The sequence below is a fragment of the Acinetobacter bohemicus ANC 3994 genome (assembly GCF_000367925.1).
Taxonomy (GTDB): Bacteria; Pseudomonadota; Gammaproteobacteria; order Pseudomonadales; family Moraxellaceae; genus Acinetobacter; species Acinetobacter bohemicus.
Genome location: NZ_KB849166.1, coordinates 115343 through 168321, shown reverse-complemented (window position 1 = coordinate 168321; position 52979 = coordinate 115343). Strand labels below are relative to the sequence as shown.

The 52979-nt window shown below is 40.3% G+C and carries 40 protein-coding genes, 6 tRNA genes, 3 rRNA genes, 1 pseudogene and 1 riboswitch (1 of these 51 cut by a window edge); of the genes and pseudogenes, 29 read left to right on the top strand and 21 right to left on the bottom strand.

The features are described 5' to 3' along the window. The 5 genes from F994_RS06970 to F994_RS17840 form a co-directional block, all read left to right on the top strand. A partial coding sequence (locus tag F994_RS06970) for an ATP-binding protein (protein WP_004649527.1) occupies positions 1 to 771 on the top strand: 771 nt, incomplete at its 5' end. Between the two features lie 12 nt (positions 772 to 783). Continuing rightward, positions 784 to 1470 carry a response regulator gene (locus F994_RS06965; protein WP_004649526.1) on the top strand — a complete coding sequence of 229 codons (687 nt, stop codon included), beginning with the start codon at positions 784 to 786 and terminating at the stop codon, positions 1468 to 1470. Positions 1471 to 1719: 249 nt separating this feature from the next. Then, positions 1720 to 3066, top strand: coding sequence for an amino acid permease (locus F994_RS06960; protein WP_004649525.1), 1347 nt, complete (start codon positions 1720 to 1722; stop codon positions 3064 to 3066). Between the two features lie 538 nt (positions 3067 to 3604). Next, positions 3605 to 4999 carry a hypothetical protein gene (locus tag F994_RS06955; protein ID WP_004649524.1) on the top strand — a complete coding sequence of 465 codons (1395 nt, stop codon included), beginning with the start codon at positions 3605 to 3607 and terminating at the stop codon, positions 4997 to 4999. Positions 5000 to 5053: 54 nt separating this feature from the next. Continuing rightward, positions 5054 to 6130, top strand: a complete 1077-nt coding sequence (locus tag F994_RS17840) for a porin family protein (RefSeq protein ID WP_004649522.1) — start codon at positions 5054 to 5056, stop codon at positions 6128 to 6130. A 54-nt stretch (positions 6131 to 6184) separates the two neighbouring features. On the opposite strand, the gene F994_RS06945 is transcribed toward F994_RS17840, so the two are convergent. The 6 genes and pseudogenes from F994_RS06945 to F994_RS06920 form a co-directional block, all read right to left on the bottom strand. Then, on the bottom strand, positions 6185 to 7627 hold the full coding sequence (locus tag F994_RS06945; RefSeq protein WP_004649521.1) for a protein adenylyltransferase SelO: 1443 nt from the start codon (positions 7625 to 7627) through the stop codon (positions 6185 to 6187). A 64-nt stretch (positions 7628 to 7691) separates the two neighbouring features. Then, positions 7692 to 8031 (bottom strand): annotated as a pseudogene (locus F994_RS17715) (DHCW motif cupin fold protein). Positions 8032 to 8311: 280 nt separating this feature from the next. Further along, entirely contained in the window at positions 8312 to 9478 is a 1167-nt protein-coding gene (locus F994_RS06935; RefSeq protein WP_004649519.1) for an acyl-CoA desaturase, read from the bottom strand. A gap of 388 nt (positions 9479 to 9866) precedes the next feature. Continuing rightward, positions 9867 to 10583: a glycerophosphodiester phosphodiesterase gene (locus F994_RS06930; protein WP_004649518.1), complete on the bottom strand. Its 717-nt coding sequence runs from the start codon at positions 10581 to 10583 to the stop codon at positions 9867 to 9869. Positions 10584 to 10857: 274 nt separating this feature from the next. Beyond that, entirely contained in the window at positions 10858 to 11436 is a 579-nt protein-coding gene (locus F994_RS06925; protein WP_004649517.1) for a cob(I)yrinic acid a,c-diamide adenosyltransferase, read from the bottom strand. Positions 11437 to 11540: 104 nt separating this feature from the next. After that, positions 11541 to 13400, bottom strand: coding sequence for a TonB-dependent receptor plug domain-containing protein (locus tag F994_RS06920; RefSeq protein ID WP_004649516.1), 1860 nt, complete (start codon positions 13398 to 13400; stop codon positions 11541 to 11543). Positions 13401 to 13438: 38 nt separating this feature from the next. Then, positions 13439 to 13652: riboswitch (cobalamin riboswitch) on the bottom strand. Positions 13653 to 13808: 156 nt separating this feature from the next. Between F994_RS06920 and F994_RS06915 the strand changes: the two genes are divergently transcribed. The 4 genes from F994_RS06915 to F994_RS06900 all read left to right on the top strand — a co-directional run bounded on the left by F994_RS06915 (position 13809) and on the right by F994_RS06900 (position 17886). Continuing rightward, positions 13809 to 14453, top strand: coding sequence for a phosphoribosylanthranilate isomerase (locus F994_RS06915; RefSeq protein ID WP_004649515.1), 645 nt, complete (start codon positions 13809 to 13811; stop codon positions 14451 to 14453). Further along, positions 14434 to 15678 carry a tryptophan synthase subunit beta gene (trpB, locus tag F994_RS06910; protein ID WP_004649514.1) on the top strand — a complete coding sequence of 415 codons (1245 nt, stop codon included), beginning with the start codon at positions 14434 to 14436 and terminating at the stop codon, positions 15676 to 15678. Before F994_RS06915 ends, trpB begins: the two co-directional genes overlap by 20 nt. Before the next feature lie 523 nt (positions 15679 to 16201). Beyond that, on the top strand, positions 16202 to 16717 hold the full coding sequence (locus F994_RS06905) for a DUF1543 domain-containing protein (protein WP_004649513.1): 516 nt from the start codon (positions 16202 to 16204) through the stop codon (positions 16715 to 16717). A 176-nt stretch (positions 16718 to 16893) separates the two neighbouring features. Continuing rightward, positions 16894 to 17886, top strand: a complete 993-nt coding sequence (locus F994_RS06900; protein WP_004649512.1) for a DUF2804 domain-containing protein — start codon at positions 16894 to 16896, stop codon at positions 17884 to 17886. Between the two features lie 73 nt (positions 17887 to 17959). Here the strand turns inward: F994_RS06900 and F994_RS06895 are convergent, their stop codons facing one another. Further along, positions 17960 to 18838 carry a metal-dependent hydrolase gene (locus tag F994_RS06895; protein WP_004649510.1) on the bottom strand — a complete coding sequence of 293 codons (879 nt, stop codon included), beginning with the start codon at positions 18836 to 18838 and terminating at the stop codon, positions 17960 to 17962. A 145-nt stretch (positions 18839 to 18983) separates the two neighbouring features. Between F994_RS06895 and F994_RS06890 the strand changes: the two genes are divergently transcribed. Next, entirely contained in the window at positions 18984 to 20012 is a 1029-nt protein-coding gene (locus F994_RS06890; protein WP_004649509.1) for an AraC family transcriptional regulator, read from the top strand. A 234-nt stretch (positions 20013 to 20246) separates the two neighbouring features. On the opposite strand, the gene F994_RS06885 is transcribed toward F994_RS06890, so the two are convergent. Then, complete coding sequence (locus F994_RS06885; protein WP_034696828.1) at positions 20247 to 21578, bottom strand: Na+/H+ antiporter NhaC family protein; 1332 nt, start codon at positions 21576 to 21578, stop codon at positions 20247 to 20249. A 364-nt stretch (positions 21579 to 21942) separates the two neighbouring features. Here F994_RS06885 and trpA point away from each other — a divergent pair, with 364 nt between their 5' ends. The 4 genes from trpA to F994_RS06865 are packed head-to-tail and all read left to right on the top strand — an operon-like array spanning position 21943 to position 25926. Then, entirely contained in the window at positions 21943 to 22746 is an 804-nt protein-coding gene (gene trpA / locus F994_RS06880) for a tryptophan synthase subunit alpha (RefSeq protein WP_004649507.1), read from the top strand. Next, a complete protein-coding gene (accD, locus tag F994_RS06875) occupies positions 22743 to 23639 on the top strand; it encodes an acetyl-CoA carboxylase, carboxyltransferase subunit beta (RefSeq protein ID WP_004649506.1) in 897 nt (298 codons plus the stop codon). The genes trpA and accD overlap by 4 nt, the downstream gene beginning before the upstream one ends. Further along, a complete protein-coding gene (gene folC, locus F994_RS06870; protein ID WP_004649505.1) occupies positions 23636 to 24919 on the top strand; it encodes a bifunctional tetrahydrofolate synthase/dihydrofolate synthase in 1284 nt (427 codons plus the stop codon). The genes accD and folC overlap by 4 nt, the downstream gene beginning before the upstream one ends. Next, positions 24910 to 25926, top strand: coding sequence for an SPOR domain-containing protein (locus F994_RS06865; protein ID WP_171065325.1), 1017 nt, complete (start codon positions 24910 to 24912; stop codon positions 25924 to 25926). The genes folC and F994_RS06865 overlap by 10 nt, the downstream gene beginning before the upstream one ends. A gap of 19 nt (positions 25927 to 25945) precedes the next feature. On the opposite strand, the gene F994_RS06860 is transcribed toward F994_RS06865, so the two are convergent. The 3 genes from F994_RS06860 to F994_RS06850 form a co-directional block, all read right to left on the bottom strand. Further along, complete coding sequence (locus tag F994_RS06860; protein WP_004649503.1) at positions 25946 to 26527, bottom strand: dual specificity protein phosphatase family protein; 582 nt, start codon at positions 26525 to 26527, stop codon at positions 25946 to 25948. Then, complete coding sequence (locus F994_RS06855; protein WP_034696855.1) at positions 26524 to 27339, bottom strand: MBL fold metallo-hydrolase; 816 nt, start codon at positions 27337 to 27339, stop codon at positions 26524 to 26526. The genes F994_RS06860 and F994_RS06855 overlap by 4 nt, the downstream gene beginning before the upstream one ends. Positions 27340 to 28023: 684 nt before the next feature. Continuing rightward, positions 28024 to 28659 (bottom strand): peroxiredoxin, encoded by a 636-nt coding sequence (locus tag F994_RS06850; protein WP_004649501.1) that lies wholly within the window; start codon positions 28657 to 28659, stop codon positions 28024 to 28026. A gap of 339 nt (positions 28660 to 28998) precedes the next feature. Here F994_RS06850 and secA point away from each other — a divergent pair, with 339 nt between their 5' ends. The 8 genes from secA (at position 28999) to F994_RS06810 (ending at position 35720) form a co-directional block, all read left to right on the top strand. After that, positions 28999 to 31725 (top strand): preprotein translocase subunit SecA, encoded by a 2727-nt coding sequence (gene secA, locus F994_RS06845; protein ID WP_004649500.1) that lies wholly within the window; start codon positions 28999 to 29001, stop codon positions 31723 to 31725. 181 nt (positions 31726 to 31906) lie between these two features. Beyond that, positions 31907 to 32263, top strand: coding sequence for a hypothetical protein (locus tag F994_RS06840; protein ID WP_004649498.1), 357 nt, complete (start codon positions 31907 to 31909; stop codon positions 32261 to 32263). A gap of 473 nt (positions 32264 to 32736) precedes the next feature. Further along, complete coding sequence (gene argJ / locus F994_RS06835; RefSeq protein WP_004649497.1) at positions 32737 to 33957, top strand: bifunctional glutamate N-acetyltransferase/amino-acid acetyltransferase ArgJ; 1221 nt, start codon at positions 32737 to 32739, stop codon at positions 33955 to 33957. Positions 33958 to 34107: 150 nt separating this feature from the next. After that, positions 34108 to 35175: a quinolinate synthase NadA gene (gene nadA, locus F994_RS06830; RefSeq protein ID WP_004649496.1), complete on the top strand. Its 1068-nt coding sequence runs from the start codon at positions 34108 to 34110 to the stop codon at positions 35173 to 35175. 150 nt (positions 35176 to 35325) lie between these two features. Next, positions 35326 to 35402 (top strand) — tRNA-Pro (locus F994_RS06825). Positions 35403 to 35447: 45 nt separating this feature from the next. Further along, positions 35448 to 35524: transfer RNA gene (locus tag F994_RS06820), tRNA-Arg, on the top strand. A 40-nt stretch (positions 35525 to 35564) separates the two neighbouring features. After that, positions 35565 to 35640, top strand: a tRNA-His gene (locus F994_RS06815). 3 nt (positions 35641 to 35643) lie between these two features. Beyond that, positions 35644 to 35720 (top strand) — tRNA-Pro (locus F994_RS06810). A 123-nt stretch (positions 35721 to 35843) separates the two neighbouring features. Here the strand turns inward: F994_RS06810 and F994_RS06805 are convergent. The 3 genes from F994_RS06805 to F994_RS06795 are packed head-to-tail and all read right to left on the bottom strand — an operon-like array spanning position 35844 to position 38063. Continuing rightward, complete coding sequence (locus F994_RS06805) at positions 35844 to 36323, bottom strand: outer membrane lipoprotein YfiB (RefSeq protein WP_004649495.1); 480 nt, start codon at positions 36321 to 36323, stop codon at positions 35844 to 35846. 10 nt (positions 36324 to 36333) lie between these two features. Further along, a complete protein-coding gene (locus F994_RS06800) occupies positions 36334 to 37557 on the bottom strand; it encodes a diguanylate cyclase DgcN/YfiN (protein WP_004649494.1) in 1224 nt (407 codons plus the stop codon). Continuing rightward, on the bottom strand, positions 37557 to 38063 hold the full coding sequence (locus tag F994_RS06795; protein ID WP_004649493.1) for a regulatory sequestration protein YfiR: 507 nt from the start codon (positions 38061 to 38063) through the stop codon (positions 37557 to 37559). Before F994_RS06795 ends, F994_RS06800 begins: the two co-directional genes overlap by 1 nt. A 544-nt stretch (positions 38064 to 38607) precedes the next feature. On the opposite strand from F994_RS06795, the gene F994_RS06790 reads away from it, so the two are divergent. The 5 genes from F994_RS06790 to rrf all read left to right on the top strand — a co-directional run bounded on the left by F994_RS06790 (position 38608) and on the right by rrf (position 43984). Further along, positions 38608 to 40145, top strand: a 16S ribosomal RNA gene (locus F994_RS06790). A gap of 61 nt (positions 40146 to 40206) precedes the next feature. Then, positions 40207 to 40283: transfer RNA gene (locus F994_RS06785), tRNA-Ile, on the top strand. Between the two features lie 71 nt (positions 40284 to 40354). Beyond that, a tRNA-Ala gene (locus tag F994_RS06780) sits at positions 40355 to 40430 on the top strand. 361 nt (positions 40431 to 40791) lie between these two features. Beyond that, positions 40792 to 43689 (top strand): 23S ribosomal RNA (locus F994_RS06775). 180 nt (positions 43690 to 43869) lie between these two features. Further along, positions 43870 to 43984, top strand: a 5S ribosomal RNA gene (rrf, locus tag F994_RS06770). The 16S, 23S and 5S rRNA genes sit together here with 2 tRNA genes alongside, the layout of an rRNA operon. Before the next feature lie 544 nt (positions 43985 to 44528). Here rrf and F994_RS06765 read toward each other — a convergent pair. The 7 genes from F994_RS06765 to F994_RS06735 form a co-directional block, all read right to left on the bottom strand. Continuing rightward, positions 44529 to 45032 (bottom strand): lytic transglycosylase domain-containing protein, encoded by a 504-nt coding sequence (locus F994_RS06765; RefSeq protein ID WP_051061099.1) that lies wholly within the window; start codon positions 45030 to 45032, stop codon positions 44529 to 44531. A gap of 270 nt (positions 45033 to 45302) precedes the next feature. Beyond that, on the bottom strand, positions 45303 to 45845 hold the full coding sequence (locus F994_RS06760; protein ID WP_004649491.1) for a type 1 glutamine amidotransferase domain-containing protein: 543 nt from the start codon (positions 45843 to 45845) through the stop codon (positions 45303 to 45305). A gap of 384 nt (positions 45846 to 46229) precedes the next feature. Then, positions 46230 to 46715, bottom strand: a complete 486-nt coding sequence (locus F994_RS06755) for a GNAT family N-acetyltransferase (RefSeq protein WP_004649490.1) — start codon at positions 46713 to 46715, stop codon at positions 46230 to 46232. Positions 46716 to 46807: 92 nt separating this feature from the next. After that, a complete protein-coding gene (locus F994_RS06750) occupies positions 46808 to 48007 on the bottom strand; it encodes an acyl-CoA dehydrogenase family protein (RefSeq protein ID WP_004649489.1) in 1200 nt (399 codons plus the stop codon). 25 nt (positions 48008 to 48032) lie between these two features. Next, positions 48033 to 49319 carry an acyl-CoA dehydrogenase family protein gene (locus F994_RS06745; RefSeq protein WP_171065326.1) on the bottom strand — a complete coding sequence of 429 codons (1287 nt, stop codon included), beginning with the start codon at positions 49317 to 49319 and terminating at the stop codon, positions 48033 to 48035. 235 nt (positions 49320 to 49554) lie between these two features. Further along, positions 49555 to 50928, bottom strand: coding sequence for an ABC1 kinase family protein (locus F994_RS06740; RefSeq protein WP_004649486.1), 1374 nt, complete (start codon positions 50926 to 50928; stop codon positions 49555 to 49557). 253 nt (positions 50929 to 51181) lie between these two features. Continuing rightward, positions 51182 to 51487 (bottom strand): hypothetical protein, encoded by a 306-nt coding sequence (locus F994_RS06735; RefSeq protein WP_004649485.1) that lies wholly within the window; start codon positions 51485 to 51487, stop codon positions 51182 to 51184. Positions 51488 to 51685: 198 nt separating this feature from the next. Between F994_RS06735 and F994_RS06730 the strand changes: the two genes are divergently transcribed. Together F994_RS06730 and prmB are read left to right on the top strand one after the other, a co-directional pair. After that, complete coding sequence (locus tag F994_RS06730) at positions 51686 to 52066, top strand: lysozyme inhibitor LprI family protein (RefSeq protein ID WP_004649484.1); 381 nt, start codon at positions 51686 to 51688, stop codon at positions 52064 to 52066. A gap of 90 nt (positions 52067 to 52156) precedes the next feature. Next, positions 52157 to 52979: the 5' portion of a 50S ribosomal protein L3 N(5)-glutamine methyltransferase gene (prmB, locus tag F994_RS06725; RefSeq protein WP_004649483.1), read on the top strand. 188 nt of this gene lie beyond the right edge of the window; the window shows 823 of its 1011 coding nt (coding positions 1–823); the start codon lies at positions 52157 to 52159; its stop codon lies beyond the right edge, outside the window.

Below are 52979 nucleotides of genomic sequence, written 5' to 3'. Positions count from 1 at the left end.
CATTATCAGCATCAGGTAAAAATTAATCGTAATGATGAATTGGGTGATTTATCCACTGAAATTAACCAATTGGCGGTCATTTTAGATCAGCATGAACGCTCACGTCGTCAGTGGGTGGCCGATACTTCACATGAGTTAAAAACACCATTGGCAGTATTGCAAGCTCAAATTGAAGCGATGCAGGATGGTATTCGTAAACCCACTCCGGAACATTTTGAAGCGATGTTACGTCAAGTCACCAGTTTGAAAAAACTGACGCAAGATTTGGCTGACTTAGCTCAAGCCGAAGCTCAGCAATTGACCTGTTATTTGGCGGAAGTGAATCCTTGGAATGTGGTGCGACAAGAAGTTGAAAACTTTAAGCCTAAATTTGCTCAAGCCAATTTATCGATTTCGGTGCAAGGCGAAGGTGCAAATTTACAATTGGATATAGATCGTTTTAAACAAATTATGGTCAACTTACTCGGCAACAGTATTCGTTATACCGAAGCAGGCGGCGAGGTTCGTGTGCATACTGAGCAGTCGGCAACGCATTGGAGCGTGATTGTCGATGATAGTCCATTTGGCTTAACGGATGAACAATTGGCGCGTTTAGGTGAACGTTTCTATCGAGTCGATGATTCACGTACCCGCAGTACAGGTGGTACAGGTTTAGGGTTGGCATTATCTGGTAAAATTGCGCAGGCATTGGGTGGGAAATTGAGTTTTGAACATTCTCCATTAGGTGGTTTGCGTTGCAAACTGACTTTTCCAAAACAGTTAAACTCATAAGGAATAAGATTCATGAAACATGTCATGCTGGTTGAAGATGAAGTTGAACTTGCACAATTGGTGCGAGACTATTTAGAAGCAGCAGGCTTTGAAGTCAGTATGTTTCATGATGGTCAGGAAGCCTACGATAGCTTTACGCAGCGTAAACCCAGCTTAATGATTTTGGACTTAATGGTGCCACGTATGGATGGTTTAACCATTTGCCGTAAGGTGCGTGAACAGTCAGATTTACCGATTATTATGGTTACTGCCCGCACTGAAGAAATTGACCGTGTATTGGGGCTTAATATGGGCGCAGATGATTACATTTGTAAACCATTTAGCCCGAAAGAACTGGTGGCTCGTGTACAAGCCGTGTTGCGTCGCTTAGACCGTCAAGCTGAACCTGAGCAAAATAGCTTATTCCGTATGGATAAAGCGCAACAACGTATTTGGTATCAACAAAGAACCTTGAATTTAACCCCGACTGAATTTCGTTTGCTGGAGTTGTTCTTAGAGCATGTCGGGCAAGTCTATTCACGTGCACAATTATTAGATCATATTAACCCTGACAGTTTTGATGTGGCGGATCGGGTGATTGATAGTCATATTAAAAACCTACGCCGTAAAATTTCGGATGCGGCTGAAACAGGCAACCGTCATGAATGGATTCAGGCCGTGTATGGTGTGGGTTATCGTTTTGAATATCCTGAAGATTAACTTGGTTTTAGTTTTCTGATTTTAAAAAAGCGGATGAGCAAAAGTTTATCTGCTTTTTTTATGAGTTTATTTTGTGGAGAAAATATATATTTTTTCAGTCTAGCTCAAATATAAGCCGCAAGGTTAAACATTCAACCAGTGAAATGCGGCTGAGCAATCGGCGATTTTAAAGCACAAGACTGGTTGATCACCTGTGCAAGCGGTACAATTCATTTTTTTATCAGATGAGTATGGGTTTTGAGCAGCGAGATGCCTAAACTTCAGCGCCGTTTAAAGAACCGCCACATCCAATTGATCGCCATGGGCGGTGCAATTGGTACAGGGTTGTTCTTAGGTTCAGCACATATTATTGAGTCTGCTGGCCCATCTATTATTTTGGGTTATATGATAGGTGGTTTGATTGCATTTTTAATTATGCGTCAGCTCGGTGAAATGATTGTGCATGAGCCAGTGACAGGTTCATTCAGCTACTTTGCCTTCAAATATTGGGGGCGGTTTTCAGGCTTTTTAACGGGCTGGAACTACTGGGTATTGTACATCTTGGTGGTGATGACTGAGCTGACCGCGATTGGTAAATATGTCAATTACTGGTGGCCGCATATTCCTGCGTGGGTCTCGGTGCTGGTATTTTTTGTGGTGATCACACTGGCTAATCTCGCTAATGTCAAACTGTATGCAGAGTCTGAGTTTTGGCTGTCGATGATTAAAGTTGTGGCGATTATCGCGATGATCATCTTCGGCATTTATTTGCTGTTGACGGCTGATGTAGGTTCAACCGCATCCATCACGAACTTATGGGCACACGGCGGGTTTTTCCCACATGGCTTTGAAGGCTTATTTTATATGCTGGCCTTTATGATGTTTGCTTTTGGTGGTATTGAGCTGATCAGTATGGCGGCTGCGGAAACAGAAGATCCAGAAAAGAATATTCCGAAAGCCGTCAATCAAACCGTGATTCGGGTTTTCCTGTTCTATATTTGCTCGTTGGCGATTCTTTTATCTTTGGTGCCTTGGAATCAATTGGATTTGGGTGGGCTAGATAAAAGTCCATTTGTGCTTATTTTTAAGCAAATGGGCATTGATTGGGCTGCACATCTACTGAATTTTATTATTCTGACTGCCTCGGTTTCTGTTTGTAATAGTGGGATGTATGCCAATAGCCGCATGTTGTTAGGTTTGGCAGAACAGGGCAATGCACCACAAGTCTTTCAGCAAGTGAACCAGCACGGTACGCCAATAGCTGCTGTTTTATTTTCAGCATTGCTTATTTTTGGCTGCGTGTTGTTAAATTATTTCTTGCCTGAAAAAGCACTCAGTTATCTGATTTATATTGTGGTCAGTGCTGCGGTGTTGAATTGGATGTTGATCAGTTTGATCCATCTTAAATTTAGACAGAGTATGAAAAAGCAGGGCATTCAAACCAAGTTTCCAGCGTTATTTGCACCATTTAGCAATTATTTTGTTTTAGCCTTTATGCTGATGATTTTGTATATCATGTGGAATCAGGGCTTTATGCTTTCAGTCTTGATGCTACCTGTGTGGATTGTGGTGTTGTTTGGTGTATTTAAGATGTTACAAGCGAAAAAGACTGAATGATTTGCTGAATATATGGAAAGGGGTTCAAGTTAGCCTTATCTGTGAGAATGGCAAAAGCTGGAGTGGTGAATTGATTTTTGGTCATTCACCATGTTCCATGATGGCTAGAAGCGTATGAAAGTTTTACCCAATGCAAAGAATAGTAATCGGTGCAAAGAATATGTAATCGGTAGCCATAAACTTGTGTCTTAAAATTTTGGATGCGGCTGAAACAGGCAACCGTCATGCATGGATTTAGGCAGTGTATGGCATGGGTTATCGTTTTGAATATCCTGAAGAGTAAGAGCATTATTAAAAGTTAGAATAAAGACCTTGATGTGGATAAATTTAAATTTATCCATACAGAATATGAGGGAACTGCTTGCTGAAATGTACGCAAATAAGTGAAATAACATATTTGAATAATTATAATACTAAAGCATAATTTTTCTTAAAAAATAATAAATTACAGATTAATAAGTTGAATTTTTATTCAAAAAACGATATTTTTGTCGACTTAATTCATTCTAAATATAAAATTTAATTCGAGGGATTTATAATGTTGCAAAAAACATTAATTGCGATGATGTGTAGTTTGTCTTTAGTCGCTTGTGGCGGCGGTGGAGGTGGGTCATCTGGTAGTGCAGATGGTGGACAGGTAACGACACCGGCTTCAGATTTAGATAAAGCAAAACAACTTGTCAAAACAACCAATGCTATTGTTTCTTATTATGATGGTTTTCAAAATATTGCTGATCAATATAAAGTTCCTACACAAGTCATAAATGACACATCTCCAGATTTGAGCCGTGCAACAAATTTATTATTAGTGATTGTAGAGGTTGTTACTCAGGATGCACAGGGTCAGACCAAGACTTATACGGCGCAACAAATACAGGATTTAATTAATCAGGATTATGCACATAATTTTAAATTTAAGAGCAATAATTTAACGGTTCAAGTTACGGGTACTTCTATTACCATTTCAGGTAATGCTAGTGTCCAGTATTGGCAAGCGTTTAATTGGGATAAAGTTGCAGCAGACAACGCTTGGAATAATGTAAATCATTGGTATAGCGATCCTGCATACTCAATTTATGGTGATGATACTGAAGTTACGGTATCGAATTTGGTCTTAGAAGCACCGTTTATTGATACAGCCCGTACAGCTTATAATTATAAGATTCAGAATAATGGAAAAATTTCGACCAAGAATCTTAAAAATCAAACTGCTAGTTTTAGTTTCACCGCCGATAGTACTGCATCGATGGTTTATGCCACGGCAGAGACAATGGAAAACCGTGAAGGTATTCCAGATCAAGCGACTTTGAAATTACAAGGTTTAGTCTTTGAAAGTGCGGATGTGAAAGTTACCTTAAGCGAATTATCTTTCTCAGCAAAAAAAGTTCAATTTAATAATGGTGTTGATCCCCTTGAACAATTGATTCCATCCGAGTTGGTACTGAAAGGTCTTGTCGGTTATCAGCAGGAATCGTTGAATTTAGAAGCCAAATTCAATTTGAATAATGATTTATCTAAAGTCATTGATGTGAGTGCGGGACAGGAAACATCGACTAATTTCATCAATGCGAATTTAAATGTCAAATTAAGTGGCAATTTAAAAGGTGCCAATGCAGCACCTACACCATTTAGCATTGATATTGCTGCAAAACGTGCTGAATTTACCAAAGGTACAGCGACTGTTGCCGTAGTTGTTGATAAAAATGCATTGGATATTGATTTAACTGCAAAAGACTTAGATCAAGACCATCAAATTATTGCGGGTGTGATTAAGCATAAAAATGGAGCATCAATCAGTATTGCAGATGTAGATAACTTTACTTCAGCGAATATTATGGTTTCAGGAAAAAGTTACGGCACACTCACTAAAAATTCATCTGGGCAATATGTCGTGAAATTTACTGATGACACAATAACTTATATTGCTCCTTAATCTAAAACTTAACTTTGAGAAGAAGGCAGCATTTGCTGTCTTCTTTTATATCTAATGAAAAAAAATTTATTCATATTGGCCCTAAGTTTGCCATGCTCTGCTTATGCGGAAAAAACGATTCAATACAGTGTAAATGCAGATATTTATAGTGAACCTGTTGGCGTACATGCCTTTTTAAATGGTTGGGAAACACCCAATTTAAAAAAAGGGAATAATGCCTTTGCACATGGGAAAATGAAATTAGAAACCAAACAGGATAATTGGACTGTTGGTTGGATTTGGACTTATGACTATCAGATTCATTTTAGTGATGATATGGCAAAGCTCTATTATCAAATTGAAAATGATCAGTTAATTGATGCAAACAAATACAATCAATTAGAATTAGAAGCTCAACATGTCGACACAGTGGGAACTCGTTTTGCCTATGATTGGAAGGTTCATCCTGATTGGACCATTGTGACAGGGGCAACCGCGCTTATCGGACGTCATTATGTGGATGGTAAATTCCAAGCCACAGGTCAAACAACCAATATGACTGAATTGATGGATCGGGTTGCTTGGTTAAATGGTTCATTGGATTATAGTTATGACCGTCCTGCATTAAAAGAAGATGAATTAGGGTGGGATGGAAGAACGAGTCAAGGTTATGGCTATGCCCTAGATTTTGGGTTACATGGACAAATCAAAAAAGATTGGAAAATTAATCTTCAGGTCGATGATTTATTCAGTTATTTATATTGGGATAACGCTCCCTTTACGCGCTACAACCTTCATTATGATCAAAATCAACGTCCTCGAATGGATTTAAGTGGGCAATTAAGTAAGAGCAAACAGTATCGTCAAAAACTGCCTTTCAAATTAAGTTCGGAAATTAGTTACGATGCTCAAACTAAGCCTTGGAGTACGAGCATCAGTAGTTTTTCAAATGAATATATAACATTAGCTCAACTGAATGCTTTTTGGAAAACGGAACAATTAAAATACGGTCTGCATATAGAGCCGCAGACACATGCTTTAGGATTGTCAGTACAGCATAAAAATTTTGGGGCTAAATATATGACCGATGATTTAGACAGCAATCAGGCACATCGTTTTAGTGCTTCTTTATATGCTCAATATCACTGGTAAAACCTTTCAAAATTAAAAGTCATAATAAAACGGAGCATATCGCTCCGTTTTTTGTTATGAAGAACAACTCACCATCACTTCAGGGGCATCACTTGGTAGTGGTGCTAAATCTGAAGCTTGTTCTAAATTTTCTTGTTTGGTGTATGGTGTATTGAATAACTTAAATAAGCGATCGACTTCAGAGAAATCGTTGCGTTCCGCCAGCTCAATGGCTTTTTGTAGCATGTGATTGCGTAAAGTATATTGTGGATTCACTTTAAACATTTCCACATCTAGCTCATCGGTTGCTTGGTCTGCTCGAATGCTTTGATATTGGTTCAGAAAAGTATCGAACTGACGGGTATCTAAGCAATCATCACGTAGGGCCGTGTAGCTCTTGTTTTGTAGACGAATAAAACTGTCTGTATAGTCGAGTTGTTCTGCTTGAAGAATACGAAGAAAAGCCATGCTGCAATCAAAACTGTCTTTATGGAAGCTGGGTAGCCCCATTTTCTGGCATAACCCAAGTGTGTAATGTTCTAAAAATGTAGCTTCAAAATGCTCTAAACATTGAGTCAAATCTTCTTTAAATTGTTGTTTATTTTCCACAGGGGCAAGCGGAATCAGATTATTGAGCCATGTCCATAAATTCCAGTGCCCGATACTGGGTTGTTGCTGGTAGGTATAACGTGCATTGTAGTCTGAATGGTTGTTAATCCAGTTGGGGCGGAAGCGTTCCATAAAACCATACGGACCGAAGTCGAGTGTAGAACCGGTGATATTGAGATTATCGGTATTCATCACGCCATGAGCGAAACCGACCAATTGCCATTTTGCAATCATTACTGCGGTACGCTGAATGACTTTGGTGGCAAAGGCTAAAATGGGCTGTTCAGCATCAAGGCATTCAGGATAATGCCATTCAATACATTTCTGCACAAAGTCTGCTAATAGCTCAGGTTGATATTGATTAATCCATTCAAAATGACCCAGACGAATATGGCAGTCTGAAGTACGTAGCATCATCGCGCCAAGTTCTAATTTTTCGCGTTGTACACCTTGCGCCGACGAGGTAAAGCCCACGGCATTACTTGAAGCTACGCCTAAGCTATTCAGTGCATGACCCGCTAAATACTCACGGATGACGGAACGTAAGACTGCACGACCATCGCCCATACGTGAGTAAGGGGTCGAGCCTGCACCCTTTAAATGTAGGTCAATGGTTTGATTGTTTTTGTCTAAAATTTGAGCAATCAGTAAGCCGCGTCCATCACCCAATTGTCCTGCCCATTGTCCAAACTGATGTCCTGCATAGACCATTGCAAGGGGTTTAAATTCAGCAAAGGTTTTCTGCCCACTACAGATTTCAACCCAAGACTGTTTGTCTGCCTCAGACCATTGCAATTGCTCTGCCAAAGCAGCATTGAAATGACCTGCTTTTGCTCCTTTTAGCGGAACTGGCATTTGCTGATGAAAAAGTTTGGGATTGAGCAAAGGATAGCGGGGATTGAATTGCATAGCGGAAAATACTGAATGGGGTTGGATTCACTATACTTGATATAGATGCACGATTAAAACAGGATTAATCCACAATAAAGCGTTTTGTACCTGTAGCTGTGGAGGAGCGGTGAGCTTCGGCATGATTGGTAACTTGATAACTCATGCCAGAGGTTAATGTAAAGCTACGACCATCCTCAAGTTCAGTATGTAATTCACCTTTAAGACAGAATAGGATGTGCCCTTTTAAGCACCATGAACAAAAATAAAGCGCTGCTTTATTTGCAGTGCAAGGCTAAATAACCTGCTGAATATTCCACAATCCGCACCCGAATATTGTCAAATTGTTGTGTACGCCATAGGGCATGACCATGTTCACCTGCATGTTGTTCAGTTTTAATTTCCTTAACTTTTTGGTTATTCATGACGGAGTCTTACCATTTTGGATCAGATATTTGGAGCTCGTTCGTTCTTTTGTTACGCCAAAAGAACCAAAAACATTTGTCATCCGCAAAACTCGCCAACTACCGAGGATTAACAAAAAAATTGCAAAAACAATATATTGCCAATGTAGTCCTGCCTCAGACAGTTGCGGATGACGTTTCTGTGTATCCAATAAAATCTAGGATTTACAAAAGAAAATGCCAGTCATTTTCTTAACTGACTGGCATTACCAAAAATGGGGGGCTTTATCGGAACAGTATCTTAGTCAGAAATAGGATTCTTTTTAACACTGCGCATGAGAATTTTTAACGTATTGCGGTGGTGTGCAAGACGCTGTTCAACCAATTGGAAATCCACTTTAAGTTTATGATCCATTTGTTGGATTTTTTCAGCGACAGAGGCTTTCTTGGCTTGAATTTCTTGTTCTTTCAGCTTTGCCCAGTCATTTAATGTTTGGGTAAATGCTTCATATTCCTGTGCAATACGGAGTTTGGCAGTGGCCATATCTTCATTGACATTGTGTCCATAAACAGCCAAATCTTGTTCAGCATATTTAAAGCGCATTGCCAATTCTGCTTTTTTAATATTAAAGCTTGGAATACGGCGTAAGTTTTTTGCTAAACCTAATTTTGAACATGACCAAATCAACCATTTCGTTGGGTCGTACTGCCACCATTTCACACCATTACGGTAGTCATATTGGAAAATGTGGTGGTAGTTATGATAACCCTCACCCCAAGTTGCAATGGCTAACCAGAAGTTGTCACGTGCAGTATTTTCGTCAGTATAAGGACGTTTGCCCCACATGTGACAAAGTGAATTAATGAAGAAAGTCACGTGATGGCTTAAGATCAGGCGAAGTAAACCACCCAATAATAATACGCCCCACATATCACCAACTGCCCAACCGACCGTGGTAAGAATTACGGCATGTACGGCAACAACAAGCGGAATGTAATATTTGTCTTGGAACATCACCACTTTGTCATTTAACAAATCTGGTGCATTTTTATAATTTGATTCTGCTGCTGGATAGTTACGAAGCATCCATCCAATGTGCGCATACCAAAATCCATTATTAATAGAATATGGATCTTGTTCGATATCATCAACATGACGGTGATGCGTACGATGACCTGAAGCCCAGAACAAAATACTATTTTGAACGGCAAAAGTCCCCATAAGCATTAAAATGATTTTTAATGGTAAGGTCGCTTCATAGGCACGATGTGCCCACAAACGGTGATAACCCGCAGTAATCCCTAAACTACTTAAACCAAGTAGTACAAATAAGCTGATCCATGCGCCTAAGCTAAAATCATGATGATAAGCATATAAAGGGATAGCGATTACAGCCACAATTGGTAAAAGTACCAACGCAAATACTGCAATCCAGTTAATTGGGGCTTTGGGTAGGGGAGCATTCATCTCCAACAGCACTCCTAGAACCTTGTAAAGGTAAGGTATAAATGAATTTGTTAATTCAATACAATTTATAGGGATTAAAACTTGGTCATATTAGCATGAGCGAATAAATATGCACTAGCATTATTCTACAGTTGTATTGTACTAAACAGTAACAGAATAATAAGTAGATTTGATTGATTTTATCGAAGACTAATGCGGCTTATTTAGAGATCGACGATAGGGCTTAAAAACTAATATTTGAAGCATAGAGTAAGCGCTTGTTCTGTTTAGCGTTATCTTATTTATGCTGACTACAGATTATATTGGTATAGATTGTTTTGTGAGCATTTATCAGCATAAAATAAAGTACATTTATTGCAAAAAGTGACATCAGTGCATCTGGTTGATGTCATATGGATAAGTGTTCTAGCATCATTTTGGGAAAGTCAGTAATTAACCCATCAATGCCTAAACGTTGGAGGTGTTTTGCCCGTTCAATATCATTGACTGTCCACACGCTAATGTCGAGTTGGGCATTTTGTGTGGCCTGAATAATGTCATCAGTTGCAAGTTGATTCATCCAACCAATTTGACAGCAGCCTAAGTTTAATGCCTGTTCAATGGCATGTTGTTTAATGTCTTGTTCAATCAATAAGCCACGTTTAAAGCTGGATTGTTGCTGTTGTAAGGCTTGATGAATTTTCAGGTCAAAACTGGTGATCACCGCAGTTTGCTCAAAACCTTTCAGTTGTTTTTGTAATTCGATAATTAATCTTTCGGCTTGTTGCAATGTTTCAACCGCTTTAACTTCAACTTCAAGGTGTTCAAAGTCGTGCATAATATTTAAGCTTTGAACTAGGGTTGGGGTGATTTGTTTTTCCCAATCCATCCAGATATTGGCTTGATTATAAGTGTTTAAATCTGCCTGAGTACATTCATAAAGATTTTTATCGATACCTGTGGTGCGGATAAAATTGTCATCGTGCATGATCACCAGTTCGTCATCTTTCAGTTGGCGAACGTCAAATTCAACGGCTCGAATACCTAAGTCATGAATGTATTGAAAGCCTCCTAAAGTATTTTCAGGGGCTTCACCACGTGCACCACGATGACCGATAATTTTCATAGCTGATTTTCCATTGCAGAGTTTTTATTATTACGACACAGTCTGACAGTTTAAAGTGTTAAATGAGCGACAACATAGTGTAATAAAAACTTTGCCATTCACAAAACGCGTTGAATATTCTTTGGAGCGTTAATTTATCGCAGAAACATTCAACTTTTAATCTTGCGCTGCAATGCACCTCATGTATCGAACACTTGTGAATGGCATTTAGGTAGAACATTTTTGAGGAATGATCTGCGGTTATTTAAACAGATGCTATTTAATGAGCAGCATTTTAAATGGTCTCATTAATATTTTTTTGCCAAAGTACTTCACTACCACCTTCGGCACGTTGCAAAGTACGTGAAGCGACAAATAACCAATCGGATAAACGATTGAGTAATTGTAATGAAGTGGCTTGAATATTTTGGTCGCGGCTATGTACAGTCATCAGGCTGCGTTCTGCACGGCGGCATACTGAACGGGCTTGGTGTGCGTAGCTACATGCCAACGTGCCCGCAGGTAAAATGAAGTCTTTAAGCATAGGCAAGTCTTCATTCATACGGTCAATTTCATTTTCCAAAAATTCAACTGCAACAGGTAAGACCAAATGATAGTTTGGAATGCAGACTTCGCCACCCAGATCAAATAACCAGTGTTGAATTAAGCTTAAAGATTTGTCCCAAGCGGCTTTATCTTCAATTGAACTGGCAGTAATTTGTGCGCGTAAAATACCAATGCAAGAATTGAGTTCATCGACATCGCCTAAAGCAGTAATACGTAAATCATCTTTGGCAACGCGTGAACCATCGCCAAGCCCTGTTGTGCCTGAATCGCCTGTACGGGTGTAAATTTTGCTTAAACGGTGGCCCATAGTTTTTCCTAGAATTTTTGAAGTCATAAAAAAGGATAATGTCGGTCAGAACATTATCCATAAACTGCGCTGTTTTAAATGTATTTTTGAAGCTTTAGGTTAAATTAATAACGGAAAGTGACTCCAGCAGAAGCAAGGCGGCCGCCGTTGATGTAGTAAACACCATCACCGTTATAAGCTGTTTTATAATTTACGTCACCAATGTTCTCAATATTTGCAAAGAGTTTGATCATTGGGATTGGTTGCCAATAAACATTTACATTTGTTGTAACATAACCTGGATTGGTTGTTGGCGTGGTTGATGGAAAATCTGCAAAGTCTTTTGAATGTGATCTTGCAACAACAGAAGCAGAAATACCATATATGCCATCATCCCAACCGGTTGTAAGTGTTAGGCTTTGACGTGGACGACGAGTTAAATCTTGCTTGGTTTCATCATCTTTAGCTTGAACATAAGCATAAGTGGTACTTAGAAATAACTCATCTTGTTGCCATTTGAATGATGCTTCGCCGCCTGTAAAAGTAGCTTTCTTGATATTTTCCAGTTTTCTTGCTTTAGAGCTAATCAGGTTATCCACTTGATTACGATAAACAGATAAACCAAGATTAACATTGTAGTTTAATTTTTGATCTAAACCAATTTCATAAGAGAAGCTTTCCTCTGGTTTTAAATCTGGATTCGCACCCCAAGAAATTGCATACAAATCATTAGTTGTTGGTGCACGGAATGCAGAACCAACATTTGCATAAACACTTGTCAGAGGTAAAACTTGATAGCGAATAGCACCTTGACCTACAGTGTGTGTACCAAACTTATCATTATCTTCAACACGGACACCAACTTGTGTTTCTAAGCCATTATGTTGATATTGGTGTTGAGCAAAATAACCTATCGTATCTACAGACTCTTTATATTTAACATCTTGTCCGCCATATAGATTTTTCGAGTATACATCGCCTTTGATATCTTTAAAGGTTGAGCCGAATAAAATATTTTGAGCAGCAGTCATTTGCCATTTTGTATAAAGTTCAGCTTCTTGAGTTGTGCTGTGAACATAGTCTGATGATTTGTTTTGGTCGATATTATCTTTATATTGAGAAAGACGAGCATGTACTGCAAGGTTGTCTAAAACATTTAAACGACCTTTTAGGTTCGTGACTTCATTTTTAAAGTCTTGAGAAACTAAATTGCCATAGTTATCGTAATCGCTATAGCCTTCATTTTCACTATAATCAACAGATGCTGCGAAATTTTCTTTCTCAATACCTACTTTAGCACTGTAGCCTTTTTGATCAAAGCTCGCTTTTTTATTGCCTTTGGCATCTGTAACAGCTGTGCCATCTGTTTCTAAGCGTTGACCACGAATTTGTGCATAGAAGCCATTTTCCGCTAAATCAGCACCGATAACTGATTTATAAGTTTTATTCTCACCCATTTCACCTGTAACAAAAGCGGATGTCTTTTCAGGGCTCTTTGAAATGAGTTGTATTACACCACCAATTGCATCTGTTCCATATAAAACAGAGGCAGGGCCTTTTAATACTTCAATTTGTTTAATATCAGTGGTATCAATAAAAGGTAAAGATGCTGTGCCAGAAGTATTTGAATTTAGACGAACACCATCTCTTAAAAGTAAAGTGTGGTCAGATTCAGTGCCACGTAAGAAAATTGATGCTGTTTGCCCATAACCACCACTTTGCACCATATTGATAGAAGCATCTGTTTGTAACAATTGTGGTAAAGACGCAATTGGAGATTGTTCAATGATCTTTGGCTCAATAATATTGATTCGAGCAGGAACCTCACTGATTTTTTGCTCAGTACGAGAAGCTGTAACCACTAAAGTTTCTAAAGATGCATTAACAGAAGAATCGGTATTCGCTTGTGCAGAAGTTACAGTGGAGAAACCCATCGCAATAGCGATAGCGCCTACAAGTGCAGTAGGTTGAAAAAGAGTAGACATGTTTTTACGCTCCATACATTCACCCCCCGTGAATGATTGAGTTAAAGGAGCAACAAGCAGGTTTCCGGACTAAAACGTAATATCAAAGCGTTGATATTTGCATATCCACCTTCCCGCACCTTTAGTGCAGTGGCGTCAATCTTAAAAAAGATTTCATTGATATGTTTTTCATTTTTACCGTTGCGGGGGCAGTGTTGGACTTTCACCAACTTCCCTAAAGCGAATGCTTAGACTTGCTGCATTTTGCGCGAAGTATAAAGTTTGTATGTGAATTACACAATGTATGTAAATAATATTGAGGATGAACTTTACTCAAGCTTTTAAAATTGCATTACAATGATTCGCCCAAGATTTATATACAGCTTATAAATGGGGTTCAAATAGAGCTAAAACCAGAGCCAAAACTGTATGCGAACGCGCGCCAAAATTTGCGGAATTACACGAATTCAAGATATTCAATCTGTTGTACAGGCAGGGGCAGATGCCATTGGATTTGTCTTCTATCCACCGAGTCCACGTAATGTCACGCTTGAACAAGCCAAAGTGCTGGTAAAGCATGTGCCTGCTTATGTGCAAACGGTGGGCTTATTTGTCAATGCAACAGGCGATGAAATTGCGCAGGTCTTGCAACAAGTACCATTAGACATAATTCAATTTCATGGTGATGAAACACCCGAAGACTGTCAGCTGATTGCGGCACAAGTGGGGCGGCGCTGGTATAAAGCCATTCAGGTTAAACCCGATTTAAATGTTGTAGACGTGATAAAAAGCTATCAACACGTCGGTGCGAGCGCAGTATTATTGGATGCTTGGCATCCTGAGCTTAAAGGCGGAACAGGGCACCAATTTGATTGGTCACAGTTCCCGAAATTGGATATTCCTTTAATTTTGGCAGGCGGTTTAAAGCCTGAAAATATTGAAGACGCTATAACGACGACTGGGGCTTACGCAGTCGATGTCAGCGGAGGCGTAGAGTCCGCAAAAGGTATCAAAGACCAACAACTCATTGAACGATTTATGCAAGGAGTCCAACGTGGATCAGCAAAGTGTTAGTCAGAACAGTCAGGTCGTTGACTATACCCAATTCCCCGATGAGCGTGGGCATTTCGGTATTCATGGTGGACGTTTTGTGTCAGAAACGCTGATGGCGGCTTTAGAAGATTTAGAAAAACTCTATTTCCGCATGAAAAATGATGCGCAGTTTTTGGCAGAATTCGACCGTGATTTAGCCTACTATGTCGGTCGTCCTAGTCCACTTTATTATGCTGAGCGATGGTCAAAAGAGTTAGGTGGTGCACAAATTTATTTAAAACGTGAAGACCTAAATCATACAGGTTCACACAAAATAAATAACACCATTGGTCAGGCGCTTCTTGCCAAACTTTCAGGTAAAAAACGGATTATTGCCGAAACTGGCGCAGGTCAGCATGGTGTAGCAACGGCCACGATTGCCGCACGTTTAGGTCTTGAATGCGTTGTGTTTATGGGTGCAGATGACGTAAAACGTCAAGCCATGAACGTCTATCGTATGCGTTTACTTGGTGCAACCGTTGTTCCTGTAGAAAGCGGTTCAAAAACATTGAAAGATGCCATGAACGAAGCCATGCGTGATTGGGTGACCAATGTTGATTCAACTTACTACGTGATTGGTACAGTTGCAGGGCCGCATCCATATCCGCAATTGGTTCGTGACTTCCAATCGATTATTGGTCGTGAAGCACGTAAGCAAATTCAAGAACAAGCAGGTCGTTTACCTGATGCATTGGTTGCCTGTGTAGGTGGCGGTTCAAATGCAATGGGCTTGTTTTATCCATTCTTGAATGATCCAGATGTGAAAATGTATGGTGTTGAAGCCGCAGGTTATGGCATTGAAACGGGCAAACATTCTGCGCCATTAAATGCAGGTCATGTCGGTGTATTACACGGTAACCGTACGTATTTAATGTCAGATGATCAAGGTCAGATCATTGAAACCCATTCGATTTCAGCAGGTTTGGATTATCCAGGTGTGGGTCCTGAACATAGTTTCTTAAAAGATATGCACCGTGTTGAATATGTGCCGATCAATGACAATGAAGCGTTACAAGGTTTCCGTGATTTGACGCAAATTGAAGGGATTATTCCTGCGCTTGAGAGTTCGCATGCCATGGCGTATGTGACTAAACTTGCACCAACCATGTCGAAAGATCAAATTATTATTGCGACGGTTTCAGGTCGTGGTGATAAAGACTTGATGACGGTGGCACGTATTGATGGCGTGGAAATGGTTGAGATGTAATGACTTCTTTAAAGCCTCCCCATTTTGGGAGCTTTGAAGACTAGATTTAAAAAATCGTGTTGGGTGAAAGCTCAGCACGATTTTTTTTTATTGAAATATGAAGTTTATCTAAAACACGAATAAGGGTGAGGCGACATGGATGTCGCCGTAAGGCTGAGGTATAGGGATATACCTTCAACCTTACAAAAGATTTTTGTTACTTTTGATCTTTCAAAAGTAAAGAACCACTTATGAATGAAAAGTGATGTAAAAAGAAAAAATGAGTGCATGTGTGATTTTGATATATAGATAAAGAACTTTAATGATCGACAACTGATAATTCAAGATGTGGAACTTATATTTACTTTTGTTTCGGCAAAAGTAACAAAACCATTTTGTTAAGCAGACATTACATCCATGTAATGCTGCTCAACGGACGACATCCCTGTCGCCAACGCGTATCATATTGTGACTACAAGTTGTAAGTTATTAAAAATACTTATCATATAGCTATTACTTTTCCTGAGTTCTAAGGAGCTAAACCATGCCCAGCCTATTTATCGTCATGCTCGGTGGCCGTCATGCCCGCGCCAATACAGAAGTTCATGATGTGGTGTTAGCCGTTGGTGATTCGCTTGAAGACGTTTATCCACAACTTAAAAATGCATGGTTTGGCGAACAAAAAGGTTTACATATTGATGCTTGGGCACAAATTTATGGTGTGGCATTTGAAGGCAAAAATTATCAAATTCAATTTACCGATGCTGCGCCGAATCAAGCCGATCAAAAACTCTATTTGCTTAACTTAGGCGGCTATGATGCAGGTGAATTTGGTGAGTTGCATCGCTATGTTTTAGTGCTTGCACAAAATGCAATGGTGGCTAAACAACGTGGCAAAGCCCACTTTGCACAGCATTGGCAAAAACAACATACAGACCGCGTATTAGATGTGGATGATTGTATTGCAATTGATCAGGTACATGGTCGTTATGTGCAATTAATCGAAGGTGAATTTTCAGGGAATCAGTGGGAAAACACCTATTTAATGCTCAATGATTAATGTGCATATCTTGATGATTAATCAATATTATTTATGCATAAACCAACTTAAAAGAATGAGAAAAAGTTTTTGCAAATTTTGGATGAATAACGATTAATGACACTGTTTTCATGTATTTTTATAGGCATAATAAGATTATGGAATTTATGATCTCTTAGCTAGATGGAATTTGATAAATGGATTTGATTCAATCAAATGGACAACCGAATTATGGACGTTTCAGTGCTCTTCCAAAGATTATCGATTTAAATCAATATCAATATAAAACGCCTTATGGTGAAGTGCTTACAGGTTGGCGTAAGCGGCTAAAATATAAAAAATTTAAATTTTGTTGTATTCAGCATGAACACTACACCATTGGTTTAGCCATTGCTGATATTGCGTGGGCAGGTCATGGCTTTGTGTATGTTTATAACCATATGACCCATGAAGTTTTAGAATGGAATGCCATTAACTTTTTATCTCGTAATACCATAGTTGATGAGCAACCGCTTTATAATCAAAGTTTTTTTTCTAAGTCTCCTTTTCAAATTGATATTCAACATGCCAATGGTGTGCGTTATATCCATGTGACTAAATATGGTGAAATTAAACTTAGCGCACGCATTTTTTGTGCAGGAACAGATGCACTAAGTATGTGTAGTCCAACCGGTATTAATGGTTGGACCTATACACAAAAGCTGACGACTTTGGCTTGCGAAGGTTTTTTTATCAATAAACAGGGTGAAACGATCCAGTTTAATGAAAAAACGTTTGCCTCACTCGATGACACTTGTGGTTTTCTTCGCCCAGAAACCGCTTGGTTTTGGTTGTCGTGTAATTTTTGGGATTCGAACAATAACCGCATTGGCTTAAATTTAGCTTCTGGGGTGAATGAAAGTTTTGGTAATGAAAACTGTTTGTGGGTGAATGGGGTTTTGTATCCTTTAAGCGATGTTTTATTTCAACATCAAGATGAAGGGCATTGGACGATTCGTTCACTCGATGAAAAATTGAATTTAGATGTAAAGACGGGATGGCGACGCTATGAAAATCTTAATTTAAGATTAGTCGGAAGCCAATTTAGCCAATGGCAAGCTAAAATTAGCGGTACGATTCAACAAGATGAGCAAGAAATTGTCTTGTTAAATGAATATGGCTTGTTAGAGCAGCATTATGCCAAATGGTAATCACGCCGTAGCATCACTCATAAAACCAAGTCCGTATGGATGGCGGACTTGGTCAATATGAATCAATCTATTTCTAGTCTTTCGCCGCTTGCCAAAAAGCTTCTCCTGCTGCAATCGGATCACCTGTTTCTTCTAAGGTTTTTACCCAGACATCATATTGGGCAATGACAGGATGTTGGTTGGGATGGAAGTCTTTGTTAAACCAATCTCGGTATTGTTTGCCCATTCTTCTAAAGATGCCATTTTTACCCAAAAACCAAGGCAGCCCTCGAATATTCATTTTGAGCCGTTGTAATGGCGTAAATCCATCATATTCTAACATCACATTGGTGCGGTAAATGGTAAAGCCAAGCATGAGCACGGTGGTCCATGCTAGGGTAAATTTACGGGTGGATTCAGGGACATTTCCAACCTGTTTCATCACATCAAAAGCGACATCACGATGTTCCATTTCCTCAATCGCATGCCAAGCAAAGAGTGCGCGAACATAGGGGTGAGCATCGCGTAAGGTTGCTTTTTTATTGTAAAAGGTTTCCGCCATAAGTGCAGTCAAATGTTCAGCTGCGGCGGTCATGGCAATATTGTATTGAGGTGAACGTTGTTCCAGTTCGAATTTAAAAATTTTAGTTAAACGCCGAATAAATAGGTCAACAGGCATGCCTTGCTCTTTCATGACCTGATTCATTTGATCATGGGCAATACCATGTTGTGCTTCTTGGCGAATAAAGTCCGCGACGCGTTGCTTTAAATCTGGGTCGGTAATTTGATCGCGGAACAGGCGAACGGATTGAATAAAATAGCGTTCGCCATCTGGAAAGGTCAGGCTTAATGCATCAAACATACGGGTAATAAAGGGATCTCCCCCAAACCAAAAACGCGGGATTTCATTGAGTTTAAAATCGAGATGACTACGAACTACGGGAGTGATTTGATTTTGGACAATGGCATTCATTTTATTTTACTTAAATCGCCTTGAATAATTGCAGTATGTCGGGCTTTTTGAATTTTGTTTTGACAGTAATTGCCAATTTTTATACATTTAACGACAGAATAAAAAGATCGCATGTCAAAATAGTCCGACAATATAGAGCAAGGCCATGCACGAAATACAGATACCGAATGGCTATTTTCAACTCTGGCAAATGTATTTGGCAGAACGGGGTTTAGATGGATTACAACTCGATTTTCTTAAGCAAAATCAAGCACAATTACGTCATGTATTAAGCATGCCTATCGATACACAGTCATCGTATATATTCTTCTTAGAGATCATCCAACGCACGCAGCAGCATCTTGATTGCCCACAACTGATTTTTGAAATGGCGCGGCATATACGACCTGAGCATTTTGGGGTTTTAGGTTATATCGCATCGAGAAGTAACAGCGTAGCAGAGGCGATTCATTATGTGATGCGTTTTAGTCGTTTGGTGATTGATGGTTCTGCGGCAACGCGGGTACACGTTTATCAACATGGGGATGAGATTCATTTGGCATGGCCCAATATTGATGAAAAATATGCCTTAATTCATGAAATGACTTTTGCCTGTATTGTGCAATTAGCACGACAAATTTTCGGTTTGAGTCAGCCTATTTTAAGATCTTTACATTTTGCCCATGCAGCGCAAATGAGTCTATATGCATATCAGAAGTTTTATGGCTGTGAGGTGCTATTTAAACAAGTTGATTATCAACTGGTATTGAGTTTGGAAAGTTTAAAACTACAACCGTACCAATCCGATCCATCGCTGATTCATTTACTCACCAAGCAAGCAGAAGAGGCGATTGCATCTAGGCTAAGTTATGAAACTTTAGATCAGCAGCTGCATATGAGAGTGGCTGAATATTTGCGCTTGCAAAATAGGGTGCCGAAAATTGAGCAAATTGCCACAGCATTACATATCTCTTCACGAACGCTACAACGTCAACTCAATCATAGAAACTTATCTTTTAAAAAAATTGTCGAAATAGAGCGAATGAAGCGCTGTGAGCAATTATTATTGCAAAATATGAGCTTGACTGAAATTGCAATAAGTCTGGGCTATTCAGACCAGTCTGCTTTGGCACGTGCTTATAAAGCCTACAGTGGTCAAACGTTATTACAGCGCAAGCAACAGCTCAAAGAATAACGTGCGCCATAAAAAAATGACCTGTTTTAAGATGAGTACTGATCAGTGCTTCTTATCTTTAAAAAAGAGGGGAACGATATAAAATTCAATAAGGTATTGAATTCCAGATACTCCCTCCTTTGAAAAAGGATGAGAAACACTGTTTCGCAAGGGGAGGATTAAACAATACTTAACTGATCAGCATTACCTATTCAGATCGTTTTTTATCGGGCTGATACTATTTCGGGATAATGCTTAAGCCGCTTTGAATCTTGGAAAGCGAAAGACAATCGCTAAAATTGCAAAAATCGCCAATACCCAACAATAGTAAATATTACCGATCAGTTCTACGGGCGATAGCTTTGCAATCGAACATGCCAAAAGTAATTGAGCGCCGTAGGGAATCAAGCCCTGTACAATACAGGAAAATATATCCATTAAGGCCGCAGCACGTTTTGGGTCTACACCGTATTCTTTTGCCACTTCACGCGCCATATCGCCCGATAAAATAATGGCAACGGTATTGTTGGCCACAAAAAGATTGGCAAACAGCACAAGGAAACTGATCCCCAATTCACCGGCACGTTGCCGTCCGACTTTTAGCAAACGGGTCACACTGTAAATACGTTCGATTAACCATTGCAGTCCGCCTTCTTTTTGCATCAGGGCAGACAAACCGCCTAAAAACATCGACAGTAATGCCACTTCAAACATACTCACAAAGCCCTCATAGATGGAGCTGTTGAGCTGTAATAAATCAAAATTTGGACGGACTACAAGACCAATCAATCCAGAAAGCACCACGCCAAGGGTTAAAACGGCAAGGACGTGTAAACGTGAAAAAGCCAGTAAAAACACAGCCACATAAGGCAGAATGAGCCAGAGATCATAATCTTTATATTCAATACTTTGTGAATCATGACTGCTAAAGATATAAATTAAAATAGTAATGATGGCCGCAGGGACCGCAATCCAGACATTGACTTTGAACTTATCGCGAAGTTGTACTTTTTGACTGCTGGTGGCGGCAATGGTGGTGTCTGAAATCATGGATAAATTATCACCAAACATGGCCCCGCCAACCACAGCACCAATTGCATACACGGCTTCAATATGAGTCACTTGGGAAAAGCCGAAAGCAATCGGGGCACAGGCAGCAATTGTACCCATCGAAGTGCCCATTGCCGTTGCAATAAATGCCGAAATCACAAACAGCATCGGTAACACAAACGCAGGTGGAATAATTGAGAGCCCAAGTTGAACCGTTGCATCGACACTGCCGATGGCACTGCTGGTACTGGCAAATGCACCTGCCAGCATAAACACCATAAACATCAAAATTAAATTGGGATGACTGGCACCTTTTAAAAACTCATCGATTGCAACATTTAGTTTGCCACGGTAAATCAGCACCGTCAGTATAATTGCAGGCAGTACCGCTACAGGTGCTTTAACTTGATAAAAAGCAAACTCAGTACCAATCATGGAATGATAGATACCACTGCCTAAAAAAATGGCTAAAAATACAATAAGAGGTAGCAATGCCAGCGCGCGCGCCTGCACTTTACCTTGGGAGTTGGGAGTCATATAAAATAGAAAAAAGGAAAATCGTGTGTAGTATAGTGCAGGTTTTGCTATTTCATAAAACATTAAATGTAAAAGCTAACTTAGTTATTTTTATCAAGTTTTTACCAATAAAAATAAGTTTATCTTAATGTTGGCTATTTTTTTAAATAGCAAAATTAGGCATCTTTGATCATTGAGAAAAAATCGTAAATATCAGTAAATGGTGTTCTCGGATTGTTCTGAAAAAATGAGATTGTCAGTCTAATGTATCGTGAAATTTTCAGACTCTATTCAATGAGTAAAAAATAGCGTTACAATGCGTTGTCTTGTATTTTTACAAAGCCAACTCCTCAGTTTTAAAATAATTCAAGGAAAGCATACCCTTATGTCACGTTTAGCCACTCGTTTTGGACAGCTTAAATCTCAACAGCGTAAGGCGCTGGTTTCTTATGTGATGGCTGGTGACCCTCATCCGCAAGTAACGGTTCCATTGTTACACCAGATGGTTGAGGCAGGTGTAGATGTGATTGAACTTGGTCTTCCATTTTCAGACCCTATGGCAGATGGTCCAGTGATTGCCCTTGCAGCAGAACGTGCATTGGCAGGCGGAACCAATACCTTAGATGCTTTGAATATGGTGAAAGAGTTCCGTCAAAAAGACACAGAAACACCCGTCGTTTTAATGGGCTATTTAAATCCAGTTGAAGTGATTGGTTATGAAAAATTTGTGTCTTATGCCAATGAATGCGGTGTAGATGGTTTACTTCTGGTGGATTTACCACCTGAAGAAGCAAAAGATTTAGATGATGTGTTGAAAAAATTCAACATGGATCAAATTTTCTTACTTGCGCCAACATCTACCGATGAGCGTATTCAATATGTGGCAAATCAAGCCAGTGGCTTTATTTACTATGTATCCTTGAAAGGGGTAACGGGTGCAGCAACCTTAGATGTTTCTGAAGCGGCGACTCGTATCCAAAAAATTAAAGCTGTGACTGATATTCCTGTTGGTGTGGGTTTTGGTATTAGCGATGCGGCCTCTGCGAAAGCAATGGGTGTAGCGGCTGATGCGGTAATTGTTGGTAGTGCTTTTGTCAAACAATTTGCAAACTTAGCGCCAGAACAAGCTGTTGTCGAAACGGTTAATAAAGTCAAGGAGCTTCGAGCAGCGCTCGATGAGTTAGTATGAATCAAGAAGTGAAATCAGGCAAAATTCTGAGCCCAGCGACGCCGTGGACGGAACGTGATGTTCCGGGTATTCACACACCCGACGAGCAAACTGCACTCAAAGCAACATTTACAGAACCAACCATTGAATGTCCTGAATGTCACGCACTGGTGACACGTACCGCGATCTCATTTAACGCTTATGTTTGTCCGCAATGTGACGAACATTTGCGTATGAAAGCACGTGAACGTTTAACTTGGTTCTTTGACCAAGTTCAAAATGAATTGGGTCAAGAATTTGTTGCTAAAGATCCACTCAAGTTTGTGGACAGCAAGCCATATCCAGACCGTATGTCTGAAGCACAAAAGAAAACTGGCGAAACTGAAGCATTAGTAGTGATGCAAGGTGTGTTGAAAGATATTCCTTTGGTTGCATGTGCATTTGAATTCGACTTTATGGGCGGTTCAATGGGTACAGTTGTCGGTGACCGTTTTGTGCAAGCGGCTGAACGTGCGATTAAAGACAAACAACCGTTAATCTGCTTTGCTGCATCTGGCGGCGCGCGTATGCAAGAAGGCATGTTGTCACTCATGCAAATGGCACGTACTTCAGCAGCAATTCAACGTATGAAAGATGCAGGTTTACCGTATTTAGTGGTATTGACTCATCCAGTCTACGGTGGTGTAACGGCTTCACTTGCGATGTTAGGTGATGTGCATATTGCTGAACCTAAAGCCATGATTGGTTTTGCGGGTAAACGTGTCATTGAGCAAACCGTACGTGAAACATTGGAAGAACCGTTCCAACGTGCTGAATACTTGCTTGATCATGGTGTAATCGATCAAATTGTTCATCGTCACGCATTACGTGATACTGTATATCGTATTGTCGCGAAACTGATGAATTTGACTTGAACACAGCACCACTTGCAACAGACTCTTTAACGACATGGCTCAATTATTGGAGCCATGTTCACGTTACGGGCATTGATTTAGGTCTGGAACGTGTTATTCCTGTGGCTGAAAAGCTTGGGGTGACACAACCACAGGCAACAGTCCTGACCGTAGCGGGAACCAATGGTAAGGGTTCAACCACCACGACTTTAGCTGCTATTTTAAATGCACAAGGCTATCAAGTCGGTTTATATCAATCACCGCATATTTACCGTTTTAATGAACGAGTGAAATTGTCTGGGATTGAAGTGGATGACCAGACTTTGGTGGATGCGTTTGTACAAGTGGATCAAGCACGTCGTGCCTGTGATTTAAGTTTATCTTTTTTTGAAGCAACCACGCTCGCTGCTTTTGTGATTTTTAAAAATAAACAATGTGATGTTTGGGTGCTTGAAGTCGGTCTAGGTGGTCGCTTAGATGTGGTCAATGTTGTTGATCCCGATGTGGCTGTGATTACCAATATTGGTCTCGATCATACCGATTGGTTAGGCGATACCGTTGAGAAAATTGCCTTCGAAAAAGCAGGCATTATTCGCCCCAATATCCCCGTCATTTTTGCTGGTTTACAACCACTGCCACAGGCCATTCAAAATAAAGTCGATGAATGTCAGGCGCAACTTTATGTAGCAGAGCGTGATTATTTTTATCAATATAGCGATGATGGTCAAGCATGGATGTTTGCATCTTCAGGCACGACTTTAAAATTACCGATAGGTTCCTTAGCACTGGAAAATATTTCAACGGCCGTTGCGGCCATTTTACTCAGTGGTTTAACGGTTAGCCAAGCTGCTATTGCGCAAGGTATTCAACAAGCAAAACTACAAGGTCGTTTTGAAATCCGTCAAATTCAAGATAAAACGGTGATCTTTGATGCGGGGCATAATCCGCATGGTGTTAATTTTTTGTTACAGCAGTTGCGAAAATACTTAGAATACAATAAACAGTACACAGAAGTGATCAGTGTTTTTTCAATGTTGGCCGATAAAGATATCAATTCTGTCGTAGAGTTATTGAAAGATACTGTTTTAACATGGAAAATTGCCCCCTTAACTGTTCCGCGAGCAGCTGAAAGAGCACAGCTTGACGCGGCGTTACAGGGTGAAACAGTACAACACTTTGAAAGTGTTCAATTGGCTTTTAAATCAGCGCTGAATGAAACGAAAAATAATCAGCTGATCTTGGTATGTGGTTCATTTCATACCTTAGAAGCGGTATGGGAGTATTTGGAAGAATGTCAATGAATAGCACACAACGTTGGATGGGTGGCGTTGTTTTATTAGGTGGTGGTGTTTTATTGGCAGCATTGCTTCTGAAGGGTAAAGACGAAATATATCAAAATGAATTGAAAACCCCAGAGCGTGCTTCCCAAGTCGAGCAGCAAAAGCCTGCTACAACTGGAGAAATGGTTCAGCTGCAACCTTTAACGGTTGATGTTGAAACCGAAAAACGTTTGCTTGAAGAACAACGTCGGGCACGTGAAAAAGCGGTTGCGGAACAAGAAGCACGTGCAGCAGAATTTTTAGTGATGCAGCAACAAGCAGAAGCAGAAGCAGCACGTAAGGCGGCAGAAGAATATGCGGCTTTAAATGCACATCGTACAGGCGCACAGCAAAGTTCGGACAATATTCCGCCTGAACTGATTGAAGATGAGAAAGTAAAACAAAAGCGTTTGGCTGACGAGAAGCTCAGCGCTGAAAAAAAGTTACAACAGCAGAAAGTTCAACAACAAACTGATGCTGATAAAAAAATAGCTGAAGATAAACGTAAAGCTGAAGCCGAAAAAAAGTTAGCTGAAAAGAAAGCTGCTGAGAAAAAAGCGGCAGACGATAAGGTACAACAACAAGCTGAGGAAAAACGTAAAGCAGCTGAGAAGCAGGAAGTTGCAAGAAAAGAAACAGAAAAGAAAGAGGCTGAGAAGAAACAAGCCCAAACCAAGCATGAGGCCGATTTAAAGAAAAAGGCTGAGGCTGAAAAAGCCCGAGATCTATTGGAAAATGGTGATAAACAATGGATGGTGCAAGTGGCATTGGCTGCAAATGAAGCCAATGCAGATGCAGTAGCATCTAAATTGCGTGCCAAAGGTTATAAGGTTACCAAAAGCCCAACCTCGAAAGGGATTCGAATTATGGTCGGGCCTGCTAAAAATCGAGAGGTTGCAGATTCAGCACGGAAGAAGATTACCAGTGATGCAAGTCTAGGCATGAAATCGGCATGGGTGATTGACTGGGTACCACTCGAAAAACGCTAAATTAAGCTGAAGTCAAAAATTAAGATGGATTCGATAGTTGTTGTCGAATCCATTTTATATTTTCAGGGCTAAATATTTTTTCGATATGAATCCAAACAGGGTGAAAGCCGTAACCCCCATATTTCATTTCGTTCAGCGCATCTTCAGTTGACCAGTTTTCAAAAATAATGCGATACATGGCAACACTTGCACCGGTACGGTCAGAGCCATGATAGCAATGAATCAATACTTTTTGATTGAGTTTTTGGGCTTGCTGAATATGCCGCATCACCTGCAATAAATCGTCACGGTTCATTGCCCATGTATTAATTGGAATATGAATCAATTGAAAATCTGTCGATGGCAGTACGGCTAAATCCGCATTTCTCGATCTTAAATTAATCACAGCATCAATATTGTGCGCCTTTAATTGTGGAATCAGTTCAGCATCGGGTTGTTCACTACGAAAGACATACTCACTGATTTGATAAAAATTATCGGGTTGATCAATGACTTTGCCCCAGTGGGGCGGACGCTGTTGCGCTGAAATGGTCGGTGTGGTGATACATCCAACTAGACTTGAGCTACTGATAAAAATGGCAAGTACGGTTCTTTTTATCATGGTCGATAGCGTTCCAATTCAACAGGATCATGTGCACAAATAATTTCGATATTTTTTTGGCTTTGTGCGAGTTGTTGAATTTTATGTAAGTTATCTAAACGCATTGAATTATTTTCAGCAAAGATATGCTCCAATTTAGCCAGCGTTCTGAGTTTATTTTGGGGATTGAGTTGCAGATGTGAAAAATAAGCATCGCCACAGAAGAACACCCAGCCATCTTGCTGCTTAATGGCAATACCACAGTGACCCTTGCTATGACCCAGTAATGGAATCATTAAAATTTCATCTTGAAATAAGCGAAACCCTTGGACTTGGTGCAGGTTAAACCATGCTTCACCTTGCTCTGGTTCGATGAAATTCCAGTAGCGATGTTGTTTAAATTGTTGGGTTTTATAGCGCGCTTTATTTTTGAGTGAGAAAAAACTCTGTGTCGCATTATATTCAGTCGATAGTACATGCACGGTGGCATGCGGAAAGTCTGAAATACCACCAGCATGATCAAAATCGAGATGCGAAACCAAGATATGTTTGACATCTTGAGGGCTAAAGCCTAAGCGTTGAATCTGGGCAATGGCGGTCAGTTCTAAATCATGCTCTATACGTCCGAATCGTGCAGCAAAACTGCCTAAACGGGCTTGAGGATGTAGATGATCTTGGATGCCTAAGCCTGTATCAATCAGTACCAGTCCCTGATCTGTTTCAACAAGCAGACAGTGACAAACCACTTTGGCATGTAAACCTTTTTGCCCAAAAAGCGGTGCACAAACAGGGCACATGGTGCCGCAATGTAAATGATGAATATTATAGATCACAGTCATTATTCTTAAAATTAAGTCAGCATATTTATAAACGGACTGTAAAATAAATACCAACTTGATTTTGTAATTCAACTCCTTAGTCAAATAAAAAGCCTGTCATCAGGCATAATGCCAGTTAGTTCAGAAATTGATAGGCTTATTTATTTTAAATTCATGATGTTATGTAATTCACGGAAACGTCATCCGCAACTGTTCGAGGCAAGACTACTTTGAAAACGTAAGGTTTCTGCGATTAATGGGTCAATAAAAGGTATTTGACGAGTTTTGCGGATGACAAATGTTTTTGGTTCTTTTGGCGAATGAGAAACACTGTTTCGCAAGGAATAAATGAGCTGCAAAAATTTGATTTAAAACGATAAGACTCCGTCGTGAATAACTAAAAAGCTAAGGAGTTAATTGTAATACCCCTTAACTGATCAGTATTAATCATAAGATAGGCTGTGTAGAGCAATCAGGATTTGGCTCGTCATATTCATCCTGTATTTCTAGCGAGTGATGCTGGCTTTATTTTCTATACTCCATATTTCGTTTGCCTTGCGAAAAAATTAAAGCAGCGTGTTTTTTATCCGAAACTACGCGCTTCGCTTGTCTTGCGACAAAATAAGACAATGTCTTATTTTTTAACTCGAAGCATAGCTTCTCGTCTTGCGTTCGGGCAAGGCAGTACCTTGCTGATCCTCACTCAGGTTGTGGGGTTAAACGCAAGTACGGTTTAACTGCTGTGTAGCCTTTAGGAAAACGTTGTTTGATTTCATCTTCATCCTTCAGCGAAGGCACAATCACCACATCATCACCGTGTTGCCAATTGGCCGGTGTGGCAACTTTATGTTGATCGGTCAGTTGTAGCGAGTCTACGACACGTAAAATTTCATGGAAATTACGTCCTGTCGATGCCGGATAGGTAATGATTAAACGAACTTTTTTATTGGGATCAATAATCACTAAAGAGCGTACGGTAAGCGTTTCACTGGCATTCGGATGAATGAAATCGTATAGGGTTGAAACTGTACGGTCTTTATCGGCAAGAATGGGGAAATTTACCGTGGTGTTTTGGGTTTCATTAATGTCGTTAATCCAACCGTGATGTGATTCAACATCATCGACAGACAGGGCGATGGCTTTCACTCCGCGGTTGCTAAATTCATCTTTCAGTTTTGCAGTAAATCCCAGTTCAGTGGTACATACAGGGGTGTAATCAGCGGGATGGGAAAATAAAATCCCCCAACTTTCACCTAAATAATCATAAAAATTAATCAAGCCCTCACTCGAGTCTTGCTCAAAATTCGGTGCAGTATCGCCTAAACGTAATGTCATTTTTATCGCCTCAAATTATTTGTGATGAACTTTGCTGAGATCGAATATGGCGCATTTCTTTTGCCAAGGAAAATAGCATTTTTATATTTCTTTATGCATATATGGAATATGGCAGCCGGATTTGATTTGTAAAAACTGTATAAATGACGAATGCTATGACTATATTGGTTGTTTAAAATTTGTTACATTGATTTCCCTTGGCTGTCACGTGCTAGAACGAGTGCGCAGAATTTTTTTATTGGTTTTGTCTAAAGCCCTTGTACTTCAAATTTCTAGCACCATAATAACGACTGAGAAAAAATTTATTCATTTGACAAGCAAGATTTAGAGAGTCTATTCATGTTGGCAAGTCTGATCGGAGGCATCTTCGGTACCAAAAATGAGCGCGAACTCAAACGCATGCGTAAAATCGTAGATAAGATTAATGCGCTCGAGCCGACGATATCTGCACTAAGCGATGCAGACTTATCTGCTAAAACTGAAGAATTCAAACAACGATATAACAAAGGCGAAAGTCTGGATAAATTATTGCCAGAAGCATTTGCTGTTTGTCGTGAAGCGGCAAAGCGAATCATGGGGATGCGTCACTACGATGTACAGTTGATTGGTGGTATTACGCTGCACGAAGGTAAAGTTGCAGAAATGCGTACCGGTGAAGGTAAAACCCTGATGGGAACTTTGGCCTGTTATCTCAATACGATTAGCGGTCAAGGTGTACATGTCATCACGGTAAATGACTATTTGGCACAACGTGATGCCGAGTTAAACCGCCCATTATTTGAATTCTTAGGTTTAAGCATTGGTATTATTTACTCGATGCAGAATCCGACCGAAAAAGCCGAAGCTTATCGTGCCGATATTACCTATGGTACTAATAACGAATTCGGTTTTGACTACCTTCGTGACAACATGGTGTTTTCACTGGCTGAGAAAAAACAACGGGGTCTTAGCTATGCCATTATCGATGAGGTCGATTCGATCTTAATTGATGAAGCGCGTACACCTTTGATCATCTCGGGTCAAAGTGATGACTCTTCACAATTGTATGCTGCAATTAATAGTATTCCACCTAAACTTCGTGCACAGAAAGAAGAAAAAGTTGCCGATGGTGGACACTTCTGGATTGATGAAAAGCAACGTTCAGTTGAAATGACTGAAATTGGTTTTGAAACAGTGGAAGATGAATTGATTCGTATGGGCCTGTTGGCGGAAGGCGAAAGTCTCTATTCGGCAGCGAACTTAAATTTGGTTCATCATGTGACTGCGGCGATTCGTGCGCATTATTTGTATCAACGTAATGTTCAATACATCATTCATGATGGTGAAGTGATTATTGTTGATGAGAACACTGGTCGTACTATGCCGGGTCGTCGTTGGTCAGAAGGTTTGCACCAAGCGGTTGAGGCTAAAGAGGGTTTGGAAATTCAACCTGAAAACCAGACACTAGCAACCACGACGTTCCAGAACTATTTCCGTCTTTATAAAAAGCTTTCGGGTATGACCGGTACAGCTGATACTGAAGCTGCGGAAATGAAAGAAATTTATGGTTTGGATGTGGTGTTAATTCCAACGCATCGACCTATGATTCGTAATGACATGAACGATTTAATTTATTTAAATCGTAATGGTAAATACGATGCGATTATTCAAGAAATTCAAAATATTCATGAAGCGGGTGTTGCACCAATTTTGATTGGTACAGCAACCATTGAAGCCTCGGAAATTTTGTCGGATAAATTAAAAGAAGCAGGCATTACGCACGAAGTTTTGAATGCAAAACAACATGAGCGTGAAGCGGATATTATTGCGCAAGCAGGTTCACCAAATGCGGTAACCATTGCCACCAATATGGCGGGTCGTGGTACTGATATTTTGCTTGGCGGTAACTGGAAAGCCAAACTTGCCAAAATTGAAAATTATACCACTGAAGATGAAGCTCGCTTAAAAGCTGAATGGGAACAGCACCATGAGATGGTGTTAAGTTCTGGCGGTTTACATATTATTGGTTCAGAACGTCACGAATCACGTCGTATTGATAACCAGTTGCGTGGTCGTGCGGGTCGTCAAGGTGACCCAGGTGTGTCACGTTTTTACTTGTCATTAGAAGATGACTTGATGCGTATCTTTGCCGGTGATCGTGTTGTCAGTATGATGCGTGCCATGGGCTTGCAAGAAGATGAAGCCATTGAACATAAAATGGTGTCACGTTCAATTGAAAATGCCCAACGTAAAGTAGAAGCACGTAACTTTGACATTCGTAAGAACTTGTTGAAATACGACGACGTCAATAACGAACAACGTAAGATCATTTATTCACAACGTGATGATGTGCTTGCTGAAAGTAGCTTGCAAGATTACATTGAAGAAATGCATCACGAAGTGATGAAAGGTGTAATTGAAAATTATATTCCACCTGAATCAATTCATGATCAATGGGATATTGCGGGTCTAGAACGTGCTCTACGTGATGACCTCGGTATTGATTTACCTGTCAATCAATGGTTGGAAGAAGACCGTCGTTTAGATGAAGAAGCCTTAGTGGAACGAATTTCTGATGAAATCGTGACTCGCTATCGTAATCGCCGTGAACAAATGGGCGCTGAATCTGCGGCCATGCTTGAACGTCACTTTATGCTCAGTGCTTTGGATCGTCATTGGAAAGACCATTTGGCTGCTATGGATTACTTGCGTCAAGGCATTCACTTACGTGGTTATGCACAAAAAAATCCGGAACAAGAGTATAAAAAAGAAGCCTTTAATTTATTTGTGAACATGCTGGCTGTGATTAAGTCTGATGTGATTACAGATCTTTCACGTGTGCATGTGCCTACAGCTGAAGAACTCGCTGAAATGGAAGCACAGCAACAAGCACAAGCTGAAGCCATGAAATTGAATCTTTCTCATGCCGAAGTAGATGGTTTGACCGGTGATATCACATTGTCAGAAGACAGCACTTTCCAATTCAGCGCTGTTGATGAACAAAACATCATTCCACCGTCAAGTCGTAATGCGGCTTGTCCATGTGGTTCAGGTTTAAAATACAAGCAATGTCACGGTAAAATTTAATTTTACCTCGACGACTCAGCCACTTTAATGATTGCTCTGCTGTATTAAGAGCCAATCTATAAAGTGGCTTTTTTATTCAATTTGAATATGCAATTTAGTTTTTCAATATGTGAATATGTTTGCAGAGCGCGAAATTAAATGGTATTTAGTTGCATATCTAACTCTGAAAAGCGGAAAGACAATGAAAAAAGTATTACAAACATTGATGATTGCAGCTTTAGCGCTTCCTACTTTGACTTTTGCAAATACGGCTCAAACCACCACTATAGATAAAGTGCAAGCTGCTCGTGGGGCAACTACGGCTCAAGCAGTGGTTAAAGATGACAACATCACAGTGATGAGCCCGCGTACAGGAATTCGTTATACTTTTGCGAATCCGAATCAACGCCCAGTTATTTTAAAGACGACTGCTGTAACTGCTGCTAATTCAGCAAATGTAAATCGTATTGTGGCTTCCAATCCGGCATTATCCACAGCGAGTCAAGAAAAAGCCAAACAAGCATTATTGTCAGAATCTGCACAATTAGCCTCAAACTAAGCGCAGTTTCTTTTTTAGACCAGTCTTCGGACTGATGCCAGTCAGTTAAGAAATTGACTGGCATTTTGTTTTTTAAATTTATGATGTTATTCGATACGCGGAAACGTCATCCGCAACTGTTCGAGGCAAAACTATTTTAAAAAAGTAAGGTTTCTGCGATTAATTAATCAATAAAAGGGATTTGGCGAGTTTTGCGGATGACAATGCCTTTGATTACTTTGGGCTTATCCAAAGTAATAAATGAGCTCCCAGTATTTGATTTAAAAACATAAGACTCCGTCATGAATAACTAAAAACTAAGGACTCTATTTCTAAAGCCCTTAACTGACTAGCATTAAGTCTTCGGACTGGTTTTTTTATGCTTTGAAAGTGCAATTCAATAAAAAATAAATCAAACAAAGTGTTCTGCTCGATTTTTTATTCAATTTCTACTAAGCTGTCATTTTATCACGCACTTATTTGGAAGTTTAAAAATGGCGGTGGGCGACGTAACAATGCCACAAATGTATGTGGTTAAAGGTGTAAAAATTGGTTCAGCTGAAGCTTATGTACGCTATCAGAACCGACGTGACCTTGTCATTTTTGAATTTGCAGAAGGTTCAAATGTTGCGGGTGTATTTACTCAAAATGCATTTTGTGCCGCGCCAGTCCATGTATCTAAAGCACATCTTCAGCTTGCTAATCCACGTTATTTAGTGATTAACACGGGCAATGCCAATGCGGGTACAGGCAAAATTGGCATGGCGAATGCTGAGGCAACCTGTGCAAAATTGGCTGAACTTGCAGGCGTATCTAAAACTGAAATTCTGCCTTTTTCAACCGGTGTGATTGGTGAACAGCTTCCTTTAGCGCGTTTATTGACAGGTTTACAACCTGCACTCAATACACTAAAAGATGATGCTTGGTTAGATGCTGCGACTGGCATTATGACCACAGATACTTTGCCTAAAGGTGCGTCTGAACAATTTGAGTTGGATGGTATCCTCTATACCATGACTGGTATTTCTAAAGGCGCAGGCATGATTCGTCCGAATATGGCGACCATGTTGGGTTATGTAGCAACCGATGTCCCGATTAGTCGTGAATTGGTACAACAGCTATTAAAAACTACGGTGAATGTTTCATTTAACCGTATTACGATTGATGGTGACACCTCAACCAATGACTCCTGTATTTTTGTTGCTACAGGTCAAGCGGGCGGCACAGAAATTACATCAGTCGATGATGCGCGTTATACGGTGGTTTTGGATGTTCTCACCCGTGTGATGAAGCGCTTAGCACAACTGATTGTACGTGATGGTGAGGGTGCGACTAAATTTATGACTGTTGCCGTGGAAGGTGGCGCAGATACGCAAGAATGTTGTGATATTGCTTATAGCATTGCGCATTCACCATTGGTTAAAACGGCTTTCTTTGCATCCGATCCAAACTGGGGACGTATCCTTGCCGCAATTGGTTACGCAGGGGTTAAAAATTTAGACGTTGAAAAAATCCAAGTTTGGTTGGATGATGTACAAATCTGTAAAGATGGTGGTGCAGCAGCGGACTATACGGAAGAAGCTGGCGCACGTGTCATGTCTCAAGCCGAAATCACTATTCGTGTCGATTTAGGGCGAGGACAGGCAAAAGATACGGTCTATACCTGTGATCTTTCTTATGACTATGTCAAGATTAACGCAGATTACCGTTCTTAAGTTTTGTTGAATGAAAGGCCTCCGTTGTGAGGCTTTTTTGTAATGAAAAGTTTTTAATGCTTGATCAAAAAAGCATGATGCCATTTTGATCAGTGAATTGAGTGTATTGCTTGTCCATGAACAGGCACTAAGGATAGAGAAGACGTTTTTATGAATGATGCGACCAATTTAATTGCCAATGAGGCTAAATCGATTGTGCAGGCGCATTTAGATCGTTTAGGCGAGCCTAAAGATATTCATTTGAGTGATGAGGTCAAACAGGAAAAATTTGCGCAAATTCTTGCAGAACTCAAAAAACGCGATGCTGTCCTTGTCGCACATTATTATTGTGATCCTGAAGTTCAGGAGCTGGCTGAACTGTCTGGTGGTTGTGTTTCAGACTCATTAGAAATGGCACGTTTTGGTCGTGATCATAAAGCTTCAACTTTAGTGGTTGCGGGTGTGAAATTTATGGGGGAGACCTCAAAAATTCTCTCTCCAGAAAAAACAGTGCTTATGCCAACTTTAGAAGCCACTTGCTCTTTAGATTTGGGCTGCCCTGTAGAGGAGTTCAGTGCATTCTGTGATGCACATCCTGATCATACCGTTGTCGTTTATGCCAATACCTCTGCTGCGGTTAAAGCGCGCGCGGATTGGGTGGTCACTTCAAGCTGTGCAGTAGAAATTATTGAACATCTAGACAGTTTGGGTGAAAAGATTATTTGGGCACCCGATCAGCATCTGGGGCGTTATATCCAAAAGAAAACTGGTGCAGAGATGTTACTGTGGGATGGTGCTTGCATTGTGCATGAAGAGTTTCGTGCGCGTGGCATTGCCAATATGAAAGCTTTGTATCCAGATGCAGCAGTGTTGGTACACCCAGAGTCGCCAGAGTCGGTGGTCGATGTTGCCGATGCCGTGGGCAGTACTTCTCAACTGATTAAAGCCGCACAGACTTTACCGAATGAGCGTTTAATCGTGGCAACGGATCGTGGCATCTTTTATAAAATGCAACAAGCGGTGCCGAATAAGATTTTGATTGAAGCACCAACAGCGGGTGAGGGGGCAACATGTCGCTCTTGTGCACATTGTCCTTGGATGGCAATGAATGAATTGGATGGAATTTTAGCGGTTCTACAAAAGGCTGATCAAGAAATACACGTTGATCCAGTACTTGCGGAGCGGGCTAAATTACCGCTAGATCGTATGTTGAACTTCAGTGCCAGTTTAAAACGCTAATATTTGTATATAAAATGTCTAAAGTGCTTGATAAATATACATTCGGAGTGTTTTTTTAGTTTTTTTTGAATATAGGTGTTGACGTTGCTAAGCGTCACGCCTAGAATGCACACCGTACCGCACGAAGTGTAGTATGAAGCTAAGATGAATCGGAGCATGGCGCAGCTTGGTAGCGCACCTGGTTTGGGACCAGGGGGTCGTAGGTTCGAATCCTACTGCTCCGACCAATTCTTCAAGGCAAAGGTTTCATGGTATTTAGGTATCATAGTCATGCGCCTGTAGCTCAGTAGGATAGAGCATCCGCCTTCTAAGCGGATGGTCACAGGTTCGAATCCTGTCAGGCGCACCATTTGGTAGCTTGATACTTTAGAATCTAAAATGTTGTAACGGTGGATGTAGCTCAGTTGGTAGAGCCCCGGATTGTGATTCCGGTTGTCGTGGGTTCGAGCCCCATCATTCACCCCAATTCGGAGCATGGCGCAGCTTGGTAGCGCACCTGGTTTGGGACCAGGGGGTCGTAGGTTCGAATCCTACTGCTCCGACCATCTTTTAAAAGATGATATAAATAATCCGCTTAAATGCGGTTTTTTTATGCCTGAAATTTGTAGAATTTAATGTGAAAAATAAAACCCTCTTTAATATGGAGAGGGTTTTATATGCAAAAATAATTAAGGAATAATAACGACATTCACACGACGGTTGATTGCTCGATTTTCATTGGAATTGTTCTGCACTAAAGGTTGGCTTGGACCGCGTCCAAAAGTTTGAATATTTTGTTGCTTATAACCGGCTTGAATAAAAACATTAGCAACATTTTGCGCACGTTTTTCTGAGAGTGTTTGGTTGTAACTTTCATTTCCAATATCATCGGTATGCCCAATAATTTTTAATTTATCTAAATCATATTTTTGCAATTGCGAAGACAGTCGGTTGAGTGATGCTTTGTGTGTTTCTTGAATTTCTGTGCTATCAAAATCAAACAGTAATTTTTCGGGTAGTGCGAGTGACCAGCCCTCATTTGTTAATGAAAACCCCTCTTTTTTTAACATATGTACTTGTTTGTAATTGAGCTGACCAAGATTCATACATGCTGTTAAAAAAGTACAGAATAAAATGGTGAAAGTTGTCTTGATTATTTTGACATGCATCTGCTTAGGCCTATGTGTTATTTAGGTTGGGGGAGATAAACCAATGGTGTGGTAACGTTTTTGCGCGATACATTGCACTGTCGGCTTGAGTAATCAGTTCTTCTGGAGATGCGGCATTTTTTGCAAAAGCAATCCCAATACTGAAGCTGAAATGAATTTCGGCTTTTTCGAAAATAAGAGGTGCTTTACTGCAACTTAGCAAATGTTCACAAATGCTGGCTAATTGTTGTGGTTGTTGAATATTGTGGACAATAATCGCAAATTCATCCCCGCCAAGGCGAGTAATGAAATCATGTTGACGTAAGTTGGATTTTAATCGCTTTGCCATTTCTTGCAGTACCGCATCACCCGCTAAATGGCCGTATTGGTCATTAATGTCTTTAAAGTTATTGTTATCAATAAAAAATAAAGCAATATGTTCTCGGTGTTTAGAGTCGAATAAATTGAATAAAGTTTGGTAAAAATAATGTCGATTGGGCAGTTGGGTAAGTTCGTCGTGATGTGCTTGATGGCTGAGTTTAATATTTTCAGTTTGTAATTGTTGGCTTGATGTGTGAATTTTTTCTAATAGCTCATTGAAAGCAATATTGAGTTCTTGAAATTCTTGTATGTCTGAATCTGCTAAGCGTAGTTGATAGTTTTTTTCTTCACTAATCATCTGTGCTGTTTCAACAATCGGTTGTAGTGACTTCATTAGGTGTTGATACAGGGTGCTAACAGACCAAAAAAGCACAGCAAGCATCATGAGAAAGCCCAATGCTAAACCGAGTAGCAGTTTGTAAAAGAAACTCACTAAAGCAGATGAATTACCATAAACAATTAATTTGCCGTAATTTTCTTGGTCATGTTGAATATTGATGGTTGCGGGTTGATTAAAGAAAAGATGATCTAAAATTACCTGACTTGAGAAAGTTGGGTTTTCAGTATGTTTGACCTGTGCAAGTGAGCGATTTTGATTGTCTAACACTTGAATTGAGCGAATGGGGTATTGTTCTGAATATTCTGCAAGGATTTGTGCAATTGTAATTTGGTCTTTAAAAACAACAGCGGGTTGAATCCGTTCACCGAGGGCTTCCGATAAAATATGTAAGTTGCGATTGGCGTAAGTTTCCATTGTATAAGTAGAAATGACCGCAAAGATGATAGTGCAAATTGTAAAAGTAAGAATAAAGATAGCGAGTTGTGAGCGTTTAAATAGCTGCTGTAGTGAGGTAATGCTGTTTATTTTTTTCATTATTGTTGCTCACTTGGCTTTGCTAAAAGTAAAACGCGCGGATCAATGTGAACTTTAGATTGACTTAAACTTTCTAAATTGATTTTAAAACTTAAATGCTTATTTTTTTTATAAAGGCAAAAGGCACTTCCTATTTCGCAATTCAGATTATTGGTACTAATCGATAATGCGGGATAGCGAACTGTTGTATTGAGAAGATGTTGCTCTTCTTGGGCTGTGAGTGAAGAGAAAATGATGGCTTGGCAAGAGGTGTTTGCTAACTCATTGGTGTTGATTGAGTAAATTTGATAATGCAGATTGTTTTGCTGAGTGTGGATTTTAAATTGAGTGGCAAGTGCTTCATTACTAATGATGCAAATATTAGATAGGTTGCTTAACCTTGAATAACTTAAAATTGAAAAAGTCGTTGCAGCAATACTGTTATTTTGATGAGGAGCTGCATAGCTTGGGGTTATGTATGACAACGCTAGTAAAAGTAGGGTAATTTTTTGTTTTAGTGAGGGCATTTTGAGGGGATTTTAAGGTGCGGTATGTGGTAAGAATCAGTTTAACTAAAAAAGAAGTATAAAAATAGTGATAAAAATGGATATTAAATAATCAAAAAAAAGCTTTTTTGCGGAATAAACAACCACTCGTTAAAAATAGTGTAAAAAAGGGGTTGTGTGAGATGTGAAATGCTGTAGAATGCACATCCATCGGCGGTGATGTTAAATAAAACCTCTGATAAATCAATAAGTTGGTTGGATTGTTAAGATTTCGAATGAGATTTTAAGATTGGATTTAAACTTAGGTTTGTCGGGAAATAATTTAGCAAAACCTGTTGACTTTCTCTGGAAAGAGAGTAGTATAGCCGACCTAGCTTGCTGATGACGAATCAGCAAGAAGATCATTAAGAGATTATGAAGAACAACTTGTGTGGATTTTTACTGGTTGATTGATCGAAATTATTTTCATTGATTGATGGTAGAAATTACTCGAAGTTTATTTGAGAAATATTTGTCAGAAAATTGATGAGCCAAGATTGGTAGCCTTTAAGCTACTACTGATTTTAAACTGAAGAGTTTGATCATGGCTCAGATTGAACGCTGGCGGCAGGCTTAACACATGCAAGTCGAGCGGAGATGAGGTGCTTGCACCTTATCTTAGCGGCGGACGGGTGAGTAATGCTTAGGAATCTGCCTATTAGTGGGGGACAACATTTCGAAAGGAATGCTAATACCGCATACGCCCTACGGGGGAAAGCAGGGGATCTTCGGACCTTGCGCTAATAGATGAGCCTAAGTCGGATTAGCTAGTTGGTGGGGTAAAGGCCTACCAAGGCGACGATCTGTAGCGGGTCTGAGAGGATGATCCGCCACACTGGGACTGAGACACGGCCCAGACTCCTACGGGAGGCAGCAGTGGGGAATATTGGACAATGGGGGGAACCCTGATCCAGCCATGCCGCGTGTGTGAAGAAGGCCTTTTGGTTGTAAAGCACTTTAAGCGAGGAGGAGGAGCTCTAGACTAATACTCTAGATGCTTGGACGTTACTCGCAGAATAAGCACCGGCTAACTCTGTGCCAGCAGCCGCGGTAATACAGAGGGTGCAAGCGTTAATCGGATTTACTGGGCGTAAAGCGTGCGTAGGTGGTCTTTTAAGTCGGATGTGAAATCCCTGAGCTTAACTTAGGAATTGCATTCGATACTGGGAGACTAGAGTATGGGAGAGGATGGTAGAATTCCAGGTGTAGCGGTGAAATGCGTAGAGATCTGGAGGAATACCGATGGCGAAGGCAGCCATCTGGCCTAATACTGACACTGAGGTACGAAAGCATGGGGAGCAAACAGGATTAGATACCCTGGTAGTCCATGCCGTAAACGATGTCTACTAGCCGTTGGGGCCTTTGAGGCTTTAGTGGCGCAGCTAACGCGATAAGTAGACCGCCTGGGGAGTACGGTCGCAAGACTAAAACTCAAATGAATTGACGGGGGCCCGCACAAGCGGTGGAGCATGTGGTTTAATTCGATGCAACGCGAAGAACCTTACCTGGTCTTGACATAGTAAGAACTTTCCAGAGATGGATTGGTGCCTTCGGGAGCTTACATACAGGTGCTGCATGGCTGTCGTCAGCTCGTGTCGTGAGATGTTGGGTTAAGTCCCGCAACGAGCGCAACCCTTTTCCTTATTTGCCAGCGGGTTAAGCCGGGAACTTTAAGGATACTGCCAGTGACAAACTGGAGGAAGGCGGGGACGACGTCAAGTCATCATGGCCCTTACGACCAGGGCTACACACGTGCTACAATGGTCGGTACAAAGGGTTGCTACCTAGCGATAGGATGCTAATCTCAAAAAGCCGATCGTAGTCCGGATTGGAGTCTGCAACTCGACTCCATGAAGTCGGAATCGCTAGTAATCGCGGATCAGAATGCCGCGGTGAATACGTTCCCGGGCCTTGTACACACCGCCCGTCACACCATGGGAGTTTGTTGCACCAGAAGTAGGTAGTCTAACCGTAAGGAGGACGCTTACCACGGTGTGGCCGATGACTGGGGTGAAGTCGTAACAAGGTAGCCGTAGGGGAACCTGCGGCTGGATCACCTCCTTAACGAAAGATTGACGATCGGTAAGAATCCACAACAAGTTGTTCTTCATGAAGATGTATCTGAGGGTCTGTAGCTCAGTTGGTTAGAGCACACGCTTGATAAGCGTGGGGTCACAAGTTCAAATCTTGTCAGACCCACCAATCTAACGAACGAAGATGAAGAAATTCATTGAGAGACAGAGAAGAAGATATATCGAATCTAATGATAAGCTGGGGACTTAGCTTAGTTGGTAGAGCGCCTGCTTTGCACGCAGGAGGTCAACGGTTCGACTCCGTTAGTCTCCACCATATATAAAGCTAGGTGATTACAGAATTTAGTGAATATAAAAACTTAATTAAGTTTTTAGTTTATTAAATTCTGTGATTTATCACAGTTACCTACGATCTGACGAAGACGTAGTTAATCATTAACAGATTATAAATTTGAGTTGAAATAAATTGTTTAAACTCAGAACTGAATTGACATTAATTTGTATCACGCAAGTGTTACGAAGAAATGAAAATAAAGAACTGAGCACTAGCGATTAACTGAATCAAGCGTTTTGGAAAACGAACTAGATTGAAGCTGTACTGTGGTTAAATCCACAAAACTCGAAGCAAGGTCATCAACATTAACTTGTAGTGTTGAAACGACTGTTTGGGGTTGTATAGTCAAGTAATTAAGTGCATGTGGTGGATGCCTTGGCAGTCAGAGGCGATGAAAGACGTAATAGCCTGCGAAAAGCTCCGGGGAGGCGGCAAATATCCTGTGATCCGGAGATTTCTGAATGGGGAAACCCACTTACCATAAGGTAGGTATCGCATGATGAATACATAGTCATGCGAAGCGAACGAGGGGAAGTGAAACATCTCAGTACCCTTAGGAAAAGAAATCAATTGAGATTCCCTTAGTAGCGGCGAGCGAACGGGGAAAAGCCCATTAAGTTATCTAAGTTCTAGTGGAATGCTCTGGGAAGTGCAACCATAGTGGGTGATAGTCCTGTACACGAAAGGGCTTAGATAATGATGTCGAGTAGGGCGAGGCACGTGAAACCTTGTCTGAATATGGGGGGACCATCCTCCAAGGCTAAATACTCCTGACTGACCGATAGTGAACCAGTACCGTGAGGGAAAGGCGAAAAGAACCCCTGTGAGGGGAGTGAAATAGATCCTGAAACCGCATGCATACAAGCAGTGGGAGCCGGCATTGCGTCCGGTGACTGCGTACCTTTTGTATAATGGGTCAGCGACTTATATTCAGTAGCGAGGTTAACCGAATAGGGGAGCCGTAGAGAAATCGAGTCTTAATAGGGCGAATTAGTTGCTGGGTATAGACCCGAAACCAGGTGATCTATCCATGAGCAGGTTGAAGGTTGGGTAACACTAACTGGAGGACCGAACCCACTGTCGTTGAAAAGCCAGGGGATGACTTGTGGATAGGGGTGAAAGGCTAATCAAACTTGGTGATAGCTGGTTCTCCCCGAAAGCTATTTAGGTAGCGCCTCGGACGAATACCATTGGGGGTAGAGCACTGTTTCGGCTAGGGGGTCATCCCGACTTACCAAACCGATGCAAACTCCGAATACCAATGAGTACTATCCGGGAGACAGACTGCGGGTGCTAACGTCCGTAGTCAAGAGGAAAACAATCCAGACCGCCAGCTAAGGCCCCAAAATTATAGTTAAGTGGGAAACGATGTGGGAAGGCATAGACAGCTAGGAGGTTGGCTTAGAAGCAGCCACCCTTTAAAGAAAGCGTAATAGCTCACTAGTCGAGTCGGCCTGCGCGGAAGATGTAACGGGGCTAAAACTATATGCCGAAGCTGCGGATTTGCAATTTATTGCAAGTGGTAGGGGAGCGTTCTGTAAGCCGATGAAGGTGGATTGAGAAGTCTGCTGGAGGTATCAGAAGTGCGAATGCTGACGTGAGTAACGACAATGCGAGTGAAAAACTCGCACGCTGAAAGACCAAGGGTTCCAGTCCAACGTTAATCGGGGCTGGGTGAGTCGACCCCTAAGGCGAGGCCGAGAGGCGTAGTCGATGGGAAATTGGTTAATATTCCAATACTTCTGTGTAATGCGATGAGAGGACGGAGAAGGTTAAGTCAGCCTGGCGTTGGTTGTCCAGGTGAAAGGTTGTAGGCATGTATCTTAGGCAAATCCGGGGTACTCTATGCTGAGAACTGATAGCAAGCTGTACTTGTACAGTGAAGTGGCTGATACCATGCTTCCAGGAAAAGTCTCTAAGCTTCAGTTACACAGGAATCGTACCCGAAACCGACACAGGTGGTCAGGTCGAGTAGACCAAAGCGCTTGAGAGAACTCTGCTGAAGGAACTAGGCAAAATGGTACCGTAACTTCGGGAGAAGGTACGCTGCCGACGGTGATGGGATTTACTCCCTGAGCGGTTGGCAGCCACAGAAACCAGGCCCCTGCAACTGTTTATTAAAAACATAGCACTCTGCAAACACGAAAGTGGACGTATAGGGTGTGATGCCTGCCCGGTGCTGGAAGGTTAATTGATGGGGTTAGCGTAAGCGAAGCTCTTGATCGAAGCCCCAGTAAACGGCGGCCGTAACTATAACGGTCCTAAGGTAGCGAAATTCCTTGTCGGGTAAGTTCCGACCTGCACGAATGGCATAATGATGGGGGCGCTGTCTCCAGCAGAGACTCAGTGAAATCGAATTCGCCGTGAAGATGCGGTGTACCCGCGGCTAGACGGAAAGACCCCGTGAACCTTTACTGCAGCTTGACATTGAACTTTGATCTTACTTGTGTAGGATAGGTGGGAGGCTTTGAAACTCGGACGCTAGTTCGAGTGGAGCCAATCTTGAAATACCACCCTGGTAATATTGAGGTTCTAACTCTGCTCCATTATCTGGAGCGAGGACCATGTCTGGTGGGTAGTTTGACTGGGGCGGTCTCCTCCTAAAGAGTAACGGAGGAGTACGAAGGTGCGCTCAGCGTGGTCGGAAATCACGCGTAGAGTATAAAGGCAAAAGCGCGCTTAACTGCGAGACCCACAAGTCGAGCAGGTACGAAAGTAGGTCTTAGTGATCCGGTGGTTCTGTATGGAAGGGCCATCGCTCAACGGATAAAAGGTACTCTGGGGATAACAGGCTGATACCGCCCAAGAGTTCATATCGACGGCGGTGTTTGGCACCTCGATGTCGGCTCATCTCATCCTGGGGCTGAAGCAGGTCCCAAGGGTATGGCTGTTCGCCATTTAAAGAGGTACGCGAGCTGGGTTTAGAACGTCGTGAGACAGTTCGGTCCCTATCTACCGTGGGCGTTGGAAATTTGAGAGGATCTGCTCCTAGTACGAGAGGACCAGAGTGGACGAACCTCTGGTGTACCGGTTGTGACGCCAGTCGCATCGCCGGGTAGCTATGTTCGGAAGGGATAACCGCTGAAAGCATCTAAGCGGGAAGCCTACCTCAAGATAAGATTTCCCAAGGACTTTATGTCCTCTAAAGAGCCGTTGAAGACTACGACGTTGATAGGTTGGATGTGGAAGTGCAGTGATGCATGAAGCTGACCAATACTAATTGCTCGTGAGGCTTGACTATACAACACCCAAACAGTTGTATTGCTCATCTAATTCGATACAAAATACTTGATTTAGTTTAAAAGCTAGTTACAATACCAACTCAAATTTAGCATAATCTGTTAATAACTCATTTGGTACAAAGTAAGGCATACGAAATAAACAGCGTAAATAAGACCCGAAAAAGTCCATAAACAGTTGTGCTGGCGACAATAGCAAGAGTGAACCACCTGATCCCTTCCCGAACTCAGAAGTGAAACCTCTTCGCGCTGATGGTAGTGTGGGGTTACCCATGTGAGAGTAAGTCATCGCCAGCTCATTATTACTAAAAACACCCTCTTCGTTAGAAGAGGGTGTTTTTTTATGTGCGGGAAAAAGTAAATAAGTAAAAGTAGGCCGGAGTTAAGCAGTTTAGATAAAAATAGAAAAAAAATAGGCAACTGTGGGGAATGGATAAGCGCTGGATTTTGGCTTTTATTTATTTTAAATGATCTAGATTCAATTCTTGGTATCGCTAGATTCGATCTACTTATTGATAGAGGAAATTCTTTGTTATCTGCCCAACCTATTTTGCGCATTGGTCTGCGTAAGTATTTAGAAATAGTAGAATAAGGTTTGATGGTATCGTATACGAAGACTCTAAAAGAATAGCTCTAAAGAAATTTCTTAAATTTTGTTGCAGATAAATTTTAAAATTAGGAAAAATAGTTTTTAAATATCACCAGTATAGACTTTTCAATATTATATTTGATGTTATAGCGAATAATAAATTTAGTTTAGCGATGAAATTTTACTTATTCGCTATTTTTTAAACATCAAAGACAATATCTACTTGTTTATGAATCAATAGGTGTCTTATATCTATAATGCACTTTTCAATGTTTTTTGATGTTGTTGCACTTGATTTGCATATTTTTTGCCTTGGCGCTTCATTTTCCAACTGGATTCATAGCCCGTAGGTCCGACATTGTAATAAGCAAGGGCCTTTTTCCAACTTCCAGCAGATTGATTATATTTGGCTAGAATGTATGTACCACAATTAATATTATTATTTTCTTCTATCAGATCTCCAGAACAGGTTTGTTGCCAGTAACGAGGGATAATTTGAGTGAGTCCGACGGCACCTGCGGGTGAAATAGCATAGTTTTTATAACTTGATTCTTGTCGAATCATGGCAGCTAATAGTAATGGATCAACATTATATTTGTCAGCATTTTGAACAATCATAGGCGATACACGATCTGCTGTATTGGGTTCAACAGCATAAGCTTTTTGTATGCCCGTAGATAATTTAGCAGACCGTTTAGCAATTGAGCCACTGCCTAAAGATGAACAACCTGTAAAAGCTAGAGCAACAATGGTTATAGCTGCGAATTTAAATGTACAGAAATGAGTCTTTAATAATTGTGATCGTAAGTGAGACGTAATTAACAAGGTTAGAAACCAAAGTAAAATTTTATTGAAAGTGATGCTAGGGTCCTTAGTCGCTAGAGTCAATAGTTGATGTTTTGTATTATTTATTCAATTTGTGAAAAATATTGATGTTAAAATTGTTGAGTGATTTTGAAAATAAAATTATTTCATATAAATAGGGAATCTTATCATTTTGATGCAACTTATTCGTTAAAAGGCATTTTAACTGTTTAATTCTTTTAAGATAGCGTCATTAAAAGCCGGAATATCGTCTGGGCATCGTGAAGTAATTAAAGGCCAATTGTGGGCATTACAACGATGAACCTCTTTATCCACCCAATTTCCGCCAGCATTTTCTAGATCCAATTTGATGCTTTTATAAGACGTTAAATTTTTATCTTTAATGCGCCCAGCATTGATTAAAACCCAAGGTGCATGACAAATAGCGGCAATAGGTTTTGCATTATCTGTGAAGTATTGAATAATTCTATGCGCATCTTGATTTAGCCTAAGTATATCAGCGTTTATGGTTCCTCCAGGAATCACCAAAATATCATAATCTTGTGCTGAAACTTTGGCTAAAGTGGTTTGTGGAATATAAGAGGTTGCCGATTGTTTGCCATTTTTAACCGTATGGACTTCCTTTTGTTCTTCAGCAGCATGAATCACTTCAATGCCTTTCGATTGTAAAAATTCAAGTGGTTTGATCAGTTCATCGTGTTCTATACCAATATTAGAGGTAATAAATAATGCTTTTTTAGACATTTTCATGACCCTTAATCTTGTATTTGAATTTTGACATTAACAAAGTGTCCTAGATGAAGCTGTACAAATTTTGGCTTATTTTTGTTAAAGTTTGAAAATATGTAGCAAAAAATAAGCCCCATACGTGATGAGGCTTATTTTATATAGATTTCAAGTTAGACCTTTTACTTACTTTTATGCATCCTGCTTACGTCGTTTATTATTTTTATTGTTGGAAACATCCTGCTTCCTGATCATTTAAGCATATGTTTTTGAATCTATCTTAACTAGCCGTGATTGCATATTTTTGCTGTAAGTAATTACGGACAGGAGTGTAGATAATTAGCCGATAAAAGTGTGTCAAAGGATGACTGATTTTCTATCGTTTTAATGTTTAGACGTACATTAAAGTAGTTTTTGCATCCAAATTTCACAAGCATGGCTATGTCCAGTATTGCCTTTAGGTTGGTCTAAATATTTAAAACCTAATTTTTCATATAGTTTGACTGCTTGCCACAATTCTTTGGTTGTTTCTAGATAACAAGATTTAAAACCTTGTTGCTCAGTAAATTGAAAACTTTTTTCTAGTATTTGTTTAGCAAAGCCTAAACTGCGAATTTCAGGCAGAAAATACATTTTTTGAATTTCTAGTATGGTTTCATCACCTTTTAGTTCGGATAAACCGCCACCACCAAATATTTGACCATGTTCATTTTCAATGATCCAATATTGGCTATTTTTCTGCGAATATACGGTGTATAAATCATCTAAAATTGGATCAGCTACGGCAAAACCAGATTCAGCAGCGAGTCCAAATTCTTTGGAAACTTCGCGAATAATGCGTGCAATTTCAGTATTGTCTTGGGCTTGAATGGGTCTGATGTGATACATAAACTTAAATTAATCACAATAAAAAAGAGATGGATTTTTATAACAAAAAATCCATCTCTTGTAAGCTCTTTATCGATTAAAAAATCACAAAACTATTTCAATTCACTTGAACTTTTGCCTAATTCGCGACGTGCAATAATGAGTTGTTGGATTTGTTGTGTGCCTTCAAAAATATCGAGAATTTTTGAGTCACGTGCCCATTTTTCTAATAATTCATCTTCGTTATAACCAACACTTGCAGCCAATTCGACACATTTTAACGTGATTTCATTGCAAATTCGTCCTGCCTTGGCTTTTGAAATAGAAGCTTCACGAGAGTTTGGTTTTTTATTATCAGCCATCCACGCGGCTTTCATGGTCAGCAAGCGTGCAGCTTCCCATTCTGCTTCCATCCGATAAATTTGTGCGGCTATATAGGATGTCTGTAAGTAGGGGGTAGCATAATTTTCATCGAGTTGATCTTTAAAAATTTCTTTAATTCTTTCTAGCGATGCTTTAGCACAGCCCACAGCCATTGCAGCGACCAAAGGGCGAGTGTTATCAAAAGTTTCCATGACACCAGCGAAACCTTTTGCGATGTCAATTTCGGCATGACCCAATAGATTTATACTAGGTACTCGACAATCAATAAAGCTAATCACGGCAGTATCGGATGCTTTAATACCGAGTTTATGTTCCAGACGTTCTACTTTCATTCCCGCAGTTCCTTTAGGAACGACAAAGGATTTAATCGCAGCTCGACCTTGTTTTTTATCTAAGGTTGCCCAAACGACAACAGAGTCAGCACGTTCACCTGAAGTCACGAAAATCTTTTCGCCATTTAAAATGTAATCATCGCCATCTTTGGTTGCAGTGGTCCGAATCGCAGCGGAATCTGAACCACAGCCAGATTCGGTAATGGCCATTGCTGCCCATGTGCCTTTGAAGCGTTCAAGTTGTTCATCGTTTGCGACAGCAGCGATTGCGGAATTACCTAAACCTTGACGGGGCATACTGAGTAATAATCCAGTATCGCCATAACACATTTCAATGACACCCAGTGCCGTGGACATATTGACACCGTTTTTATTGCCAGCTTCGGTGCTGCCACGTTTTCCGACGGCAGCACCTGCATTCATGCCTTCGCCACCATCGTTCATCCCATCAAGGATTGAGGCAAACATATCGAGTTCTTTGGGATAGCTATGTTCGGCTTTATCGTATTTACGTGAAATAGGGCGCAGTACATTGACAGCAGTTTCATGGGCTTGATCTATCAGTAGCTTAAATTTTTTAGGATTTTGTAAGTTCATGTGCTTTATTCCTTATTTTGATAGATTAAGCATGTAAGCCTGAATGTAAGATTGCTGTTGCACGTAAATCACGATACCAACGTTCTACGGGGTGCTCTTTGGTAAAGCCATGACCCCCTAAAATTTGCACACCATTTGTTCCAATTTGCATGGATTTTTCTGCACAGAGTAAGCGTGCTAAATAGGCTTCGCGATGAAAAGCTTGACCTGCCTCTGCAAGACTTGCCGCATTTAAAATCAGCATACGCATCGCATCAATTTCGATTGCCATATCTGCAATCATAAATGCCACACTTTGACGGTGTGAGATAGGTTCACCAAAAGCAGTACGTTCATTGGCATATTGAATACAGTAAGCTTTCACTGCTTCACAAGTACCGACAGCCATAGCGCACCACATTAAATTGCCTAAGTCTAAGAAAGCGGGATAATTAAAGTCTTCATCACCTAACAATTCAGCAGGGGTTTGGTTAAATTTTAAAGTGACAGTTTCCGCGGCTTTTATCCCCATAGCTGTGCTTTTTTTAGCGGTAATGCTGTTGTCTCGTTTGACAATAAAAACCTCTGGTGAGCCATGAAGCTCAGCATTTACCAGTAATAGATCAGCCGTTTCACCTAAGATCACCAGAGTCTTTTCTCCATCAATGCTATATTTGCCATTGTTTGAAGTCGCCTTAGTTTTTAAGTTGAATGGATTAAATGCAGGGGTTGCTTCTTGTATGGCAAAGGTTGCTTGGATGTCACTCTCATTGGCAAAGCTGGGTAAATAGGTCGATTGAATTTTTTCCGAACCCCATTGTGTCATTGCATTAATGACACTGAATGTGGAAAGTAAACCCGCAGTTAAGCTGAAATCACCTCTGGCCAAATGTTCAGCAATTAGAATGTTACTTAAAATATTTTTTTCTGTTGCCACGCCACCTAAGGCTTCAGGAAGTGCATAGTAATTCAACCCTAGATCCGTAGAATGTTGCCAAAGCACAGTCGGAAATTTTTCATCTTGATCTGCTTGATGTGCCAAAGGATAGAGCACTTCAGATGCGAACTGATCCATCGCATCGCAGGTCATTTGTTGTTCTTCGGTGAGGTTTAAATCGAAGAGTGATTTTTGTTGATTGGGGAGACGTTGTTTATGAATCTTTGCATCTGCTTTAAAGACCTTTTGGGTTTTGCTTAAGGTCTGAAAACTGATTTTTGAGCCTTGATATAAAGACTTTTCCAGAAATTTACGTAGCTTAAGCTGATCAAGAACATCACTACCCGCAATTTTGGTGATGAGGGAAAGCCCAAATCCTTGTGCCTTGTTTACCATATTGGTCATTATTATCGTCCATCAGTTTTTGATTTTTTGTATTTTTATGCTGACACGTGGACATAGAAAAGACTATGTCATCGCTGACAATTAAAATTGACTTAGATGAATGGTTTTAAATTTTTTTAAAATTTATTAAATTATTGAATAATATTTAATTTATTAGATTTTTATTGAGCACTAGAAACAGGAGATTGACTAGAATGACAGTAAGCTCATTCTAGTCAAGACCGCTTTATAAGAATTTTTCGACCATGTTACGAACATTGGTTTTTGCATCAATCACCGTCATAAAAGTGTATGCACCAATGAATTTGCGACTAATAAACATAAATTCTTTGGGCGGTACACTGAAATAACGTGATGCCATCGATTTAGATGCACGCTGCATTACGCGACTATGTAATTGGCTCTTTTTCCAATCGTAACGCTGTTGTTCGTCCATCACGCCTTCAGGTAGATCAGGATTGTTTGTGATTGTACTAAAGGCTTCAGTGGCTAATAAAAAGACTTTGGCCATATCGGGTTTAATGCTTTGAGGAATGGAATCAAAAAATTCATAACCTGTCATGGCATTGACCATTTCATCAATATTATGATGATAGCCCGCTTGAATTAAATTACGCGCAACAGCAAGCAAATGCTCATCAAATTGACGAATCGCACCAAAATCTAACAATACAATTTTATCTGTGTTGTCTGTACCATTGCCCAATTGCACCAAATAATTTCCAAAATTTGGATCGGTTTGCATTTCACCCCATTCGAAAATCTCACGGATGGCAATTTCTAAAGATGCTTCACCGAGTTGATTACGACGTTCTTGAGGTAGAGACAGCATAACAGGGCTATTTATTGGGACACCACGTTCAAAAGTCATACAGAGAATTTGATCTGTGCAGTACTCATCAATAATATGCGGTACGACATAGCGTGGGTCATCTTTTAAACGTTCTGCGAAACGACACGTAGTCGCAGCTTCAATTTCATAGTTGACTTCACGATGCAACATTTCGCGAACTTCATCAAACCATTGATCAAATTCACGGGTTTGCGGCACGATGCGCGTCAGTTTCAGCATATTTTTAAATAAGCTCATATCTGAATCAATAGCATCGGCTACACCGGGATATTGGATTTTAAGCACAATTTCCAAGCCATCTGATTTACGAGTAGCACGATGTACTTGCGCCAATGACGCTGTACCCAAAGGTTCATGGTCAATCGTTAAATCATCTAATTTAGAACCTAATTGTTGTTCTAAATGTTGCTTAATGGCTGGCCATGCGAGGGCAATGGTTTGATTGTTTAAGGTATTGAGTGCTTGTGTGATTTCTTCAGGTAAAAAATGTTCGCCATACAGCGCCATCATTTGACCAATTTTAACGATCGAACCTTTGAGTTTACCAATTTCAGAAACAAGATAGTCAGCTTGCTCTTTCATGGCTTTTTTACGTTTCTTTTCTTTTTCTGCTTCACTGGAAAACATAGTTGTCGCATTAGATGCAGCCCAACGAGTTCCTGCTAGTAAGGATGCTTTAGCGATAGATAAGCGTCGATCCATAGAGGAAGTTTTAAGTTGTTTAAGCTTATCGTTCTGATCTGACATTAAACAAAATCCTTTAATCAGCAAGTCGCAGAATAATTAATTGTAGCGGATATTAACGTGTATTGGCGTATTAAAAAAGTTCAACATGCTTAAATAGGGTATGAATATGCTGAATATTTAATTCATTTTTCATATTTTACCAAGTTGAACCGATACTTTCATGTTACCGGTTCAATTGCTAAGGACAGTTACAGGACTTTTTTTAAGAAGGTCTATTTCAAAGGGGATACGTTGCCAGCTCTCTATTGGCCACTTACATATTAAATTGAATTTTAATGTTACTTTTTTGCTTTAACGTCGTTTTATTGTCTTGAATATACTGAAAAATCATGGCTTGAACAGTATCATGCTGAAAACCAAGTGAATAACCTTTTACAATGATAATACTCGGTAGGCTAAAGAATAGATATTTAGCATCGTCTTCAGTCGCTTTAGCATAGATACCGTGTTGAATGAGAATTTCTTGGAAAAACTTTTTCTCATGTAAAACTTGAGTGGATAACGTGTCATTCCAATAATTTTGACGCATTGCCATTAAATTGTTGTGTTTATAACTCATAATGAAAGATTCGATGTTGAATTGAATGAGACTGTGTTCAATATAAGGGCATTTGTGTCGAATTCAATATAAAAATTGCAGTGAGTTTTTGATCTTTAGATTTCAACATGCTGCGATAGGAATCTGTAGATGATTACTGTACTATTCATAAAATAAAAGAATAGAATTTTAAATGAGTCATGTCGACAAGGGGAAGTCATGCGATTCGTATCAGCCATTTTCGGGTGTATCGTTGCTTTGGGGTCAAGTACAGCTTTTGCTGATGGATACTCGGCGGTATATACGCAGTGTTTAAATAATGCTTACGGTGATCTAGAGGTCACTAAAAAGTGTGTCAGTACAGAACAGGAAAAACAAAATAAGTTACTGAAACAGTATTATGAAAAGATTTTGGAAAATAATAGTCAACACACAACGAATATTAAACAACAGCGTCAGCTTTGGCAAAGTCAGGTTGAGCAGCGCTGTTATTCTGCGCTAAAGAGTGATTTTGGTAAAATCAGACAAGCTAAATGCCAGTTAGAGATGACCATGAATCAAGTTGGTTATTATAAAAGTAAGCAATTAGGTCTGAGTTAATTGTGCATGAATGTCATGCAAGCGTTATAAAAACCAGTAAAACAAGGTATCATAAGGCGTTTAAAAATATCGACCTTGGAGAAGCCTTAAGTGGATCAACTGACCATTAGCCCTGAACATTTGCAGGAAGCCGCTGAAAACCTAACCACCATCCGCGATTTTATTCGTTTTGGTGTTTCAGCTCTACGTCAATATGATGCACATTTAGGTCAAGGTACGGAAGACTTTTTTGCTGAAAGTTCGGCTTTAGTGTTGCAAACATTGGCATTGGATTGGAGTGCGAATCCAGAAATTTTAGATGCGAAATTATTGCCAAGTGAAAAAGCAGAATTTATCAGTTTACTTGAACGTCGTATCAATGAAAAAGTGCCAACCTCTTATTTGTTGAATCTTGCTTATTTCTGTGACAAACCTTATTACGTGGATGAACGTGTGCTTATTCCACGTTCACCGATTGCAGAATTGATTAACCAGCGTTTTGCACCGTATTGCTTAGATGAAAACGGTCAAGTACGCGAAGCTTTAAATAATCTGCCTGAGAATGCAAATCCTAAAATGCCACGTCGTATTTTAGATATGTGTACAGGTTCAGGTTGTATCGCAATTGCTTTGGCATATGCGTTCCCTGAATCTGAAGTAGATGCCACTGATATTTCTAAAGAAGCTTTGGAAGTCGCTTCTATTAATGCTGAACATCACAATATGCAATATCAAGTTGCATTGATGGAATCAGATCTATTTGCAAAAATTCCTGCTGAAAATCAATATGACTTAATCGTGTCAAATCCTCCGTATGTGGATGCAGAAGACATGGCTGATTTACCTGCTGAATTTTTGCATGAGCCAGAACTTGCCCTTGCTGCGGGTCAAGACGGTTTAGATTTAGTGCGTAAAATGTTAGCGCAAGCGGCTG

Excerpts from the sequence above, each read along its gene's own strand:
- F994_RS06920 (WP_004649516.1), bottom strand. The coding sequence starts at position 13,400 with ATGTCTACTCTTTTTCAACCTACTGCACTTGTAGGCGCTATCGCTATT.
- F994_RS06960 (WP_004649525.1), top strand. The coding sequence starts at position 1,720 with ATGCCTAAACTTCAGCGCCGTTTAAAGAACCGCCACATCCAATTGATC.
- secA (WP_004649500.1), top strand. The coding sequence starts at position 28,999 with ATGTTGGCAAGTCTGATCGGAGGCATCTTCGGTACCAAAAATGAGCGC.
- F994_RS06930 (WP_004649518.1), bottom strand. The coding sequence starts at position 10,583 with ATGAAAATTATCGGTCATCGTGGTGCACGTGGTGAAGCCCCTGAAAAT.
- F994_RS06945 (WP_004649521.1), bottom strand. The coding sequence starts at position 7,627 with ATGCAATTCAATCCCCGCTATCCTTTGCTCAATCCCAAACTTTTTCAT.
- trpA (WP_004649507.1), top strand. The coding sequence starts at position 21,943 with ATGTCACGTTTAGCCACTCGTTTTGGACAGCTTAAATCTCAACAGCGT.
- F994_RS06895 (WP_004649510.1), bottom strand. The coding sequence starts at position 18,838 with ATGAATGCCATTGTCCAAAATCAAATCACTCCCGTAGTTCGTAGTCAT.
- nadA (WP_004649496.1), top strand. The coding sequence starts at position 34,108 with ATGAATGATGCGACCAATTTAATTGCCAATGAGGCTAAATCGATTGTG.
- F994_RS06805 (WP_004649495.1), bottom strand. The coding sequence starts at position 36,323 with ATGCATGTCAAAATAATCAAGACAACTTTCACCATTTTATTCTGTACT.
- F994_RS06750 (WP_004649489.1), bottom strand. The coding sequence starts at position 48,007 with ATGAACTTACAAAATCCTAAAAAATTTAAGCTACTGATAGATCAAGCC.
- F994_RS06900 (WP_004649512.1), top strand. The coding sequence starts at position 16,894 with ATGGATTTGATTCAATCAAATGGACAACCGAATTATGGACGTTTCAGT.
- argJ (WP_004649497.1), top strand. The coding sequence starts at position 32,737 with ATGGCGGTGGGCGACGTAACAATGCCACAAATGTATGTGGTTAAAGGT.
- F994_RS06795 (WP_004649493.1), bottom strand. The coding sequence starts at position 38,063 with ATGCCCTCACTAAAACAAAAAATTACCCTACTTTTACTAGCGTTGTCA.
- F994_RS06935 (WP_004649519.1), bottom strand. The coding sequence starts at position 9,478 with ATGAATGCTCCCCTACCCAAAGCCCCAATTAACTGGATTGCAGTATTT.
- F994_RS17840 (WP_004649522.1), top strand. The coding sequence starts at position 5,054 with ATGAAAAAAAATTTATTCATATTGGCCCTAAGTTTGCCATGCTCTGCT.
- accD (WP_004649506.1), top strand. The coding sequence starts at position 22,743 with ATGAATCAAGAAGTGAAATCAGGCAAAATTCTGAGCCCAGCGACGCCG.
- F994_RS06745 (WP_171065326.1), bottom strand. The coding sequence starts at position 49,319 with ATGGTAAACAAGGCACAAGGATTTGGGCTTTCCCTCATCACCAAAATT.
- F994_RS06905 (WP_004649513.1), top strand. The coding sequence starts at position 16,202 with ATGCCCAGCCTATTTATCGTCATGCTCGGTGGCCGTCATGCCCGCGCC.
- F994_RS06735 (WP_004649485.1), bottom strand. The coding sequence starts at position 51,487 with ATGAGTTATAAACACAACAATTTAATGGCAATGCGTCAAAATTATTGG.
- F994_RS06840 (WP_004649498.1), top strand. The coding sequence starts at position 31,907 with ATGAAAAAAGTATTACAAACATTGATGATTGCAGCTTTAGCGCTTCCT.
- F994_RS06760 (WP_004649491.1), bottom strand. The coding sequence starts at position 45,845 with ATGTCTAAAAAAGCATTATTTATTACCTCTAATATTGGTATAGAACAC.
- F994_RS06955 (WP_004649524.1), top strand. The coding sequence starts at position 3,605 with ATGTTGCAAAAAACATTAATTGCGATGATGTGTAGTTTGTCTTTAGTC.
- F994_RS06885 (WP_034696828.1), bottom strand. The coding sequence starts at position 21,578 with ATGACTCCCAACTCCCAAGGTAAAGTGCAGGCGCGCGCGCTGGCATTG.
- F994_RS06890 (WP_004649509.1), top strand. The coding sequence starts at position 18,984 with ATGCACGAAATACAGATACCGAATGGCTATTTTCAACTCTGGCAAATG.
- F994_RS06925 (WP_004649517.1), bottom strand. The coding sequence starts at position 11,436 with ATGGGCCACCGTTTAAGCAAAATTTACACCCGTACAGGCGATTCAGGC.
- F994_RS06915 (WP_004649515.1), top strand. The coding sequence starts at position 13,809 with ATGCGAACGCGCGCCAAAATTTGCGGAATTACACGAATTCAAGATATT.
- F994_RS06740 (WP_004649486.1), bottom strand. The coding sequence starts at position 50,928 with ATGTCAGATCAGAACGATAAGCTTAAACAACTTAAAACTTCCTCTATG.
- F994_RS06850 (WP_004649501.1), bottom strand. The coding sequence starts at position 28,659 with ATGACATTACGTTTAGGCGATACTGCACCGAATTTTGAGCAAGACTCG.
- F994_RS06965 (WP_004649526.1), top strand. The coding sequence starts at position 784 with ATGAAACATGTCATGCTGGTTGAAGATGAAGTTGAACTTGCACAATTG.
- F994_RS06755 (WP_004649490.1), bottom strand. The coding sequence starts at position 46,715 with ATGTATCACATCAGACCCATTCAAGCCCAAGACAATACTGAAATTGCA.
- F994_RS06860 (WP_004649503.1), bottom strand. The coding sequence starts at position 26,527 with ATGATAAAAAGAACCGTACTTGCCATTTTTATCAGTAGCTCAAGTCTA.
- F994_RS06730 (WP_004649484.1), top strand. The coding sequence starts at position 51,686 with ATGCGATTCGTATCAGCCATTTTCGGGTGTATCGTTGCTTTGGGGTCA.
- F994_RS06865 (WP_171065325.1), top strand. The coding sequence starts at position 24,910 with ATGTCAATGAATAGCACACAACGTTGGATGGGTGGCGTTGTTTTATTA.
- F994_RS06800 (WP_004649494.1), bottom strand. The coding sequence starts at position 37,557 with ATGAAAAAAATAAACAGCATTACCTCACTACAGCAGCTATTTAAACGC.